At 73.6% G+C, this 57,671-nt stretch carries 26 protein-coding genes (2 of these 26 cut by a window edge); 17 read left to right on the top strand and 9 right to left on the bottom strand.

Annotated elements, in window-relative coordinates; all coding sequences use genetic code 11:
- From E4198_RS18120 to E4198_RS18110, 3 genes are all read right to left on the bottom strand, one after another.
- On the bottom strand, nucleotides 1-11,427 hold the 5' portion of the coding sequence (locus tag E4198_RS18120) for a type I polyketide synthase (RefSeq protein ID WP_168711465.1). The gene continues 3,468 nt to the left of window position 1, outside the view; only the first 11,427 of its 14,895 coding nucleotides appear in the window; it begins with the start codon at nucleotides 11,425-11,427; its stop codon lies beyond the left edge, outside the window.
- Entirely contained in the window at nucleotides 11,427-23,546 is a 12,120-nt protein-coding gene (locus tag E4198_RS18115; RefSeq protein WP_136184089.1) for a type I polyketide synthase, read from the bottom strand. The genes E4198_RS18120 and E4198_RS18115 overlap by 1 nt, the downstream gene beginning before the upstream one ends.
- 114 nt (nucleotides 23,547-23,660) lie before the next feature.
- Nucleotides 23,661-25,037, bottom strand: coding sequence for an NDP-hexose 2,3-dehydratase family protein (locus E4198_RS18110; RefSeq protein WP_136184088.1), 1,377 nt, complete (start codon nucleotides 25,035-25,037; stop codon nucleotides 23,661-23,663).
- Nucleotides 25,038-25,273: 236 nt separating this feature from the next.
- On the opposite strand from E4198_RS18110, the gene E4198_RS18105 reads away from it, so the two are divergent.
- The 11 genes from E4198_RS18105 (at nucleotide 25,274) to E4198_RS18060 (ending at nucleotide 36,364) form a co-directional block, all read left to right on the top strand.
- Entirely contained in the window at nucleotides 25,274-26,029 is a 756-nt protein-coding gene (locus E4198_RS18105) for an alpha/beta fold hydrolase (RefSeq protein WP_136184087.1), read from the top strand.
- A gap of 17 nt (nucleotides 26,030-26,046) precedes the next feature.
- Nucleotides 26,047-27,285, top strand: a complete 1,239-nt coding sequence (locus E4198_RS18100; protein WP_247597728.1) for a macrolide family glycosyltransferase — start codon at nucleotides 26,047-26,049, stop codon at nucleotides 27,283-27,285.
- 46 nt (nucleotides 27,286-27,331) lie between these two features.
- The gene (locus tag E4198_RS18095) at nucleotides 27,332-28,345 is read left to right on the top strand and encodes an ATP-binding cassette domain-containing protein (protein WP_136184085.1); all 1,014 of its coding nucleotides are present in this window, start codon (nucleotides 27,332-27,334) and stop codon (nucleotides 28,343-28,345) included.
- Nucleotides 28,342-29,145 carry an ABC transporter permease gene (locus E4198_RS18090; RefSeq protein WP_136184084.1) on the top strand — a complete coding sequence of 268 codons (804 nt, stop codon included), beginning with the start codon at nucleotides 28,342-28,344 and terminating at the stop codon, nucleotides 29,143-29,145. The genes E4198_RS18095 and E4198_RS18090 overlap by 4 nt, the downstream gene beginning before the upstream one ends.
- 11 nt (nucleotides 29,146-29,156) lie before the next feature.
- Nucleotides 29,157-30,371 (top strand): aminotransferase class I/II-fold pyridoxal phosphate-dependent enzyme, encoded by a 1,215-nt coding sequence (locus E4198_RS18085; RefSeq protein WP_247597727.1) that lies wholly within the window; start codon nucleotides 29,157-29,159, stop codon nucleotides 30,369-30,371.
- 91 nt (nucleotides 30,372-30,462) lie between these two features.
- Nucleotides 30,463-30,906, top strand: coding sequence for an FdtA/QdtA family cupin domain-containing protein (locus tag E4198_RS25205; protein ID WP_210732850.1), 444 nt, complete (start codon nucleotides 30,463-30,465; stop codon nucleotides 30,904-30,906).
- Nucleotides 30,903-32,024 (top strand): DegT/DnrJ/EryC1/StrS family aminotransferase, encoded by a 1,122-nt coding sequence (locus E4198_RS18080; RefSeq protein ID WP_210732849.1) that lies wholly within the window; start codon nucleotides 30,903-30,905, stop codon nucleotides 32,022-32,024. Before E4198_RS25205 ends, E4198_RS18080 begins: the two co-directional genes overlap by 4 nt.
- A gap of 153 nt (nucleotides 32,025-32,177) precedes the next feature.
- Complete coding sequence (locus E4198_RS18075) at nucleotides 32,178-33,359, top strand: macrolide family glycosyltransferase (protein ID WP_136184082.1); 1,182 nt, start codon at nucleotides 32,178-32,180, stop codon at nucleotides 33,357-33,359.
- 200 nt (nucleotides 33,360-33,559) lie between these two features.
- Nucleotides 33,560-34,534, top strand: a complete 975-nt coding sequence (locus tag E4198_RS18070) for a UDP-glucuronic acid decarboxylase family protein (protein WP_136184081.1) — start codon at nucleotides 33,560-33,562, stop codon at nucleotides 34,532-34,534.
- Nucleotides 34,531-35,259 carry an SDR family oxidoreductase gene (locus E4198_RS18065; RefSeq protein ID WP_136184080.1) on the top strand — a complete coding sequence of 243 codons (729 nt, stop codon included), beginning with the start codon at nucleotides 34,531-34,533 and terminating at the stop codon, nucleotides 35,257-35,259. Before E4198_RS18070 ends, E4198_RS18065 begins: the two co-directional genes overlap by 4 nt.
- Complete coding sequence (locus E4198_RS18060) at nucleotides 35,252-36,364, top strand: FAD-dependent oxidoreductase (RefSeq protein ID WP_136184079.1); 1,113 nt, start codon at nucleotides 35,252-35,254, stop codon at nucleotides 36,362-36,364. Before E4198_RS18065 ends, E4198_RS18060 begins: the two co-directional genes overlap by 8 nt.
- Nucleotides 36,365-36,407: 43 nt before the next feature.
- On the opposite strand, the gene E4198_RS18055 is transcribed toward E4198_RS18060, so the two are convergent.
- Nucleotides 36,408-37,580, bottom strand: coding sequence for an alpha/beta hydrolase (locus E4198_RS18055; RefSeq protein ID WP_136184078.1), 1,173 nt, complete (start codon nucleotides 37,578-37,580; stop codon nucleotides 36,408-36,410).
- Between the two features lie 147 nt (nucleotides 37,581-37,727).
- On the opposite strand from E4198_RS18055, the gene E4198_RS18050 reads away from it, so the two are divergent.
- On the top strand, nucleotides 37,728-38,693 hold the full coding sequence (locus tag E4198_RS18050; RefSeq protein WP_136184077.1) for an ACP S-malonyltransferase: 966 nt from the start codon (nucleotides 37,728-37,730) through the stop codon (nucleotides 38,691-38,693).
- A 92-nt stretch (nucleotides 38,694-38,785) separates the two neighbouring features.
- Here E4198_RS18050 and E4198_RS18045 read toward each other — a convergent pair whose 3' ends face one another.
- The 3 genes from E4198_RS18045 to E4198_RS18035 form a co-directional block, all read right to left on the bottom strand.
- Nucleotides 38,786-46,894 carry a type I polyketide synthase gene (locus E4198_RS18045; RefSeq protein WP_136184076.1) on the bottom strand — a complete coding sequence of 2,703 codons (8,109 nt, stop codon included), beginning with the start codon at nucleotides 46,892-46,894 and terminating at the stop codon, nucleotides 38,786-38,788.
- 140 nt (nucleotides 46,895-47,034) lie between these two features.
- Nucleotides 47,035-48,120 (bottom strand): arylcarboxylate reductase, encoded by a 1,086-nt coding sequence (locus tag E4198_RS18040; protein WP_136184075.1) that lies wholly within the window; start codon nucleotides 48,118-48,120, stop codon nucleotides 47,035-47,037.
- Between the two features lie 190 nt (nucleotides 48,121-48,310).
- Nucleotides 48,311-49,870, bottom strand: coding sequence for a beta-N-acetylhexosaminidase (locus E4198_RS18035; RefSeq protein ID WP_136184074.1), 1,560 nt, complete (start codon nucleotides 49,868-49,870; stop codon nucleotides 48,311-48,313).
- A gap of 154 nt (nucleotides 49,871-50,024) precedes the next feature.
- Between E4198_RS18035 and E4198_RS18030 the strand changes: the two genes are divergently transcribed.
- Genes E4198_RS18030 through E4198_RS18010 form a run of 5 tightly spaced genes read left to right on the top strand, consistent with a single transcriptional unit; the run spans nucleotide 50,025 to nucleotide 55,941 of the window.
- Nucleotides 50,025-51,347 (top strand): macrolide family glycosyltransferase, encoded by a 1,323-nt coding sequence (locus tag E4198_RS18030; protein WP_136184073.1) that lies wholly within the window; start codon nucleotides 50,025-50,027, stop codon nucleotides 51,345-51,347.
- Nucleotides 51,348-51,354: 7 nt separating this feature from the next.
- The gene (gene rfbA, locus E4198_RS18025) at nucleotides 51,355-52,236 is read left to right on the top strand and encodes a glucose-1-phosphate thymidylyltransferase RfbA (RefSeq protein ID WP_136184072.1); all 882 of its coding nucleotides are present in this window, start codon (nucleotides 51,355-51,357) and stop codon (nucleotides 52,234-52,236) included.
- Entirely contained in the window at nucleotides 52,233-53,462 is a 1,230-nt protein-coding gene (locus E4198_RS18020; RefSeq protein ID WP_136184071.1) for a macrolide family glycosyltransferase, read from the top strand. The genes rfbA and E4198_RS18020 overlap by 4 nt, the downstream gene beginning before the upstream one ends.
- A complete protein-coding gene (locus E4198_RS18015) occupies nucleotides 53,459-54,700 on the top strand; it encodes a macrolide family glycosyltransferase (protein ID WP_136184070.1) in 1,242 nt (413 codons plus the stop codon). The genes E4198_RS18020 and E4198_RS18015 overlap by 4 nt, the downstream gene beginning before the upstream one ends.
- Nucleotides 54,697-55,941, top strand: coding sequence for a cytochrome P450 (locus tag E4198_RS18010; protein WP_136184069.1), 1,245 nt, complete (start codon nucleotides 54,697-54,699; stop codon nucleotides 55,939-55,941). The genes E4198_RS18015 and E4198_RS18010 overlap by 4 nt, the downstream gene beginning before the upstream one ends.
- 108 nt (nucleotides 55,942-56,049) lie before the next feature.
- On the opposite strand, the gene rfbB is transcribed toward E4198_RS18010, so the two are convergent.
- A complete protein-coding gene (gene rfbB, locus E4198_RS18005) occupies nucleotides 56,050-57,018 on the bottom strand; it encodes a dTDP-glucose 4,6-dehydratase (protein WP_136184068.1) in 969 nt (322 codons plus the stop codon).
- 15 nt (nucleotides 57,019-57,033) lie between these two features.
- Nucleotides 57,034-57,671: the 3' portion of a cyclic dehypoxanthinyl futalosine synthase gene (gene mqnC, locus E4198_RS18000; protein ID WP_136184067.1), read on the bottom strand. It continues 571 nt past the right edge of the window; 638 of the gene's 1,209 nt are visible here — the last part of the coding sequence; its start codon lies beyond the right edge, outside the window; its stop codon occupies nucleotides 57,034-57,036.

Genomic DNA, 57,671 nt, shown 5'->3' with positions numbered 1-57,671 from the left:
GTCCTCGGGCGCGGCCACAGCCGCCATGGCGCCGGTCGCGGGGAGCTGCTGCATCAGCCGGCCGCGCGCGACGACCGTCCGGCAGGCGTCGGCGAGGGTGAACACCCCGGCGACGTGGGCGGCGGCGAGCTCGCCGATCGAGTGCCCGATGAGGTAGTCGGGGGTGACGCCCCAGGAGGCGAAGAGCCGGTACAGCGCCACCTCGACGGCGAACAGCGCCGGCTGCGTGAAGTCGGTGCGGTGCAGCAGTTCCGCCTGCGGGTCGCCCTCCTCGGCGAACACCACGTCGCGCAGGGGGCGGTCCAGCTCCAGGTCCATGTGGGCGCAGACGGCGTCGAAGGCGTCGGCGAAGACCGGGAAGACGGCGTAGAGCTCACGCCCCATGCCGAGTCGCTGGGCGCCCTGGCCGGAGAACAGGAAGGCCGTGCGACCGCCGTTCGCGACGCCCGCGGCGGCGGGTGCGACAGTCCTGCCCTCCGCCCAGGCGGTGAGCTGCTTGCGCAGCTGTTCCCGGTCGGTGCCCCAGCACACCAGGCGGTGTTCGAAGCGGGCGCGGGAGGCGAGGGTGCGGGCGATGCCGGCCGGGTCGACGTCCGGACGGGAGTCCAGGACGTCCAGCAGACCGCGGGCCTGCGCGGTGAGCGCGTCGGCGCTGCGGGCGGAGAGCGCCCACGGCAGCCATCCACCGTTGCGGTCCCCCGCGTCCGGGTCCGCCGGTTCCGCATCCGCCGGTGCGGTGCCGGCGTCTTCCGCCGGCGCCTGCTCGATGATCATGTGGACGTTGGTGCCGCTGACTCCGAACGAGGAAACTCCCGCACGGCGCGGACCGTCGTGCTCCGTCCACGCGCGCGCCTCGTTCAGCAGGCGCACGGTGCCGGCCGACCAGTCGATGTGCGGCGAGGGCTCGTCGGCGTGCAGCGTCCGCGGCATCAGGCCGTGCCGCAGGGACAGCAGCGTCTTGATGACTCCGGCCACGCCGGAAGCGGCCTGGGTGTGCCCGATGTTCGACTTGGCCGAGCCCAGCCACAGCGGGCGGTCCTGCGGGCGGTCCGCGCCGTAGACGGCCAGCAGCGCCTCCGCCTCGATGGGATCGCCGAGCGTGGTGCCGGTGCCGTGCGCCTCGACGGCGTCGACGTCCGCGGCGGAGAGCCGGGCGTTGGCGAGGGCCTGACGGATGACGCGCTGCTGGGCAGGTCCGCTCGGCGCGGTGAGGCCGTTCGAGGCCCCGTCCTGGTTGACGGCGGCGCCGCGGATGAGGCCCAGCACGGGGTGGCCGCGCCGCCGGGCCTCGGACAGCCGCTCGACGAGGAGCATGCCGACGCCTTCCGCCCAGCCCGCTCCGTCGGCGTCCGCCGAGAACGCCTTGCAGCGCCCGTCGGGCGACAGGGCGCCCTGGCGGCTGAACTCCACGAAGGTGTCGGGCGACGAGATGACGGTGACGCCGCCGGCCAGGGCCATGGTGCAGTCGCCGGACCGCAGGGCCTGGCTCGCCTGGTGCAGGGCGACCAGGGAGGAGGAGCAGGCCGTGTCGACGGTGACCGCCGGGCCCTCCAGCCCGAAGGTGTAGGCGATGCGGCCGGAGGCGACGCTGGACGCGCTGCCGGTGGCGAGCTGCCCCTCGAACTCCCCGGGGGACGCGCTGAGGCGGGACCCGTAGTCGTTGTAGTTGGCGCCGACGAACACTCCGACGGGGGTGCCCTTGACCGTCTCCGGGTCGATCCCTGCGCGTTCGAACGCCTCCCACGATGTTTCCAGCAGCAGCCGGTGCTGCGGGTCGATGGCCGGCGCCGTGCGCGGCGAGATGCCGAAGAAGTGCGGGTCGAAGCGGCCCGCGTCGTGCAGGAAGCCGCCGCCGCGCGTGTAGAAGGTGCCGGGGCGGTCCGGGTCCGGGTCGTACAGGCCGTCGAGATCCCAGCCGCGGTCGGCGGGGAGCGGCGTCACGGCGTCGCCGCCGGTGGCGAGCAGCTCCCAGTACTTCTCCGGGGTGTCCACCCCGCCGGGGAAGCGGCAGCTCATCGCGACGACCGCGATGGGGTCGTCGTCCGGGCCGCCGACGGCGGGAAGGGGAGCGGGGAGGGCGGGCTGCGCCGAGTCCTCCCGGGCGCCGAACAGTTCACCGGCGAGGTGCCGGGCGAGCCGGCCGGCCGTGGCGTGGTCGAACACCACAGTCACCGGGAGCCGCAGACCGGTGACCGTGTTCAGCCGGTTCCGCAGGTCGACCGCGGTGAGCGAGTCGAAGCCCATGTCGCGCAGGGCGCGGTCGAGGTCGATCTCCTCCGCGTCCGCGAGGCCGAGCGAGGCCGCGGCCTGGGCGCGTACCAGCGCGGTCAGGGCCTGTTCGCGCTCGGCGGGCGAACTGTCGGCGAGGGTGGCCGCGAAGCCGTCCTGCGGTGTGTCGTCGACCTGCTGCGTCTCGGCGGCGCGGGGACGTGCGTCGGGCAGGGCGGCCAGCACCCGGCCGGTCCGGCCCTCGGTGCAGACGGCCGCGTAGCGCGACCAGTCGATGTCGGCCACAGCCAGGTAGGTCAGGTCCTCGTCGAGGGCCTGCCGCAGCACGGTGAGCGCGGTCTGGGGCGCCATCCGGCCCATGCCGGTGGACCGCAGGCGCTCCTCCCACTCCACACCTGCGGCCAGTCCGACCTCCGCCCAGCTGCCCCACGCGAGCGAGGTCGCGGGCAGGCCCTCGGCGCGGCGGGCGGCCGCCAAGGCGTCCAGGTAGGCGTTGGCCGCCGAGTAGGCGCCTTGGCCGGGGCCGCCCAGGGTGCCGCCGAGCGAGGAGAACAGCACAAAGGCGTCGAGGTCTGTGTCCCGGGTCAGATCGTGCAGGTTGCGGGCCGCGTCCGCCTTCGGGCGCAGGACGGCCGCCGCGCGCTCGGGCGTCAGGGCGTCGAGCAGGCAGTCGTCCAAGACGGCCGCCGCATGCACCACGGCGGTGAGGGGGCGTGCGGCGGGCACGGTGTCGAGCACGCGGGCGAGGGCGTCGCGGTCCGCCACGTCGCAAGCCGCCACCGTCACCTCCGCGCCCAGCGCCTCCAGCCGGGTGACCAGTGCGTCGGCGCCGGGGGCGTCGGGGCCGCGCCGGCTGGTGAGCAGCAGGTGCGGGGCTCCCGACGCGGCCAGCCAGGCCGCGACTTCGGCGCCCACGCCGCCGGTGCCGCCGGTGACGAGCACGGTGCCGCGCGGCTGCCAGCTCCGCACGTCCGGCGTGCCGGCCGACGGGCGGCGCACCAGGCGCCGTGCATAGAGACCGCCGGACCGCACGGCCAGCTGGTCCTCGCCGTCGGGCGCGGTCAGGGCGCCCACCAGCCGCTCGGCGGCGCGCTCGTCCTCCGTCGCGGGGAGATCGACGAGACCGCCGACGCGGTGCGGGTACTCCATGGCGGCGATGCGGCCGAGGCCCCACAGGAGTGCGTGGTCGGGGCGGACGTCCTTGTCCGAGGAGCCGACGGACACCGCGCCGCGCGTCGCGCACCACAGCGGCGCCGCGATACCGGCGTCCCCGAGCGCCTGGATCACCGCCACAGCGGGGTCGAGCACCGGCCGGGCGTCGAAGGCCAGCAGGGACAGCACCCCGGTGACGCCGTCCGCGGCCGTCCGCAACTGGTCTGTCAGGGCGGCGCGTTCGGTGTCCGAAACCTCTAGGAACCGGACCTCGGCGCCGTGCGCCTCAAGCGCCTGGGCGGCGAGCGAGGGCCAGCCCTCCGCGCCGGAGGGCACGAGGAGAAGCCAGACGGCGCCCGCGAGGCGCGGGCGTTCGCCGCCGGTCACCGGGCTCCAGGTGATGTCGTAGCGCCAGGAGTCGGCCTCGGTGGCCGCCTCCCGGTCGCGCCGCCAGTCGGCGAGCACGGGCGCCAGTTCCCGGAGGGGGCCGGACGCGTCGTCGTCGAGGCCGAGAGTACGGGCGAGGGACGACGGGTCGTTCGCCGCGACGGCGGCCCAGAACTCGGCGTCGATGGCGTCGACCTGACGGCCGGGCTCGTCGGGGGCCTGGTCCTCCAGCCAGTAGTGACGACGCTGGAAGGCGTAGGTGGGCAGGTCAACGGTCGGCGGCGGAGTGTCGCCGAAGGCAACCGACCAGTCCACCTCGACGCCCCGGACCCAAACGGAGGCGAGCCCGGCAAGGAACCGGTCCAGACCACCGTCCTCACGACGCAACGACCCCGTCACCACAACGGGTTCACCACCCATGGCGTCCACCGTCGCCTCGACCGCCGAGGTCATCACCGGATGCGACGACATCTCCGCGAACACACCAAAACCCTCCGAGGCCAACTTCGCCACGCCCTCGGAGAACCGAACCCGCTGCCGCAGATTCGTGAACCAGTACCCCGCATCCATGCTGAGCGGATCCACCAACTCCGCCGACACCGTCGACATCAACGGCACACTGCCCGCCTGCGGCGTCACACCGGCCAAGGCAGTCGCCAGGGTCTCGCGCAGCTCCTCCATCGCCACCGAATGCGACGCATAGTCCACCGCCACCCGGCGGAAGCGCACCTCTTCACGCTCACAGACCGCACCCAGCTCATCCAGAGCCGCAGCCTCGCCCGAAACCACCACCTGCGAAGGCCCGTTGACCGCAGCCACCGAGACACGGCCCTCGAACCGAGCAATCAACTCCTCCGCCCGCTCCACCGACACAGCAACGGACGCCATGCCACCCGAGCCCGCGATCTCCGCGATCGCCCTGCTCCGCAGACACACCACCCGCGCCGCATCCTCCAGCGACAAAATCCCCGCCACACACGCAGCAGCGATCTCACCCTGCGAATGCCCGATCACCGCCTGCGGCTCCACACCAAAAGACCGCCACAACGCCGCAACAGACACCATCACCGCAAACGACGCAGGCTGCACCACATCCACCCGCTCCAGCGACGGCGCCCCCTCCTCACCCCGCAACACAGCCGCCAGCGACCAGTCCACATACCCCGACATCGCCGCCTCACACGCAGCAACCGACCCAGCGAACACCGGCGAAGCATCCAGCAGAGCGGCACCCATACCGACCCACTGCGCACCCTGACCCGGAAACACAAACGCCGTCCGCCCCACAGGCCCCGACACACCCGCCACCACATTGTCCGCAGGCTCACCCCCCGCCAGAGCCGCAAGCCCCGCCCCGAAATCACCCGTCACCACCGCACGGTGCTCCAGCACCGCACGCGTCGACAGCAACGACCAACCCACCGCGGCACGGTCGAGGTCACCACCCGCCAACGGCACCAACGCCGCCGCCTGACCCCGCAAACCCGCCGCACTACGCGCCGACACCAGCCACGGCACCGTCTCCGGCCCGGACTCCGCCGCCTCCACGGCGGGTTCCTCGTCGGCTTCCTCCAGGATCACGTGCACGTTCGTGCCGCTGACGCCGAAGGACGAGACCCCGGCGCGGCGCGGACGGTCGTCCTCACGCGTCCAGGCACGCTCCTCCGCCAGCAGTTCCACCGCGCCCGCCGACCAGTCGATGTGCGAGGACGGCTCCTCGACGTGCAGCGACTTGGGCATCACGCCGTGCCGCATCGCGGTCACCATCTTGATCAGTGACGGAACGCCGGCCGCGACCTGGGTGTGGCCGATGTTGGACTTGATCGACCCGAGCCACAGCGGCCGCCCCTCCGGCCGGTCCTGGCCGTAGGTCGCCAGCAGGGCGTGCGCCTCGATCGGGTCGCCCAGGGACGTGCCGGTGCCGTGCGCCTCGACCACGTCCACGTCGGCGCCGGTGAGGCCCGCGTCGGCCAGCGCCTGCCGGATGACGCGCTGTTGCGACGGCCCGTTCGGCGCCGTCAGGCCGTTGGACGCGCCGTCCTGGTTGACCGCCGTGCCACGGACGACCGCGAGCACGCGGTGCCCGTTCTTCCGGGCGTCGGAGAGGCGTTCCAGCAGCAGCATGCCCGCGCCCTCGGCGAAGCCCATGCCGTCGGCGTCGTCGGAGAACGCCTTGCAGCGGCCGTCCTCGGCCAGTCCGCGCTGGCGGCTGAAGCCGACGAAGCCGATGGGCGATGCGATGACTGCGGCGGCCCCGGCCAGGGCCATCGAGCAGTCGCCGGACCGCAGTGCCTGGACGGCGAGGTGCAGCGAGACGAGGGCGGAGGAGCAGCCGGTGTCGAGGCTGACGGCCGGGCCCTCCAGGCCGAGGGTGTAGGAGATGCGGCCGGAGGCGATGCTGGTCACGGTGCCGGTGAGCAGGTGGCCCTCGACACCTTCGGGGACGTGGCGCAGGTTGCTGCCGTAGCCGCTGTGGGCCGAGCCGACGAAGACACCGCAGTCGCTGCCGCGCAGCGACGCGGGTGAGATGCGCCCGTGCTCGATGGCCTCCCACGCGGTCTCCAGCAGGAGGCGCTGCTGCGGGTCCATCGCCAGGGCCTCTCGCGGGGAGATCCCGAAGAAGGCGGCGTCGAAGTGCCCGGCGTCGGAGACGAATCCCCCGGTGCGGACGTAGGTGGTGCCCTCCTCGTCCGGGTCCGGGTGGTAGAGGTCGTCGAGGTGCCAGCCGCGGTCCGCCGGGAACGCGCCGACTGCTTCCCCTCCTTGGCTGACGAGTCGCCACAGCTCGTCCGGGCCGTTGACGCCGCCGGGCAGCCGGCAGCCCATGCCCACGATGGCGATGGGGTCGTCGGCCGCGTCCTCGCGCACCCGCACCGGTGCCGTCGTCGCAGCTCCGGCGGGGGCGAGGTCACCGAACAGGGTGGTGTGCAGGTGCTGGGCCAGCTTGCTGACGCTGGGGTAGTCGAAGACCAGCGTGGCGGTGAGGCGCAGTCCGGTGGCCGCGTTGAGGGAGTTGCGCAGGGTGACGGCGAGCAGCGAGTCGAAGCCGAGGTCGCGGAAGGGGCGTTCGTTGTCGACGGCGTCCGCGCTGTGGTGGCCGAGGACGGCGGCGACCTGGCCGCGGACCAGTTCCCGGAGGGCTTCCCTGCGGTCGTCGGACGGCAGTGGGGTGAGGCGCTCGCGGAGGGCGTCGGCGTCGTTCGCGGGCCCGTCGTCCGCGGGCTTCGCACCGACGTCGAGTGCTGAGCGGGCCTCGGGGATGTCGTCGAGCAGGGGGCGCTGCCGTGCTGCGGCGAAGACGGGGGCGAAGTGCTCCCAGTCGACGTCGATGACGGCGAGGAAGGTCGCGTCCTCATCGAGCGCCTGCTGGAGCCCGGTGACGGCCGTCTCCGGGTCCATGAACGGCATGCTGCGCCACTTGAGGGCGGTGCTGTCGACGCCGCTGGCCATGCCGCGGCCGTCGGCGTCCGCGTGCCAGATGCCCCACGCGATGGTGGTGGCGGCGAGTCCGCGGGCACGGCGGTTGCGGGCGACGGCTTCGAGGTAGGCGTTGCCGGCCGCGTAGGAGGCGTGGTCCCCGGCGCCCCAGACCGCCGCCGCCGACGAGTGGAGCACGAAGGCGTCCAGGTCGTCGCGGTCGAACAGGCGGTCCAGGTTGTCGGTGGCGGCGAGCTTGAGCCGTGCGCCGTCGAGGAACTCCGGGAGGTTCCACTCCGTGAGCGGGTTCAGCAGTCCGACGCCCGCGCTGTGCACGACGGTGCGGATGGGCGGCCCCGCGGCCTGGAGGTTCGCGACGAGTCCGGCCAGCGCCTCATAGTCGTTCACGTCGCAGGCCGCGACGGTGACGCGGGGGCCCAGCGCGGTGAGCTCCTCGACCAGTTCCCGGGCTGCCGGAGAGTCGGCTCCGCGACGGCTCAGCAGGACCAGGTGCTCGGCTCCGGACCGGGCCAGGAACCGGGCGGTCTGTGCGCCGAGCCCGCCGGTGCCACCGGTGATGAGCGCGGTGCCGCTGGTACGCCAGGGTCGGTCGCCTTCCCCGGCCGGAGGGGCGGGGGCGCGCCGCAGGCGGCGCAGCAGTACGGCACCCTGGCGGATCGCCGCCTGGTCCTCGCCGCCTCGCGCGGCGAGCAGTGAGCACAGGGCGGCACGGTCGTCCTCGCCGACCACGAGCGGCAGGTCGATCAGGCCGCCCCAGATCTGTGGTGCCTCCAGACCGGCCACCAGACCCATGCCCCAGGTGGTGGTCTGCTGTGGGTGGGTGACGCGGTCGCCGTCCCACGCCTCGACGGTGTCCTGGGTGCACAGCCAGAGCGGCATGCCGTGCTCCCGGTCCGCGAGGACTTGCGCGAGCTGGACGTTGAGTGCGAGGCCCGTGGTCATCCCGGCCACGTGCGGGTGGGACGCCTCGTCGAGGGCGAGCAGGGAGACGATGCCGGACGCCTGGGGTCGATCCGCGAGGAGGCCGGCGATGCCCTCCCGCTCGGCGTCCGGGCCGAGCACCACGTCCGTGACGTCCGCACCGCCGTCGGTGAGCGCCTGCCGCACCGCGACGGTGGTGTCGTCGTCCTCGCGGCCCGCGACCACCGCGAGCAGCCAGCTTCCGGCCAGCCGCCCGGGGGCGGCTCCTGGCCGGCGCGGCACCCAGTCGACGCGGTAGCGCCAGGAGTCGAGGACGGAGTGGGCGCGGTGGCGGGCGCGCCAGTCGCCGAGGGCGGGGAGGACCGCGCTGAGCGGCGCGTCTTCGGCGAGACGCAGCGACTCGGCGAACGCGGCGGGGTCGCCGTCGGCGACGGCGGACCAGAACGCGGCGTCCACCGGGTCGGCCTCGGCCGGGCCGTCGGGGGAGGCGTCGAGCATCCAGTAGTGGCGGCGCTGGAAGGCGTAGGTGGGCAGGTCGGTGACACGCGCGCCGGTGGGGGCGAAGAAGGCTCCCCAGTCGACGTCCACGCCGGAGGTGAACGCTTCGGCGAGCGAGGTCAGGAAGCGGCGCAGCCCGCCCTCGTCGCGGCGCAGCGAGCCGCCGACGAAGACCGGTCCGGCGTCCGCCCCGGCGTCCTCCAGCGTTTCCTGCACGGGCACGGTGAGGACCGGGTGCGGGCTCATCTCCAGGAACGTGCGGTGGCCGTTCCGGGCGAGTTCCCGGACGGCGGGGTCGAGGAGCACCGGTTGGCGCAGGTTGCGGAACCAGTAGTCCGCGTCCGTCTCCGCGTCGCCGATCCAGGTGCCGGTGACGGTGGAGAACATCGGTGTCTCGGGGCGGCGGGCCTCGGTGGGGGCCAGCGCGGCCCGCAGTTCCTCGCGGATCGGGTCGACGTCAGCGGAGTGCGAGGCGTAGTCGACGGGGATGCGCCGCGCCCGGATCTCGCGCTGCTCGCAGACCTCCAGCAGGGCGTCGAGGGCGCGGGCCTCGCCCGAGACGACGACGGAGGCCGGGCCGTTGACGGCGGCGATGCCGAGGCGTCCGTCGTACGGCGACAGCAGCTCACGGACCGCGTCCTCGGGGATCATCAACGACGCCATGCCGCCGCCACCCGTCAGCGCGGTGAGGGCCCGGCTGCGCAGGCACACGACGCGAGCGGCGTCGCGCAGCGACAGCGCACCGGCGACGCAGGCGGCGGCGATCTCGCCCTGCGAGTGGCCGATCACCGCGTCGGGCTTCGCGCCGAGGGAGGTCCACAGCTCCGCCAGGGAGACCATGACCGCGAACAGGGCGGGCTGGACGACGTCCACCCGCTCCAGCGTCGGGGCGCCCTCGGCGCCCCGAAGGACGTCGGTCAGCGACCAGTCGGTGAACTCCGCCAGCGCTGCCCCGCACTCCGCGAGGCGGGCGGCGAACACCGGGGAGGCTTCGGCGAGTTCGGTGGCCATGCCAACCCACTGGGCGCCCTGGCCGGGAAAGACGAAGACGGTCCGGCCGACATCGGCGGCGAGGCCGCTGACCACGGTGCCCTGTGCGGTGCCCTCCGGGCCGGGGAATGCGCCGGGGGTGGCCCGGCCTTCGACCAACACCCCCAGACCGGCGCGCAGTTCGGCAGCGTCCGCACCGAGAGCCACGGCCCGGTGCTCCAGCACGGTGCGGGTGGTGGCCAGGGAGAGGCCTACGTCGGCGGGCGCTCGGTCGTCGCCCGTCGCCGTCAGCAGCCGTTCCGCCTGGGCGGGCAGGGCGGAGGCGGTGCGGGCGGACACCACCCACGGCACCACGGGGGGCGTGACCGCCGGGGCGGCCGGTTCCGCCGGGGCCGTCTCCTCGTCGGGGGCGGGCGGGGCGGGGGCCTCCTCGACGATGACGTGGGCGTTGGTGCCGCTGGCGCCGAAGGAGGAGACGCCCGCGCGCCGGGCGCGTTCGCCCCGGGGCCAGGGCCGGGCCTCGTCGAGGACCCTGACCTGGCCGGCGGTCCAGTCCACGTGGGTGGAGGGGGTGCCGGCGTGCAGCGACTCGGGCAGCGTGCCGTTCTGGAGGGCGAGCACCATCTTCATGACGCCGGCCACGCCGGAGGCGGCCTGCGTGTGGCCGATGTTGGTCTTCACCGACCCGAGCCAGAGCGGTGCGTCACCCGCGCGGGCCTGGCCGTAGGTGGCCAGCAGGGCCTGCGCCTCGATCGGGTCGCCCAGCTTGGTGCCCGTGCCGTGCGCCTCCACCGCGTCCACATCGGCGGCGGTGAGGCCCGCGTCGGCCAGCGCCTGCCGGATGACGCGCTGCTGGGAGGCCCCGTTGGGCGCCGTCAGGCCGTTGCTGGCGCCGTCCTGGTTGATCGCGGAGCCGCGGATGACGGCGAGCACCGGGTGCCCGTTGCGCTGGGCGTCCGACAGGCGCTCCAGCAGGAGCACGCCGACGCCCTCACCCCAGCCGGTGCCGTCCGCGTCGTCGGAGAACGCCTTGCACCGTCCGTCGACGGCCAGTCCGGACTGGCGGCTGAACTCGGTGAAGTTGAGGAAGGAGCTCATCACCGTCGCACCGCACGCCAGGGCGAGCGTGCAGCCGTCGGAACGCAGTGACTGGACCGCCTGGTGCAGCGCCACCAGCGACGAGGAGCAGTTGGTGTCGATGGTGAGCGCGGGGCCCTCGAGGCCGAGGGTGTAGGCGACGCGGCCCGAGAGCACGGCCGTGGAGCCGCCGGTGAGCAGGTGACCCTCGACGCCCTCCGGCGCGGTGTGCACGGCCGAGCCGTAGCCCTGGTTGCTGGACCCGACGAACACCCCGGCGCGTGCGCCGCGCACGGTCTCCACGTCGATGCCGGCCCGTTCGAAGACCTCCCAGGAGGTCTCCAGGAGGAGCCGCTGCTGCGGGTCCATGGCCAGGGCCTCGCGCGGCGAGATGCCGAAGAAGTCGGCGTCGAACTCGGCGGCGTCGGAGAGGAACGCGCCGCGCCGGGTGTAGCTGGTGCCGGGGTGGTCCGGGTCCGGGTGGTAGAGGCTCTCGACGTCCCAGCCGCGGTCGGTGGGCAGGTCGCCGACGAGGTCGACGCCGTCGGCGAGGTGCCGCCAGTACTCCTCGGGGGTGCCGATGCCGCCGGGGAAGCGGCAGCTCATCGCGACGATCGCGACGGGTTCGGACTGCCGGGCCTCGAAATCGCGGAGCCGCTTGCGGGTCGTCCGGAGATCCGCGGTGACCCTGTTCAGGTAGTCACGAAGCCGCTGCTCGTTCGTGGCGCCGCTCATCAGATACCCAACTCCCGGTCGATCAGGTCGAAGATCTCGTCGTTGCTGGCGATCGCGAGGTCGTCGTCCGGCGCGTCCGCCGCGTCGCCTCCGGTCGTGCCCGCGCCCGCTTCGACGCGGCGCACGAGGGCCCGCAGCCGGTCGAGGACGTCGAGTTGTGCCCATTCCTCGGGGCCCGAGGACGCCAGGGACGCCTCGAGACGGTCGAGGTCGGCGGGCACGGTGGTGGTGCCGTCGGTGAGCTCCCGGCGCAGGTGCGCGGCGAGCTTCGACGGGCTGGGGTGGTCGAAGACGAGCGTCGCGGGCAGCTTCAGCCCGGTCGCCGTGTTCATCCGGTTGCGGAACTCCAGGGCCGTCAGGGAGTCGAAGCCGAGTTCCTTGAAGGCGCGGCGGGGCGGGATCTCCTCGGGCCGGTCGGCCTTGAGCACGGCGGAGATCTCCCGCCGCACCAGGTCCACCAGGATGTCCTCCTGCTGCTGTTCGCCCTGTCCGGCCAGCTTCGCGGCCAGCGCGCCGCCGGGACGGTCGGCGTCCGGGCCGCCTTCCGGCCCGGACAGGTCGGACGGGGACGGCTGCTCGGCGGCGGACAGGGCCGCGACCAGGCGCCGGTCGCGGGACATGGTGTAGAGCGGCAGGAAGCGCGCCAGGTCGAAGGAGGCGATGGCGAGCCGGGTGTCGCCGTTGCCGACGGCGGTGGCGAGGGCCCGTACGGCGGTCCCGGGCTTCATCAGGCGCATGCCGCGCTGGGTGAGGAGGTCGGCGACCTCGCCCTCGACCATGCCGCCGCCGCCCCAGGCGCCCCAGGCCACCGAGGTCGCGGTGACGCCGCGGGCGCGGCGCTGCTGGGCCAGGGCGTCCAGGTGGGCGTTGGCCGCGGCGTAGCCGCCCTTGCCGGCGTCGCCCCAGGTGGCGGCGCCGGAGGAGAACAACACGAACGCGTCCAGGTCGCGGTCGGCGGTCAGCTCGTCCAGGTGACGGGCGCCTTCGACCTTGACCCGGGAGGTGCGGGCGAGGTCGGCGGGGGTGAGGTCGGCGACGGGGATCTCGGGCTGGGTGAGGCCGGCGGCGTGCACCACGGCGCGCAGCGGGCAGTCCTCGGGGATGCCGTCGAGGACGGCGGCGAGCGCGTCGCGGTCGGCGACGTCGCAGGCGGTGATCGTGACCTCGGCGCCGAGCGCGGTGAGTTCGTCGTGCAGGTCTCCGGCGCCGGGGGCGTCCGTGCCGCGGCGGGAGGTGAGCACGAGGTGCGCGGCGCCGTTCGCGGCGGCCCAGCGGGCGACGTGCGCGCCGAGGGCGCCGGTGCCGCCGGTGATCAGGACGGTGTCGCGGGGACGCCACGGCTCTGCGTCCCCGGCGGGTGCGGACACGAGGCGCCGGGCGTAGGTGCCGGTGGCGCGGACGGCGAGTTCGTTCTCGCCGCCGAGGCCGGTGAGCGCCTCCGCGAGCCGTTCGACGGCGCGCGCGTCCAGGACGGGCGGCAGGTCGACGCGGCCGCACCAGCGGTGCGGTTCGTCCAGGCCCAGGACGGTGCCCAGGCCCCAGACCTGCGCCTGGAGCGGGTGGTCGACGCGGTCGCCGTCGACGGCGCCGACGGCGCCGCGGGTAACGGTCCACAGCGGGGCGTCCGGGAGCATCGCGGCGAGGGCCCGTACGGCGGCGACGGTGTCGGCGAGGCCGGTGGGGACGGCCGGTTCTCCGGCGTGCGGGCGTTCGTCGAGCGCGGTGAGGCAGAGGACGCCGTCGACGTGGGCGGGCAGGGCGGAGCCCGCGTCGGCCAGTGCGGCGGCGGTGTGGCGGTGCACGGTGGCGCCGTGCTCGGCGAGTCCGGCGGCCACGGCGTCCACGGTGCCCGCGCCGTCCGGGTCCGGGACCTGCGGGACGACGAGGAGCCAGTCCCCTCCCAGCTCGGTGGCGCCGGTCTCCGGCACCTCGGTCCAGTCGACGCCGTACCGCCAGCCGTCGGCCTCGGCCTGTTCGGCGCGGGCGGCGGCCGCGGCGGGCGGCTCGATCCAGTGCCGGCGGCGCTGGAACGGGTAGGTCGGCAGCACCACGTCCCCGGATGCGGGCCGGGCGGGGAGCGCGGGCGTCCAGTCCACGGCGGCGCCGCGCGTCCACGCCTGGCCCACGGAGAGCAGGAAGCGGTGCAGGCCGCCGTCGTCGCGGCGCAGCGAGCCGACGGCGTACGCGTCGTCGCGGTCCTCGACGGCCTCCTCCAGGGCCGTGAGCAGCACCGGGTGCGGGCTGTTCTCCACGAAGAACCCGTAGCCCTGCTCGGTCAGCGCGCGCACGGCCTCGCCGAAGCGGACCGGCTGCCGCAGGTTGGTGCACCAGTAGGCGGCGTCGAAGGCGGCGTCGGACACCCAGTCGCCGGTGACGGTGGAGAAGAAGGGCACCTCGGGGCGGCGGGGCTCGACGGGGGCGAGGATCTCGGCGAGTTCGCCGAGGATCGGCTCGACGTGCGCGGAGTGCGAGGCGTAGTCGACGGGGATGGCCTTGGCCCGCACGTGCCGGGCCTTGCATGCGGCGACGAGGTCCTCGATCGCGTCCCGGTCGCCCGCGACGACGGCCGAGCGGGGGCCGTTGACGGCGGCGAGCGAGAGCCGTCCCCCGTACTCGGCGAGCAGCTTCTCCGCCTCGTCTGCGGGTACGGCGACGGTGGCCATGCCGCCGCTGCCCGCGACGGCGGTGATGAGGCGGCTGCGCAGGCACACCACGCGCGCCGCGTCGCGCAGCGACAGGGCACCGGCGACGCAGGCGGCGGCGATCTCGCCCTGCGAGTGGCCGACCACCGCCGCGGGCTCGACGCCGTAGGACCGCCACAGCGCCGCCAGGGACACCATCACGGCGAACGACGCGGGCTGGACCACGTCGACGCGGTCCAGTGACGGGGCTCCGTCCGCGCCGCGCAGCACGTCGGTCAGCGACCAGTCGGCGAACCCGCGGATCGCTGCCTCGCACTCGGCCATGCGCGCGGCGAACACCGGCGACTGCTCGGTCAGTTCGACGGCCATACCGGCCCACTGGGCGCCCTGTCCGGGGAAGACGAAGACGGTGCGTCCCAGGGGGCCGGCGCTCTCGGTGACGGTGTCGTGCCCGGGTTCGCCGTCGGCCAGGGCGGTCAGCGCGGCGGCGAGGCCGTCACCGGTGTGCGGGGCGACGACGACGGCGCGCTGCTCGAAGCGGGCCCGGGTGGTGGCGAGCGCGTGGCCGACGGCCGCGACGTCCCCGTCCCGGGCCGGGTCCGCGAGGGCCGTCGCCTGTGCGCGCAGCGCGGCCGGGGTGCGGGCGGAGAGCAGCCACGGCACGACCGCGGGAGCGGGCACGTCCGCCTCGGGTGCCCCTCCGGGCTGTTCGGGAGCTGATTCCAGGATGACGTGGGCGTTGGTGCCGCTGATGCCGAACGCGGAGACGCCGGCGCGGCGCGGCCGTTCGCCCGCGGGCCACGGCTGCTCCTCGGCGAGCAGGCGTACGCCGCCGGACTCCCAGTCGACCCGGGTGGTGGGCCGCTCGGCGTGCAGGGTGCGCGGCAGGGTGCCGTGGCGCAGGGAGAGCACCGTCTTGATGACGCCGACGACGCCCGCCGCCGCCTGCGTGTGGCCGAGGTTGGACTTGGCGGAGCCCAGCCACAACGGCCGGTCGGCGTCCCGGTCCTGGCCGTAGGTGGCGAGCAGTGCCTGAGCCTCGATGGGGTCGCCCAGCTTCGTGCCGGTGCCGTGCGCCTCGACGGCGTCCACCTCGGAGGGCTTCAGCCCGGCGCGGTGCAGCGCCTGCCGGATGACGCGCTGCTGGGACGGTCCGTTCGGGGCGGTGAGACCGTTGGACGCGCCGTCCTGGTTGATCGCCGAGCCGCGGACGACGGCCAGCACCTGGTGGCCGTTCCGCCGTGCCTCGGAGAGCCGTTCGACCAGCAGCACGCCCACGCCCTCGGCCATGCCGAAGCCGTCGGCGTCCTCGGCGAAGGAACGGCAGCGGCCGTCGCCGGACAGGGCTCGCTGGCGGCTGAAGCTGACCATGGGGGTGGGCGTGGACATCACGGAGGCGCCGGCGACGACGGCGAGCGAGCACTCGCCGGAGTGCAGCGACTGCGCGGCCATGTGCAGGGCGACCAGCGAGGACGAGCAGGCGGTGTCGACGGTGACGGCGGGGCCGGTGAGACCGAAGGTGTAGGCGATGCGGCCGGAGGCGACGCTCGGAGCGCTGCCCGTGACGTGGTAGCCCTCGAGCTCGCCGGGCATGCCGTGCGGCTGGCCGTAGTCGGGGGTGAGCGCGCCCGCGAACACGCCGGCCTCGCTGCCCCTGAGGTCGGCGGGCACGATACCGGCGTTCTCGAACGCCTCCCAGGTGGTCTCCATCAGCAGGCGCTGCTGCGGGTCCATCGCCAGCGCCTCGCGGCCGGAGACGCCGAAGAAGTCGTGGTCGAAGTCCCCGGCGCGCATCAGGAATCCGCCGTTGCGGACGTAGCTGGTGCCGTGCCGGTCGGGGTCGGGGTCGTAGAGAGCGTCGACGTCCCAGCCGCGGTCGCCGGGCAGGCCGCCGACACCTTCGCGGCCGTCGCTGAGCAGCCGCCACAGGTCGTCCGGGCCGGTGATGCCGCCGGGCAGGCGGCAGGCCATGCCGACGATCGCGAGGGGTTCGCCACAGACGGACGCCGGGGCGCCGCCGGCCTGCGGGTCCGCTGCCGAGGTGTCGCAGGTCTGCCGCCACAGGTGGTCGGCGAGCAACGCGGGGTTGGGGTGGTCGAAGACCAGGGTGGTGGGCAGGCGCAGTTCGGTGGCCTCGGCGAGCCGGTTGCGCAGTTCGACGGCGGTGAGTGAGTCGAAGCCGGCGTCCTTGAAGGCGCGGTCCACGTCGACAGCGGCGGCGTCGCGGTGACCGAGGACGGCGGCGGTGTGCTCGCCCACCAGGCGCAGCACGGTCGCGCGCTGCTCGTCCTCGTCGAGACCGTCGAGCCGGGTGCGCAGCGCGGTGGCGGCCTCGTCGGCCGTGGTCGGGTCCGGCTCCGCGGCGGTGACCAGCTCGCGAAGCAGCGGGCTGGGGCGGGAGGTGGTGAAGACCGGCCCGAAGCGGTCCCAGTCGACGTCGGCGACGGCCAGGGCCGTCTCGTCGTGGTCGAGGACGAGTTGCAGGGCGTCCAGGGCCGGTCCGGGGTCGAGGACGGGCAGGCCGGTGGCGGCGAGCCCGGAGAACAGGCTCTCGTCGATCATGCCGCCGCCGCCCCACGGGCCCCAGGCGATCGAGGTGGCGGCCTCGCCGCGGGCACGGCGGCGTACGGCGAGGGCGTCCAGGCAGGCGTTGGCAGCGCCGTAGGTGCCGTGGTCGGCGACGCCCCAGGTGCCGGAGATGGAGGAGAACAGCACGAACGCGTCGAGCGGCGTGCCGGTGAGGAGTTCGTCGAGGAGCAGCGCGCCGTCCACCTTGGCGCTCAGGACGGTGGCCAGTTCGTCGGGACCGGCCTCGCGGAGCGGGCCGAGTGCGACGGCGCCGGCGGCGTGGAAGACGGCGGTCAGCGGCCGCTCCTCGCCGATACCGTCCAGCAGGGCGGCCAGAGCGTCGCGGTCGGTGGTGTCGCAGGCGACGGCGGTGATCTCGGTGCCGGTGCCGCACAGTTCGTCGGCCAGCGCGGCGGACTCCTCCGTCGCGCCGCGGCGGCTGGTCAGCAGGACGCGTTCGGCGCCGCGTTCGGCCAGCCACCGGGCGAGGCGGAGGCCGAGCGAGCCGGTGCCGCCGGTGACCAGCACCGTGCCGCGTGCGGTCCAGGTGCCGTCGGCCGGGCGGCGCGTGGCGCGGACGAGGCGGCGGGCGACGACGCCGGCGGGGCGGATCGCGGCCTGGTCCTCGCCTCGGGCGCCGGCCAGTACGGCGGTGAGCCGTTCGGCCGTGCGGCCGTCCCGGACGGCGGGCAGGTCGATCAGGCCGCCCCAGGTGCGGGGGTGTTCCAGGGCGGCGGCGCGTCCCGCGCCCCAGACGGCGGCCTGCGCGGTGTCGGGCGCGGCGTCGGACGGGCCGGTGGCGACGGCACCGCGGGTGGCACACCACAGCGGGGCGGTGACGCCCGCGCCGTCCAGGGCGCGCAGCAGTCCGGCGACGGCGGCGACCTGGGCGGACGGGCCGTCGGCGTCGAGGGCGAGCAGGGAGAGCACGCCGCCGGTGACCTCGCCTCCGGCCAGTGCGGTGCGCAGCGCGTCGCCGTCCGGGCCGGCCCCCGCCTCGGGGGCGTGCTGCACGAGGTCGGCGCCGGCGTCGCGGAGGGCCGCGCACATGTCGTCGCGGGTCGCGGTGTCCGTCGAGCCGCCGACGACCAGCCAGGTGCCGGAAAGCGCTTGCGGGCCGGCGTCGGGCACGGGCCGCCAGGCGACGTCGTACCGCCAGGCGGCCACGCCGGACGGCTGCTCCGGGACGCGTTCGGCAGAGGGCGCGGGCGGCGTCCACCAGTAGCGGCGCCGCTCGAAGGGATAGGTGGGCAGGTCGACGCGGGCGGGCGTGAGTCCGGCGAAGACGACGGACCAGTCGGGTGTGAGCCCGTGGCAGTGGGCCGCGGCCAGGGCGGTGAGGAAACGGTCGAGGCCGCCCTCGTCGCGGCGCAGCGAGCCGAAGGTGGCGCCGTCGGTGACGTCGGCGGCCTCCAGCGTCTGCTGCACGGCGATGCCCAGCGTCGGGTGCGGGCCGGTCTCGACGAAGACGCGGTGCCCGTGCTTCGCGAGCAGCCTGGTGGTCTCCTCGAAGCGGACGGTGCCGCGCAGGTTGCGGTACCAGTAGGCGCCGTTCAGCTCGGCGCCGTCCAGGACGCTCGCGGTGACGGTGGAGTAGAACGGCACGCGGGTCGTGCGGGGTTCGACGGGGGCGAGCAGGCCGGCCAGTTCGTCGCGGATCGACGCGATGTGGGCGGAGTGCGAGGCGTAGTCGACGGGGATGGCGCGGGCGTGGATCTCCTGGCGTTCGCACGCGGCGAGCAGTTCGGCGACGGCGTCGGACTCGCCGGAGACCACGACGGTGGACGGGCCGTTGTGGGCGGCGACGGAGATGCGGTCGCCCCAGGGCGCGATCATCTCCTCGACCCGTGCGGCGGGCAGGGAGACCGACGCCATGGTGCCCTGTCCGGCCAGGCGGAGGATCGCGCGGCTGCGCAGGCACACCACGCGCGCGGCGTCACGCAGCGACAGGGCGCCCGCGACGCAGGCGGCGGCGATCTCGCCCTGCGAGTGGCCGACCACGGCCGCGGGCTCGATGCCGTAGGACCGCCACAGCTCGGAGACGGACACCATGACCGCGAAGAGCGCGGGCTGCACGACGTCGACGCGGTCGAGCGACGGGGCTCCGTCCGCGCCGCGCAGCACGTCGGTCAGCGACCAGTCGGCGAACTCGCGGATCGCCGCCTCGCATTCGGCCATGCGGGCGGCGAACACCGGCGAGGTGTCGAGGAGTTCGGTGGCCATGCCTTCCCACTGACCGCCCTGGCCGGGGAAGACGAACACCGGGCGGTCGTCGCCCGCGGGGACGCCGCGCACCGGGCCGGCGGCCTCGCCGGGGTCGGCGAGGGCGGCCAGGGCGGCGTCCAGAGCGGGACGGCCGTCGGCGACGACCGCCGCGCGGTGCGGGAGGTGGGCCCGGGTGGTGGCCAGCGCGTGGGCGACGTCGGCCGGGCGGAGGTCCGCGTCGCGGTGGAGCGCGGCGCGCAGGCGGCGGGCCTGCTCGCGCAGGGCGGCGGGGGTGCGGGCGGAGAGCACGTACGGCAGCGGCGCGCCGTGCTCCTCAGCGGCGGCGACGGGTGCGTCCTCGCGTGCCGGTGCGGGTGCGTCCTCGCGGGGCGCCTCGGTGACGACGACGTGCGCGTTGGTGCCGCTGACGCCGAACGCGGACACCCCGGCGCGGCGCGGCGTGCCCTTCCGGGCCCACGGCACGGCGTCCCCGAGCAGCCGCACGCCGCCGCCCGACCAGTCGACGTGGCCGGTCGGCGTGGCGGCGTGCAGGGTGCGCGGCAGCAGGCCGTGCTGGAGGGCCAGCACGGTCTTCATCACGCCGGCCAGTCCGGCAGCGGCCTGGGTGTGGCCGATGTTGGACTTCAACGAGCCCAGCCACAGCGGGCGTTCGGCATCCCGGCCCTCGCCGTACACCTCGATCAGCGAGGTCGCCTCGATCGGGTCGCCGAGGGTGGTGCCGGTGCCGTGGGCCTCGACGGCGTCCACCTCGGAGGGCCGCACGCCGGCGTCAGCGAGCGCCTGCCGGATCACGAGCTGCTGGGACGGTCCGTTGGGTGCGGTCAGGCCGTTGGACGCGCCGTCGGAGTTGACGGCGGTGCCGGAGAGGAGGGCCAGCACACGGTGGCCGTTGCGCCGGGCGTCGGAGAGACGTTCCAGCACCAGGCTCCCGGCCCCCTCGGCCCAGCCGGTGCCGTCCGCGTCGTCGGAGAAGGCCTTGCAGCGGCCGTCCGGGGCGAGGCCGCGCTGCCTGCTGAACTCGACGAAGATGCCGGGCCGGGCCATCACGGTGGCGGCGCCGGCCAGCGCCAGCGAACACTCGCCGCTGCGCAGCGACCGCACGGCGAGGTGCAGCGCGACCAGCGAGGCGGAACAGGCGGTGTCCACAGTCAGGGCGGGCCCCTGGAGGCCGAGCACATAGGCGATGCGGCCGGACAGCGCGCTGTTGGTGGTGCCGGTCAGGGCGTAGCCCTCGACGCCGTCGGACGCCTCGTGCAGCCGCGGGCCGTACTCCTGCGCCATGGCGCCGACGAACACGCCGGTGCGGGTGCCCGCCAGGGCGGTCGGGTCGATGCCGGCGCGTTCCAGCGCCTCCCAGGAGGTCTCCAGCAGCAGGCGCTGCTGCGGGTCCATGGCCAGCGCCTCGCGGGGGCTGATGCCGAAGAACTCGGCATCGAAGTCGCCCGCGTCGTAGAGGAACCCACCCTGGGCGACGGTGGAGCCGCCGGGCCGGTCCGGGTCGCCGAGCAGCCGTTCCAGGTCCCAGCCCCGGTCGGTGGGGAAGGCCGAGACCGCGTCGGTGCCGGCCAGCAGCAGCTCCCACAGGTCCTCGGGGCTGCGCACGCCTCCGGGGAGGCGGCAGCCCATGCCGACGACGGCGATCGGGTCGTCCGCCGGGGAGCCCCCGGCCACGGGAGCCGGGGCGGCCGGGGCGAGGCTGCGCGGCGCGGCGATGCGGTCCGGCAGCAGCGCGGTCAGCCGGTCGGCGAGCCGGACGGGCGTGGGGTGGTCGAACAGCACGGTGCTCGGGAGCGTGAGGCCGAGGGCGTCGCAGAGCCGGTTGCGCAGCCGCACCGAGGACTGCGAGTCGAACCCGGCGTCGCGGAAGGTCGTGCGCGGGGCGACGGCGGACGGATCGCCGTGGCCGAGGACGGCGGCGGCGTGCGCGCGCACCAGGTCCAGCAGCAGGCGCGGACGTTCGCCGGGCTCGGCCTCGGCGAGGGACGCCAGGGCGGCGCTCAGAGTCTGGTCGTCGCCCTCGGGGGCGACGGTGTCGAACCAATGGCGGCGGCGCTGAAAAGCGTAGCCGGGCAGGTCCACGACCCGGGTGCCGGCGCCGGTGAACGCGGCGGTCCAGTCGGCCTCGACGCCCCGCACCCACAGCTCGGCAAGCCCTTCGGTGAAGCGGTCGGCGCCGCCGTCGTCGCGGCGCAGCGACCCGGTCACGACGTCCGGGGCGTCGCCGGACGCCTCCAGGGTGGCCTCCACGGCGGCGGCCAGCACCGGGTGCGGGGACGACTCGACGAACACGCCGTAGCCGTCCGCGGCGAGGCGCCGTACGGCGTCGGCGAACCGCACCCGCTCGCGCAGGTTGGTGAACCAGTAGCCGGCGTCCATGGCCGCCGGGTCGGCCCAGTCGCCGGTGACGGACGACATCAGCGGGATGTCGCCGGCCTGCGGGGTGATGCCGTGCAGGGCCTCGGCCAGCCGTTCGCGCAGTACGTCCATCGCCGGGGAGTGCGAGGCGTAGTCCACGGCGATGCGGCGGGCCCGCACCTCGCGCTCCTCGCATCGGGCGACGATCTGCTCCACGGCCTGCGGCTCGCCGGAGACGACCACCTGGGAGGGGCCGTTGACCACGGCGACCGACGCGCGGCCGGACCAGGGCCCGATGAGCGCTTCGGCCTCGTCGGCGGGCAACGCGAGGGAGGCCATCGCGCCGTGTCCGGCGGCGAGTTCGGCGATGGCCCTGCTGCGCAGGCACACCACGCGGGCCGCGTCCCGAAGGGACAGCACCCCGGCGACGCAGGCGGCAGCGATCTCGCCCTGCGAGTGGCCGACCACGGCCGCCGGCTCGACGCCGTGGGACCGCCACAGGGCGGCGAGGGACACCATCATCACGAACGAGGCGGGCTGGACGACGTCCACGCGGTCCAGTGAGGGGGCGCCGGGGTCGCCGCGCAGGACCTCGGTGACGGACCAGTCGACCAGGCCGGCCATCGCGCGCTCGCAGTCCGCGACGCGGCGGGCGAACGTCGGGGAGGAGGCCAGCAGATCGCGGCCCATGCCGGTCCACTGGGCGCCCTGCCCGGGGAAGACGAACGCGGTCCTGCGGACGGGGCCCGCGACGCCGGAGACGACGTTCGCGGCCGGGTCGCCGCCGGTCAGGGCGGCCAGTCCGGCCGCGTGGTCGCCCGTCACCACGGCGCGGTGGCCGAACGCGGTGCGGGTGGTGGCCAGCGACCAGCCCGCCTCCACCGGGTCCGTGCCGCCCGCGGCGAGCGGGCGCAGCGCGGCGGCCTGGCCGCGCAACGCGGCGGCGCCGCGCCCTGACAGCACCCACGGCACCACCGCGGGCACGACGACCGGGGCACCGCTCGGCGGGGCGTCGGGAACGGTCTCGGGTGCCTCGGAGAGCACCAAGTGGCAGTTGGTGCCGCCCATGCCGAAGGCGCTGACGCCTGCGATCCGGGGCCGGTCCGTCTCCGGCCAGGCGGTCGCGCGGTCCACGACCCGCAGGTGCAGTGCGTCCAGCGGCACGTCCGGGTGGGGGGCCTCGAAGTGAAGGCTGGCGGGAAGACGTCCGTGGCGCATGGCCAGCAGCACCTTGAGCAGACCGGTGACGCCGGCGGCGCTCTCCAGGTGGCCGAGGTTGGTCTTCACGGAGCCGACCAGCAGCGGGTGCGCGGCGTCGCGGGCGCCGCCCAGCACCTCGCCGAGCGCGGCGGCCTCGATCGGGTCGCCGACGGGCGTGCCGGTGCCGTGCAGTTCGACGTACTGGGCGGCTGCGGGCGGCAGCCCGGCCGAGGCGTAGGCCTCCCGCAGCACGTCCGCCTGCGCCTGCCGGCTGGGGACGGTGAGGCCGTCGGTGGCGCCGTCGTTGTTGACCGCGCCACCGCGGATCACGCCGTGGACGCGGTCGCCCGCGGCGACCGCGTCGGACAGCGGCTTCAGCACCAGCGCGACGCCGCCCTCGCCGCGGACGAAGCCGTTGGCGCGGGCGTCGAAGGTGTGGCAGCGGCCGTCCGGGGACAGTCCGCCGAACTCCTCGGCGACGGAGGCGGTCTCGGCGGCCAGGTTGAGGTTGACGCCGCCCGCGACGGCCAGCCGGCTCTCACCACGCTGGATGCTGCGCACCGCGCTGTGCACGGCGACCAGCGAGGACGCCTGCCCGGTGTCGACGACCATGCTGGGCCCGCGCAGGCCGAGGAAATGGGAGACGCGATTGGCGATCAGGCCGCGGCTGACGCCCGTCATCGCGTGGTGGTTGGCCGCGCCCGCTCCGGCACGGCCGAGCAGCGTCGCGTAGTCGTCGCGCATGGCACCGACGAACACGCCGGTGGCGCTGTCGCGCAGGGTGGCGGGAAGGGTGCGGGCGTCCTCCAGCGCGGTCCAGGCGAGTTCCAGCATCAGCCGCTGCTGCGGGTCGAGCACGGCCGCTTCGCGCGGAGTGATGCCGAAGAACGCGGCGTCGAAGGTGTCGACGTCGTCGAGGAACGCACCCCAGCGCCCACCGGCCCCTTCGCGTCCTGCGGGCACCTCGGTGACGGCGCACTCTCCGTCGTTCAGCAGCCGCCAGAAGGCGTCCGCGTCAGGCGCTCCGGGGAGCCGGCAGGACAGTCCGACGATCGCGACGGGCTCGTCCCGGCGGCCGTTCGCCGACGAGGACGGGGTGTGGGAGTGCGCGACTCTCGTTTCGTCCATGGATCGTACTGCTCCCGCCTACTGAAGCGATCTTGTGTGTCCGAACCGCTCGGAAAGGGGCGCCGGCCGCGAGGGCCGCTCGGAACGCCCCTCGCCGTCCGTCCGGGGGCCGGGTCAGCCGGCGACGGCCCGCAGGCACGCGACGAGGCTCCGGGCCTGCACGTTGAGGTAGTGCCGGTGCTGGAGCAGCCAGCTGAGCTGAGGAACGGTCACCCACCGGAATCCGGGCGGCTCCTGGTCGGGGTAGTCCGCACCGACCTCGACGATCGTGTAGCGGCTGCGCGAGTGGTAGAACCGCCCGCCCTCCTCGGACATCTCGGCGTCGAACAGCACCGTGTCGTGCGCCAGGTGCCGCTCCACGTCCGCGAACGGCTGCCGCTCCTCGTCCGGGAGGCCGGCGTAGTTCTCCGGAGTGCCCTGCACGGTGGGGGCGAGTTCGATGGCGTCGATGTACCCGGGCTCGATGCGGGCCCGCAGCAGCGCGTGCAGGACCCCGTCGAAACGCTTGACGATCAGCGAGACGACACCGAGGCCGTGCGGCTCGATCAAGGGCTGGCTCCAGCCGCTCACCTCGCGGCTGTTGGCCACCACGTCCACCGCGCGGACGCTGAAGAACGCCCCGCTCTCGTGCGACACGGCGTCCTCGGTGCGCCGCCAGCCGGGCAGCCCGGCCAGGCCCACGACCTCGGTCTCCACGTCCGGCATGGCCTGGTGCGTGGTGATCCAGTTCAGCAGCTCGGTGCCGGTGTGCACACCACCGGCCGGCTCGGCGCCGGGCAGGCAGGACAGCACGGTGCGAGCGTCCATGTTGACCCGGTGGTCGATCCGCAGCTGCTCCTGCACCTGCCCGAGGGTCAGCCAGCAGAAGTCCTCGCCGGCTTCCACCTCGGGGCCGACCTCGATCACCATGTTCCGGTTCCGCTTGCGGTAGAACCAGGCTCCGTGCTCGGACTGGAGGACGTCGGCGACGACCCGGTGCGGCTCGGCGTCCCGGAAGTGCTCGATGTACGGCACACCCCGGCCGCGGTGCACGCCGGTGTAGTTGCTCTTGGTCGCCTGCACGGTCGGCGACAGCTGCACGCCGTTGGGGTTGCCGGGCTCGGTCTTCGCCTGCATCAGCAGGTGCAGCACGCCGTCGATCTCTCGGACGGCGATGCCGAGCAGACCGATCTCCTGCTGGAGAATGATCGGCTGCGACCACTCGCGGACCGGCCCGCGGTCGACCCGCACGTCCAGGCCGGCGACGGTGAAGAACCGGCCGCTGTCGTGCACCAGGTTCCCGGTGCCGGAGGCGAAGGTCCAGTTGCGCATGGACCGGAACGGAATCGGCGTGACGTCCTGCGACTGGCTCGCACACCGGTCGGCGAACCACTTCGCGAACTCCTCCGCGCCGGTGGCGACGCCGTCGACCGCGCGTGCCGACTGCGCGAGTCGCTCGGTCAGCCGGGGGTCTTCCTGACGGAGAACGCCGGGTCCGGTGGTTGGCGGCATGGGAGTCTCTCTCCGGTTCGTGAGGTCGACGGATCGCTCCGTTCCGGCCGGGGGACGTGGCCCGTGCGACCGGCTTGTCAGTCCGTGGCGTCCGTCCCAGACGACCACGCCCCGCAGAAGGGTCCTAGGAGGGCAAGTGGCTCTCTAGGGGTTCACTCAGATCCCCGCCGGCGGCCCGCCTCGTGGCACGTCAGAGCCGACATGCTGGTCCGTGCCCGCGAACCAGAGAGGCAAGGATGAACGACACCGCCACGTGGATTCGGCGCTTCTTCCCGAGCGACGAGGCTGCCGTCCAGCTGATCTGTCTGCCGCACGCGGGCGGGTCGGCGCCCTTCTACCGACCGGTGGCGCAGGCGCTGAGCCCGCAGATCGAGGTGCTCGCGGTCCAGTATCCCGGCCGCCAGGACCGTCGGCGCGAACCGATGCTGGAGACCATCGAGGACCTCGCGGACGGCGTCGCCGCGGCCGTGCGTGAGGCCGTGGACCGGCCGTTCGCCCTCTTCGGGCACAGCATGGGCGCCACCCTCGCCTTCGAGGTCGCGCGGCGGCTGGAAAGCAACGGCAGCGACCCGCTGCGGATCTTCGCCTCCGGCCGCCGGGCCCCCTCCACGCACCGCGACGAGCAGGTGCACCAGCGGGACGACGACGGCGTCATCGCCGAGCTGCGCACGCTCAGCGGCACCGACCAGCGGGTTTTCGGCGACGAGGAACTGCTGCGCATGGTGCTGCCGGCCATCCGCAACGACTACCGCGCCGCCGAGACCTACACCTGCGCCCCGGACGTGCGGGTCAAAGCGCCGATCACGGCGCTGACGGGCGAGTCGGACCCGAAGGCCAGCCACGAGGAGGTGGAGGCCTGGCGCGGCCACACCGAGGGCGCCTTCGACCTGAGGACCTATCCCGGCGGCCACTTCTACCTGATGGAGCACTCCGCCGACGTGCTGCGCGTCATCGGCGAACGGCTCGGCGCCCCCTCAGCGGCCCTGCGATGACCGGCGGGGGCGGCACGATGAAGCACGTGGCGGTCTTCGTCTTCCCGGGCTACGGACACGTCAACCCGACGCTGGAGCTGACGCGCACCCTGCTCGCCCTGGGCCACCGGGTGACGTACGTGCTGGACGAGCACCTGGCCGACCAGGCCGCGGCCACCGGCGCCCGGGTGGTGTCCTATCCCACGCAGCGCGCCCGGCTCGGCAGCGGCGCGGTGACCGGCGAGGACATCGGCAGCCTGGGGCTGAGTTTCCTGCGCGAGTGCATGGACGTCGTCCTGCCCCGGACGCTGGAGGCCTTCGCCGACGACGTGCCGGACCTGATCCTGTACGACCTGGAGAGCTTCTTCACCGCGCGCAACGCCGCGTTGGCCTGGAACCGGCCCACCGTGCAGATGTACGCCTACGCCGCCACCAACGAGACCTACTCGCTGGCCCTGGAGGTCTTCGACGGCGCCGGCGCCAACATCGGGCGCTGCATCGAGCTGGTGAGCGAGTACCTCGAGGCGAAGGGCGAGAGCCCGGACGCACTGATGCCGTTCCTCACCAACTACGACGACCGCAACCTCGTGCTGATGCCCCGGTGGTTCCAGCCGCACGGCGAGACCTTCGACGACCGGTACGCCTTCGTCGGCCACAGTCTCGCGCAGGAGGTGCCCGGCAGTGGCACCTGGACCCCGCCGGCGGAGGCGGAACGGTCCGTGCTGATCACCCTCGGTACCGAGGTGAACGACCACCCCGAGTTCTTCCGGATGTGCGACACGGCCTTCGCCGACGGCGGATGGCACACGGTGCTGGCCCTGGGCAGGGAGAGCCTGCCCGGGGACCCGCCCGCGGGAGGCCACGTCGAACTGCACGAGTGGATTCCGTTCCACACCGTCGTCCCGAACGTCGACGCCGTGGTGTGCCACGCCGGGATGAGCACCATGCTGCTCGCGCTGTACTTCGACAAGCCGCTGGTGATCGTCCCGTACTCGCCCGAGGAGAAGGTCAGCGGCCGGATGGTCGAGCAGCTCGGCATCGGCCGCACGCTGCTCCCCGAGGACGTCACGGCGGACTCGCTGAGGGCCGCGGTGGAGCAGGTGACGACGGACCCGGAGATCCGGCGCCGCGTCTCCCGCATGCGCATGCACCTTCTGGCCGAGGGCGGCCCGTCCCGGGCGGCCCTGCTGGTCGACGACTGGCTGAACGCCCCCCCGGCCGAGGACGCCCCCGTGTGGGCGCCCCACGCCGGCCGAGTAGCTACGGAGATCTCATGAGGTTCTGCACCCGGCGCGCGGCGCCTGCGTCGGACGGGGAGACGCCATGACCTACGCGATCGAGACGCACGGCCTGGTCAAGCGGTTCGGCAAGGTCACCGCCCTGAACGGCCTCGACCTGCAGGCCCGGGAAGGCACCGTACTCGGTGTCCTCGGCCCGAACGGCGCGGGCAAGACCACCGCGGTGCGCATCCTGGCCTCCCTGTCGCGCCCGGACGGCGGCAGCGCCCGGGTCTGCGGCTACGACGTGGCCTCCAAGCCGCACGAGGTGCGCCGCGTCATCGGCCTCACCGGCCAGTACGCGTCGGTCGACAAGGGACTCACCGGCATCCAGAACCTCACCCTGGTCGCCCGGCTGCTCGGCCACTCGCGGAGCTCGGCGAAGAAGCGCGCGGCCGAACTGCTGGAGCGTTTCCGGCTGTCGGACGCCGGCGGCCGGAAGGCGTCCACGTACTCGGGCGGCATGCGCCGCCGGCTCGACCTGGCCGTCAGCCTGGTCGGCGAACCGTCGGTGCTGTACCTCGACGAGCCGACCACCGGGCTCGACCCCGAGAGCCGCCTCGAGATGTGGGACATCGTGCGCGACCTCGTCTCCCGCGGCTCCACCGTGCTGCTGACCACGCAGTACATGGAGGAGGTCGACCGGCTCGCCCACGACATCGTGGTGATCGACGAGGGCGTCACGATCGCCCGCGGCACCCCCGAGCAGCTCAAGGCAAAGATCGACCGGCAGGCGCTGGAGATCGTGCCGGCGGACGACACACGGCTCACCGAGACGGCGAAGATCGTCGAGGACCTCAGCGGAACGGAACCCGCCGTCGAGGGCCGCGGGCTGCTGGTGCGGGTCAACGACTCGGCGCTGCCCGGCATGGTGATGCGCCGGATGGACGAGGCCGGCATCGAGGTCAGCGAGCTGGCTCTGCGGCAGCCCAGCCTGGACGAGGTGTTCCTGTCGCTGACCGGGACACGCGGCAAGGCCGCCCGCAAGGCGGAGGCCGAAGCCCGGACCGCGGCCGCGGAGGCCGGGGACGAACAGCCCACGGATCGAGGGAACGCATGAGCGCGGTCGGCGACGTCACGAAGACCCACCGGATCGGACTCCTGGCGACGGTCCGGCACTGCCTCACCCTGTGCGGCCGCAACCTGCTGCACCTGAAGTCGAGCCCGGGTGAGATCGTCGGCTTCGCGCTGGTGCAGCCGCTGATGATCATCGGTCTGCTGGTGTACGTGTTCGGCGGCGCCATCGCCGGCAGCTCCGAGCAGTACCTGCAGTACGCCCTCCCGGGCCTGCTCGTGCAGGCCTCGGTGTTCGCGGTGCTGGCCACCGGATCGGGTCTCCACCAGGACATCACCAACGGCGTGTTCGACCGGCTTCGCAGTCTGCCGATCGCCCGCATCGCCCCGCTGGTCGGCCACCTGCTCGGCACCCTGGTGCGGGTCACGGCCGGCGTGCTGGCGATGCTCATCGTCGGCGCGATGCAGGGCTTCGAGGTGAAGACCGACATCGTGCGGACGGTGCTCGGGCTGCTGCTCGCCCTCGTCTTCGCCAGCAGCATGGCGTGGATGTCGATGCTGGTCGGCCTGCTGGCCAAGTCCGCTTCCACGGTCTACCTGTTCAGCGGCGTACTGCTCTTCCCGCTCACCTTCGGCAGCAACATCTTCGTGGAGACGATGACGATGCCGGGCTGGCTCCAGGCCTGGGCCGAGGTGAACCCGATCACGCACGCCGCGACCGCCATCCGCGGGCTCATGACCGGAACCCCGCTCGGGAACTCGGTGTGGTGGACGCTCGGCTGGACCGTCGCACTGACCCTGCTGTTCGCTCCGCTGGCGCTCCGCGCGTACCGGCGACAGGTCTGAGAGTCGGGGACGTGGTGCAGGTGAAGGGTGGCATCGACGATCTGGCGCTGTTCGGCGGCGCCAGGGCGTTCGAGCGGAACCACCGGGTCGGCCGGCCGAACCCGATCGTCCGGGAGCGGTTCCTGGAGCGGCTCAACCGTGCGCTGGACACCGAGTGGCTGTCCAACATGGGTCCGCTGAGCGAGGAGTTCGAGCAACGGGTCGCCGAACTCGCCGGCACCCGGCACTGCGTGTCGATGTGCAACGCCACCGTGGCGCTGCAGATGCTCGTCGGCGATCCGGGGACCGGCGCGGAATCCGGCGACGAGGTGATCGTCCCGGCGCTGACCTTCCCCGCCACCGCCCACGCCGTGGCGTGGCGCGGGCTGCGGCCGGTCTTCTGCGACGTCGACCCGGTGACGGGTCTGATCGACCCCGACCGCATCCCGGAGCTGCTCTCCCCCCGCACCCGCGCGATCCTGGGCGTGCACCTGTGGGGTCAGGCCTGCGACGTGCCGCGGCTGGAGAAGATCGCGGCAGGGGCGGGGGTACGGCTGTTCTTCGACGCCGCGCCGGCGGTGGGCTGTACCCACGACGACACCCGGATCGGCGCCTTCGGGGACGCGGAGGTCTTCAGCTTCCACGCCACGAAGGTCGTCAACAGCTTCGAGGGCGGCGCCGTCGTCACCAACGACGACGACCTCGCCGAACGGCTGCGCCAGGCACGGAACTTCGGCTTCACCTCGGACGGCACGGTGGGGCTGGTCGGCACCAACGGCAAGATGAGCGAGGCGGCCGCCGCCATGGGCCTGACCTCGCTGGAGTCGCTGGAGGAGACGATCGCCCACAACCGGGCGAACCACCGCACCTACCTGCGCGCGCTGGCTGACGTGCCCGGCGTGACCCCGTACGACTACGGGCTCCGGCACCGCAACAGCCATCACTACATGATGGTCACCGTCGAACCGGAACAGACCGGCCTGGACCGCGACCTGCTGCTCCAGGTGCTGCACGCGGAGCATGTGCTGGCCCGGCCGTACTTCTCCGAGCCGCTGCACCGGATGAAGCCCTACGCCGGAGCCGCCCCGACCACCCTGCCGGGTGCCGAGTACCTGTGCCGGCGTCTCCTCGCGCTCCCCACCGGCCCCGCTGTCCGCGACGAAGACATCGAGATCATCTGCGACGTCGTCCGCGTCGCCGTCGCGCACGGCCCGGAGGTCAGACGAAGACGCGCGGCACGGACGTGAAACAGCACACGACGTAGCGGACGGCGTCCGGCCGGCGTCGGACCGTCCGGTGCACCGCGCCGGGGAGCATCAGGGGCAAGGAGAGAGAGTGATGGTGGCCAAAACCACCGACACGCCCGTCGGCAGGGTCAAGCCATGCCGACTCATCGGGCTCGAACAGCACCACGACGAACGCGGCAGCCTGTCGATCGTCGAATCGGAGTGGACCACCGGGTTCCCCATCCGGCGCATCTACTACCTGCACCACACGCGTACCGGCACCGCGCGCGGCGCCCACGCGCACCGCGCGCTGGAACAGCTCTTCGTCGCGGCTCACGGCAGCTTCACGGTCAAGGTCGACGACGGCCACCGGCAGAGCGCGTACCGGCTGGACGATCCGGGCACCGGCCTGTACGTGGGTCCGATGGTGTGGCGCGACATCACCGACTTCTCGGACGACAGCGTCTGCCTGGTCCTCGCATCCGAGCACTACGACGAGACGGACTACTACCGCGACTACGCGGCGTTCCTGGAAGACGTCAGGAGGCAGCCGTGAGCTGCGTTCCGTTCTTCGAGGTCCGGCGACTGCACGCACTGGACGACGTCCAGGGGGAGATCGACGCCGCGGTCCTCCGAGCCACACGCTCGGGGTGGTACACGCTCGGGCCCGAACTCGACGCCTTCGAGGCGGAGTTCGCGGCCTACTGCGAGAACGCCCACTGCGTCGGCACCGGCAACGGCCTCTCCGCCCTGGAACTCGCCCTGCGGGCCCACGGGGTCGGCCCGGGCGACGACGTGCTCGTCCCCTCGCACACGTTCATCGCCACCTGGCTGGCGGTGTCCGCGACAGGTGCCCGTCCGGTCCCCGTCGAACCCGCCGAGGACGGCTTCCTACTCGACACCGAGCAGCTCGGTTCCGCGGTGACCGCCCGCACCCGTGCGGTGATACCGGTCCACCTGTACGGGCACCCGGTCGACCTCGACGCCGTCGGCCGCTTCGCCGCCCGGCACGGCCTCGCCGTCGTCGAGGACGCCGCTCAGGCCCACGGCGCACGCCACCGCGGCCGTCGGGTCGGCAGCGGCAACGCCGTCGCGTTCAGCTTCTACCCGGGCAAGAACCTCGGAGCGCTGGGCGACGGCGGCGCCGTCGTCACGGACGACCCCGCACTGGCCGACCGGCTGCGGCTGCACCGGAACTACGGCGCCCAACAGGGCTACGACCACCGGATGCAGGGCACCAACTCCCGGCTCGACGAGGTGCAGGCCGCGGCGCTGCGGGTCAAGCTGCGCCACCTGGACGACTGGAACGCGCGGCGCGACCGGGTCGCGAGCCGCTACACGGCAGCGCTGGCCGGCGTCCCGGGGATCGTCACGCCGGACGTGGCACCGTGGGCCGAGCACGCGTGGCACCAGTACGTGGTACGCATAACGGACCGGGACGCCGTGCAGGCACGCCTGTCGGCCGCCGGGGTGGAGACGCGGGTCCACTATCCCGTGGCCGTGCACCGCACGCCGGCCTACGCGGAGGAAGGCTTCGGAGCGGACGGCGGGCTGCCCCGCGCCGAGCGGCTCGCCGCGGAGGTGCTGAGCCTGCCCGTGGGGCCGTACCTGTCGGACGAGGCCGTCGACACCGTCACCGAGGCGCTCGGCGCCGTCCTCGCCCCGTCCTCCTGAGGGGCCCTCTAGATGTTCACTCAGACCCCGGCCGCACCACGCCGTCCGGCCCCGCGCGGCCGACATGCTGACCCGTGCCCGCACCCGCGGCGGACCGCACGGCCGCGTTCGCGCCCCGCCCACACCGACCCACGTTGAACGGGTGATCTCCCCTTGACTCGCCGAAACGCCCACGTCGCCGTGATCGGCAACCCGGACCCCGGCCACATCATGCCCATGCTGGAGGTCATCCACGAGCTGGTGTCCCGCGGCCACCGGGTGACCGTCGCCAACGAGCCCGCCGTCGCCCACCTGGCGACGGTCACCGGCGGCGAGTTCGTGCCGGTGCTCCGCGAACTGCCGGAGGCGGGCGGCGAGTGGGCCGAGGACGCGCTCTCCGCGATCAACGTGTTCCTCGACGGCAACATGCGGGCCCTGCCGCAGCTGAAGGCCGCGTACGACGACGACCCCGCCGACGTCTACCTCTACGACACCGGCTCCTACGTGGGCCGCCTGCTGGCCGAGTCGCAGGGCCGTCCGTGCGCCCACCTCTCGCCGACCATCGTCACCCCCCGGGGCGGCGAGGACGCGGCGCCGGAGCCCGCGCCGAGCACGGACGCGGTGCGGGAGGCCGAGTACCAGGAGCGGTTCGCCAAGTGGCTGGCCGAGAACGGCGCCGTCACCACGGACGTGGGCGAGTTCACCGGCAGGGCGCCGCGGCTGGTGAGCCTGTGCGCGAAGGTGCTCCAGCCGAGGGCCGACGACTTCGACCCGGACCGGGCGGCGTTCGTCGGTCCGTGTCTCGGCGGACGCGAGGCCCAGGGCAGCTGGACGCGGCCGGACGGCGCGGAGAAGGTGCTGCTGATCTCCTTCGGGTCCTCCTTCACCGACCAGCCGGAGTTCTACCGCCAGTGCCTCGCGGCGTTCGGCGACCTGCCGGGCTGGCACGTGGTGCTCGTGATCGGGCTGAAGGTCGACCAGGCGGACCTCGGGCCCATCCCCGCGAACGTCGAGGTGCACCCCTGGGTGCCGCAGCTGGCGGTGCTGGAGCAGGCCGACGCGTTCGTCACCCACGCGGGGACCGGCGGCTGCGCGGAGGCCCTGTACCACGGGGTGCCCATGGTCGCCGTGCCGCAGGGGGCCGACCACTTCAGCAACACCGAGCAGCTGGTCGGACTGGGCGTGGCCCGCCACGTCCCGGCCGCGGACGCCACCGCCGAAGCGCTGCGGGACGCGGTGACCGCGATCGTCGCCGACCCGGAGGTGCCGGCCCGGCTGGCGCGGCTGCGCGAGGAGGTCCGGTCCGCGGGCGGTGCCGCGCAGGCCGCCGACCTCATCGAGGACATGCTCGGCTGAGCCGCCGCTCCACCTGGGGCACGGGCGGGGGAACGCCCGTGCGCGGGCCGGGTTTCCCCATGCCCGCCGCCCGCTTCGCCTCTATGACATTCACTAGCCGATCCACTTCTATGATCCTGGCTCCAGTCTCCTCTGGGATGCCCCCGTTCCCCCTGGGTGCATGCTCCGGAATTCGCAAGTGAGCCCGCAGGGAGTCGACGATGAGTCATGCCATTCCACCCGAGAAGGAGACGGGGCGGACGGCGCAGCACACCGTCGTCACGGGCGGCGCGGGATTCGTCGGCTCCCATCTGTGCCGGACCCTGATCGAATCGGGGGAATCCGTCACCTGCGTCGACAATCTGAGCACCGGGCGGCTGAAGAACATCGCCGACCTGAGGGAGAATTCCCGCTTCACCTTTCTCGAGGCGGACATCGTCGAGCCGTTCCAGGTCGCGGGCGACGTCGACTGCGTCCTGCACCTCGCGTGCCCGGCCTCGCCGGTCGACTACTTCGGCATGCCGGTGGCGACGCTCCGCGCCGGCGGACACGGCACCTTCCACACGCTGGAGCTGGCGCGTGAGAAGCAGGCCCGGTTCGTGATCACCTCAACCTCCGAGGTCTACGGCAATCCCCTGGAGCACCCGCAGCGCGAGGAGTACTGGGGGAACGTCAACCCGGTCGGGCCGCGCGCCTGCTACGACGAGTCGAAGCGCTTCTCCGAGGCGATGACCATGGCGTTCCGGCAGGAGTACCAGGTGGACGCCGCGATCGCGCGGCTGTTCAACTCCTACGGGCCGGACATGCGCGGCGACGACGGGCGCGTGGTGCCCACCTTCATCAAGCAGGCACTCGCCGGCGAGCCGCTGCCGGTCATGGGGGACGGCTCCCAGACCCGGTCGCTGTGCTACGTCGAGGACACCGTGCAGGGCATCCTCGCCCTCGCCCGCAGCGGCGAGACCGGCCCGGTCAACATCGGCAACCCGCAGGAGATCACCGTGCGGGAACTGGCCGAGCACGTACTCGAACTGACCGGCAGCACATCCTCCGTCTCCTTCGTCGAGGCCCACCCGGACGACCCGCAGCGCCGCCGGCCGGACATCGCCAAGGCGCGCCGGGTGCTGGGCTGGGAGCCCCGCGTCCCGCTCGCCGACGGGCTGAAGAGGACCATCGCGTCGTTCGCCGAGGAAGCATGACCTCCCTCCCCCACGACCTGCCACACGACCCGCCCCGCAACACGCTCGTCGTCGGGGCGGGTTCCTCGATCGGCGCCGCCGTGGTCGACGCCTTCGCGCAGCGGGGCGACCACGTCCACGGAACCGGGCGCACGGGGGTGGTGCCGGGGCTGGCCCCGGACCGCACTCTTGCGCTGGACCTGCGCGATCCGGCGTCGCTGGACGCCGCCGCCGCTGCCTGCGCCGAACGCGTCGCGCGGCTGGACGTCGTGGTGTTCCTCGCCGGCATCCTTCCCGGCGACTCGCTGGACGCCTACTCCGACGAGCAGATCGCCGACGTGCTGACGGTGAACGTCGGCGCGCAGGCCGCGCTGCTGCGCCGCCTGCTGCCGCTGATGGGCGACGGCGGCCAGGTCGTCATGACGGCCTCCGTCTCGGGCGAGCGGGGAAGCTTCGACCCGGTCTACGCCGCCTCCAAGGCGGCCGTGATCGGCCTGGTCAAGTCGCTGGCCACCTGGCTGGCGCCGCGGATCCGGGTGAACGCCGTCTCTCCCGCGCTGATCGAGGACAGCACCATGTACCGGGACATGGCGCCGGAGCGCCGCTCGGTGCACCGCGAGCGCACGCCGACCGGCCGGCTGGTGACCGCTCAGGAGGTCGCCGGAGTGATCGCGGGCCTCTGCGACCCGGCCTGGGCCGGCCTGAACGGACAGATCATCGGGGTCAACGGAGGCGCTCATGTCTGAAGCGGGTGGTGTGGCCGTCGTCGGCTGCGGCGTGTTCGGCGCCGTCGCGGCGCTCCGGCTGGCCGAGGAGGGCTACCGGGTCACGGTCTTCGAGCGGAACCGTCGGCCGCTCGCCCAGGCGTCGTTCAACAACCAGAACCGCCTGCACCTGGGCTTCCACTACCCGCGCGACCGGACCACGGCGGAGCAGTGCATCCGCGGCTACGAGAGGTTCCGCAAGGAGTTCTCCGAGTGCGTCGTGACGGACTTCCCCAACGGCTACTTCGTCGCCGAGGAGGACTCGGCGGTGACGCCGCAGGAGTACCTGGACTTCTGTGACGGGGTGGGCCTGACCTACGAACTGGTCGAACCGGCGCGCTACAGCCCGCCGGTGACCGGCGTCTCGCTGGGGATGCTCACCGAGGAGGCCGTCATCGACTGCGCGCACCTCCGCGACATGCTCGTCCGGCGGCTCGACGCGTCGCCGGCGACCGTGCGCCTCGGCACGGACGTGGAGGCCGTCGAGGCCCGCGGGGAGCAGTTCGCCGTGCGTACCGCCGACGGCGTCGCCGGCGTGTTCGACGCGGTGGTCAACTGCACCTTCTCCGACACCAACCGGCTCACCCGGCAGCTCGGCCTGCCGGCGCCGGACCGGCAGTACGAGTACACGGCGGTGTTCGTCGTCGACTGGGACCACCCGCCGGTGGGCGTCACCGTCATGGACGGGAAGTTCACCACGCTGCTGCCGTTCGGCCGCTCCGGGAAGTTCCTGCTCTACCACGTCGAGCACAGCGTGCTGGAACGCGTCACCGCCGAGGTCGCCCCAGCCGCGTGGCGCGACCCGGACTTCGGCACGCTCGACCGCGCCGGTCTGGAGGCCAGGTTCGGCCGGGTGCTGGAGGGAGCGACACGCTTCGTCCCGTCCCTGCGCACGGCCCGGCTGCACGACGTGCTGCACGGCCCCCGAGTGGTGCTGGCGCGTCGTGACGACACCGACGCCCGGCCGTCGATGGTCGAGTCCCCCGGCCCCGGCTACGTCACGGTCTTCTCGGGAAAGCTCGACCACTCGGTCTGGGCGGGCGACGAAGTCGTCCGGATGGTACGCGCCCACACGGCGGCCCGGTAGTCGGGGGCATCCCGCGTCTCCGGGCCCGCGGCGCGCCCGGCGTTCAGTCGGTGCGGGTGGCGGACGTCGCCCGCACCCACGCCGCGAACGCCTCGACACCGTCGACGACGGCCTCGGAGCGGATCGAGTGGAACAGGTCGTACGCGTGGTGCGCCCCCGGCAGCTCCGCGTACACCACCGGGCTGCGGGAGACCTCCCGCAGCCGCCGCACGAACTGCCGCGCCCCGTCCACGTGCACCAGCGGGTCCTTGTCGCCGTGCGTGACGAAGAACGGCGGCGCGTCCTCCCGCAGCACGCCGTGCGGCGACGACGGCACCCGCTCCCCGGCGTTCACGTTCCCGTACCACCCGTACAGCGAGACCACCGCGGTGACGGAGGTGTCCGCCGACTCGAAGCCGGGCTGGTACGCCGGGTCGTTCGGGGTGAGGCCGGCGCACGCCGCCAGGTGGCCGCCCGCCGAGCTTCCCCCGACGAACACGGTCGACGGGTCGGCGCCGAACTCCGCCCCGTGCCGCCGCACCCATGCGAGGACCTTCTTGACGTCGACCAGGTGGTCGGGCCAGACCGCCGGGGGGCTCAGCCGGTAGTTGGCGCTGACGCACACCCAGCCCTGCCGGGCGAGCCGGTGCAGCAGCGGCAGCGCCTCGCGGTTCTTCCTTCCGCTGACAAAACGGCCGCCGTGCAGGTAGACGAAGACGGGGGCGTCCGACGTTACGCCCCGCCTGCGGTAGAGGTCGAGCGTGTTCTGGCGGCCCGCCGGCCCGTACGCGACGTCCGCGATCCGCTGCACGCGCCACCCGCGTCCCAGGAACGGGAAGGGCCACAGCGCGATCCGCGCCCACGGCGTCCGGCGCCGCAGCGCTGCCGCCCCGGGCGGCAGCGACCGGCGCCACTCCTCCCCCAGGCCGTCGGCCAGCGCCTCCCGCACGGCCCCCGGGGCGGGCAGCGCCCGCACCGCGACCACCACGAATCCCAGAGCGGCCAGCATGGCGACCCCGAAGGCGACCCACTCGGCGGGGGTGTCCAGGTCGCCGCGCACCGCCCTGGGCAGCGCGGACGCGGCGATCAGCCAGCAGGCGACGAAGGGGAGTTCGTTGAAGACGAGGCCGAAGTAGTAGCCGACCCCGCTGAGCGGCAGGGGCCTGCGGATCGGGACGAGGGCGAACAAGGCGAAGCATCCGTCGATCACAGCCGACACCAGGTAACCGTGGCCCATGCCCGGCACTGTAGCCAGCGGCTCCGGAGCCGGGCACGACGCCCCGGGGGCGCCGTCCAGGCCCTAGGAGACTCACTCGAATCACGCGCCTAGCATCAGGAACTCCGCGCCCCCGCTTTCCTGCTCCGACCTTCTTCGAGGTGACCCGTGGCTCTCGCGTCCATCTTCGGTACGAACCTGTTCCAGTACCAGCCGGACGGGGTCATCGAGTTCTACGACGCCCACGAGGAGGTGCGCGAGTCCTTCCGGCAGGCGTCGGAGTGGACCGGCATCGACGTGGAGCCGCTGCTGAAGCAGAACGGCGAGTACGCCGACGACGGGGAGCGCATCCAGGTCGTCTCCGTCGGCCTGGCCGCAGCGCAGCTCGGCATCCAGGACGTGCTGATGAAGAAGGGCCTGCGCCCGGAGATGACCGGCGGTCTCAGCCTGGGCGGCCTGGTCGGCAGCTGCGTCGCCGGCGCGATCGAGCGGCGCGACCTGATGGAGCTGCTGACCCGGGGCGAGCACAGGCCGCAGGACGAGGAGACGGGCGGCGGCCGTCCCGAGGGCATCGCCGCCGCGTACCTGGCCCTGGACCACGACCCGGACCACTACTACGGCGAGCAGCGCGAGGGTGTCTGGAAGGCCGCGGACTTCGGGTGCGACGCCGGCGGGAAGATCCGCATCGTGCTGCTCGCCGGCTACCGCGACGCGCTGGAGAAGCTGGCCGCGGGCGAGCCGGAGGGGGTCGTCAACGTCACCGAGGGCGCCGACCTCGCGGTGCACAGCCCGCTGCGGGCGGCCGCTCGCGAGGCGAGCCGGGCACGCATCGAGCGGGTCCCGTTCAAGGACCCCTCGCTGACGCTCTGCTCCTGCCTGGAGCAGAAGACCCTGACGCGGGCGGACGAGGTCTGTTCGATGTTCGTGGACAACGTCTCGGCGCCGATCAGTGTGGTGGACCTGACGCAGGGGATGAAGGACCACCGGGCGCAGCTCGGCCTGGTCATCGGCCCCTCGCCGGTGATGAACGCGCTGCAGTACCCGTTCCCGGTGGTGTTCGTGGACCGTCCGCAGGCGGTGTCGCAGGCCGTCGCCGCGGTCTTCGAGCACGGCGTCCGCCTCCGCCGCGGCTGAGGCCCGCAGGGCGAAGGGCGCCCGGCGACCGGTGCGGTCGCCGGGCGCCCTTCGCGTGTGCGGTCCGGCGGAGAGACGGGTCGGCGGACGGTTCAGGCGCAGAGCCGGGACAGCCAGCCGCGTACAGCGTCGGCGGTGGTGTCGGCGTGCGCCTCCATCAGCGTGAAGTGGTCGCCGGGCACGTCGAGCACGGTGCCGGCGGCCGACCAGCTCGTGCGCCACCCGTCGTCCCCGGCGTCGGGGAGCAGCGACTCGGAGGCCCGCAGCAGGAGCTGCGGTACGTCGAGCGGCGGCTGCGTCCAGTCCGAGAACAGGTCGAAGTAGCGGCCCATGGCGGTGAGCCGGGCGAAGTCCATGCGGGCGACGCCGTCCTCCTGGCGCTGGTACATGCCGTCGACCAGGGCGTCCAGGAAGTGGTTCAGCGGCGAGTCGACCGGGGTCGGCGGATAGGTGTCGAGCAGGACGACCGCCTCGGGGGCCTTGCCCTCTCCGGCGAGGCGGGCGGCGACGGTGTGGGCGAGGACGCCGCCGGAGGAGGAGCCCACGAGGACGAACGGGCCGTCCTCGGCGGCCCGCAGCGCCGTTTCGGCGAGCAGGCCGACGACGGCGTCGGCGGACTTCGGCAGCGGGTCGTCGGCGTCGAAGCCGGGGTTGGCCAGGGCGCGCACGGCGCGTTCGCCGCGGAACCGCGCGGCGAGACGGGCGTACTCGTGCACGCCGCCCAGCGCCACGTACGAGCTGAGACAGATCAGGGTCGGCCGTGCGGTGTCGCCGCCGGGGGCGAGACGGGTCGCCTGGAACGCGCGCCCGAAGTCCCCGGGCGTGCTGTACGCGGGGCGCAGTCCGGCGGCGCTGTGCAGGAAGGCGAATCCGGCCTGGGAGCGGCCGTCGAGGCAGGCCCGGCGGAACAGTGCGCTCAGGGTGTGTTCGGCGCCGTCGCCCAGCAGGGCGAAGAGCGAGTCGGCGGGGACGGGCGCGTCCGGCGACTGGGGTTCTCTTGTGGGCGCGGCGCCGGCGGACGGCGGGCCCGCGGGTGCGGGCGGTTCGGTGGGCGCGGAGGTGCCGGCGGGCGCGGCCTGCCCCGCGGCGAGGCGTTCGCCCAGGTGGGAGGCGAGCGCGGCCGGGGTGGAGTGGTCGAAGACCAGGGTGGTCGACAGCCGCAGGCCGGTGGCGGCGCCCAGCCGGTTGCGCAGCTCGACGGCGGTCAGCGAGTCGAACCCCGACTCGCCGAGACTCTGCTCGGCGGTGACGTCCTCCGGGCCGGCGAAGCCGAGCACGGCGGCGACCTCGGCGCGCACCAGCTCGCGCAGCGCGGCCTCCCGTTCGGCCGGGGGAAGCGCGGCGAGGCGCTGCCGCACGTCGGGTGCCGGGGCGGCGGCCGCGGCGGTGCGGCGGGCCGGACGGACCAGGCCGCGCAGCAGGGACGGCAGGGGCGTCGTGCCGGCGCGCAGCGCGGCCAGGTCCAGCCGTGCCGGGACGAGCAGCGCCTCCCCGCGTGCCCGGGCGGCGTCGTACAGCGCCAGGCCCTCGTGTGCGGAGAGCGGGCGCATGCCGTCGCGGGACATCCGTTTGCGGTCGGCGGCGGTGAGGTCCGCGGCCATGCCGGTGGCGCCGGAGTCGTCGCCCTGCGGTTCCCACAGGCCCCAGGCGAGCGAGGTGCCGGGCAGTCCCTGGGCGCGGCGGTGGTGCATCAGGGCGTCGAGGAACGCGTTGGCCGCGGCGTAGTTGGCCTGTCCGGGGCCGCCGAGGACGCCCGCGACGGAGGAGAAGACGGTGAATTCGGCCAGGTCGTGTTCCCGGGTGAGCCGGTGCAGGTGGAGCGCGGCCTCGGCCTTGGGCCGCAGCACCCGGTCCAGGCGCCGGGCGTCGAGGGCCTCCACGACGCCGTCGTCCAGGACGCCCGCGGTGTGCATGACGGCGGTGAGCGGGCGGTTCAGTCCGGCCAGCAGCGCGGCCAGCGCGTCCGGGTCGCCGGCGTCGCAGGAGGCCGTCCGCACCTCGGCGCCCAGCTCGGTCAGTTCGGCGGCCAGGGCCTCGGCGCCGGGGGCCTGTGCCCCTCTGCGGCTGGCCAGCAGCAGGTGCCGGGCGCCGCGTTCGGTCACCAGGTGGCGGGCGAAGGTGCGGCCGAGCGCGCCGGTGCCGCCGGTGAGGAGCACGACGCCCTCGGGGTCGAGCGGCCGCACCGCGCCGTCGGGCGCGGGAGCCGGGGTGCGGGCCAGGCGCGGCACCAGCACCGCGTCGCCGCGCAGCGCGAACTGATCCTCGCCGGACTCCACGGCTGCGGCCAGCGCGCGCCAGTCCGCAGCGCCCGTGCGGTCCGGTGAGGACGGGTCGAGGTCGGCGAGCACGATCCGGCCCGGGTGCTCGGTCTGGGCGGAGCGGGCCAGGCCCCAGACTGCCGCGTGCACCAGGTCGGTGACCGTGCCGGGCGTGCCGGGGGCGGCCGGAGCGGCGACGGCGCCGCGGGTGGCGATCACCAGCCGGGTGGACGCCAGCCGGTCGTCGGCGAGCCATTCCTGCAGCCGTCGCAGCACCAGCGCCATCGTGTGCCGTACGGCCTCGGCGGGCGGCAGGTCGGGGGCGTCCTCCGGCTTGGCGCAGGGCACCAGCACCAGGTCGGGGCTCGGCGCGCCGCCGCTCACGGCGGCGCTCAGCGCGGCGGCGTCCCGGTAGGACGGAACCAGGGCGCCGGCCGCGCCGGGGGCGGGACCGGTGCCGTTCAGCACGGCCCAGCGGCGGCCGGGGACCGTCGTGGGGGCCGGCACGGGTGCCCAGTCGACGCGGAAGAGCGCGTCCCGCACGGCCGCGCCGGGAGTGGCCCCGGCGCGGGCCACGGGCCTGGTGCGCAGCGCGGCGATCTCCACCACGGGCGCGCCGGTGTCGTCCGCGGCGTGCACGGCGAGTTCGCCGTCCGGTCCGGGACGCAGCAGCACCCGCAGCCGGGTGGCGCCGGAGGCGAAGAGGCGGACCTCGTGCCAGGAGAACGGCAGCCGCATCTCGCCCGCCTCGCGGGTGGCGGCGCCGCTGACGACGTCGGCGTGCAGCGCCGCGTCCAGCAGTGCGGGGTGGATGCCGAACCCGTCGGTGTCGCCGGGGATCTCGACCTCGGCGAGCAGGGCGTCGTCGCTGCGCCACAGGGCCCGCAGCCCCTGGAAGGCGGTCCCGTAGCCGTGGCCGCCCTCGGCCAGCCGGTCGTAGACGCCGTCCAGCGGCACGGCTTCGGCACCGGCAGGCGGCCAGGCGCTCAGCTCGGGCCTCGGCGCGGCGCCGCCGGCCGCCGGGGCGGCGGCGAGGTGGCCGCCCGCGTGGCGGGTCCAGACGGTGTCGACCTCGGGGGCGCCGTCGTCGGTGGCGGCGTGCACGTCCACCGGCCGGCGGCCGGAGGCGTCCGGTTCGCCGACGCGCACCTGGAGGCGGACGTCGCCGTGTTCGGGGAGCGGCAGCGGTGCTTCGACGACGAGTTCGTCCAGCACGGTGCAGCCGACCTCGTCTCCGGCCCGGATCGCGAGCTCGACGAAGCCGGTGCCGGGGAAGAGGGCGGTGCCGCCGATGACGTGGTCGGTGAGCCAGGGCTGCTCGCGGACGGAGAGCCTGCCGGTGAGCAGCACCTCGTCGGTCTCCGCGAGCCGTACGGTGGCGCCGAGCAGCGCGTGGGAGGCCGGCCGTTGGCCGAGCGCCACCGGGTCCTGGGCGGTGGACGCGGGCTGGAGCCAGTAGGTCTGCCGCTGGAACGGGTAGGTGGGCAGGTCGGTGGGACGGGCCCCGGTGCCGGCGAAGAGGGCGGACCAGTCGACGTCCGCACCGACGGTGTGCAGCCGGGCGAGCGCTTCGGCGGTGGCGTCGGCCTCGGGCAGCGTGCGGCGCTGCGCCGCGACGCAGGCGGTCTCCCCCGGGGCGGCGTACCCGGCGAGGCAGTCCTCGGCCATGGCGGTGAGCACGCCGTCGGGGCCGAGTTCGAGGAAGGTGCGCACGCCGGAGTCGTACAGGGCGTGGATGCCGTCGGCGAACCGGACCTCCTCGCGGACGTGCCGCACCCAGTAGTCGACGGTGCGGATCTCGTCGGGTTCGGCGAGCCGGCCGGTGAGGTTGGAGACCACGGGGATGCGCGGACGGTGGTAGGTGAGGCTATCGGCGACTTTGCTGAAGTCGGCCAGCATCGGTTCCATCAGCACCGAGTGGAAGGCGTGCGAGACCTGGAGGCGCTTGACCGGCCGGCCGGTCACCGCGATGTGTCCGGTGACGCGCAGCACGTCGTCCTCCAGCCCGGAGACGACCACGGACTCGGGGCCGTTGACGGCCGCGATGTCGACGCCGTCGGTGAGCAGCGGCCGCACCTCCTCCTCCGAGGCGCGCAGCGAGACCATGGTGCCGCCCTCGGGCAGCTCCTGCATCAGCCGTCCGCGTTCGGTGACCAGGACGGCGGCGTCCTCGAGGGAGAGCACCCCGGCGACGTGGGCGGCGGTCAGTTCCCCGACGGAGTGGCCGCACACGGCGTCCGGGCGGAGCCCCCAGGAGGCGTACAGCCGGAACAGGGCGGTCTCCACGGCGAACAGCGCGGGCTGGGTCCAGGCGGTGCGGTGCAGCAGTGCCGGCTGGTCCAGGATGACCTGACGCAGCGGACGGTCCAGCTCGCGGTCGAGCGCGGCGCACACCTCGTCGAACGCGTCGGCGAACACCGGGTAGTGCGCGTGGAGTTCGCTGCCCATCCCGGCGCGCTGCGCGCCCTGCCCGGTGAACAGCACGGCCAGACCGCCGTCCAGCGCGCGCCCGGTGCGGGCCCGGGCGAAGTCGCCCCCGACGACGGCCGCGCGGTGCTCCAGGTGGGCGCGGCCGGTGGCCAGGGTGCGGGCGATGTCGCCGCCCTCCCGCTCGTCGTGACCGGTGGTCGCGATGAGCAGCCGGTCCAGCTGGTCCTCCAGCGCGGCCTCGGTGCGGGCGGAGACCACCCACGGCAGCGGAGGCGTGCTCGCCGCCCGGTCGGGTGCGTCCGGCTGCCGGGCGGGGGCCTGTTCCAGCACCAGGTGGGCGTTGGTGCCGCTGACACCGAAGGAGGAGACACCGGCGCGGCGTGGGCGGCCCTCGTCGGGCCAGGGCAGCGCCTGGGCGAGCACCCGCACCGCTCCGGCCGACCAGTCGACGTGCGGGGTGGGCTCGTCGATGTGCAGGGTGCGGGGCAGCAGGCCGTGGCGCATCGCCATGACCATCTTGATGACGCCGCCGACGCCTGCGGCGGCCTGCGTGTGGCCGATGTTGGACTTCAGCGAGCCCAGCCACAGCGGTCGTTCGCCGTCGCGTCCCCGGCCGTACGTCGCGAGTACCGCCTGGGCCTCGATGGGGTCGCCGAGGGTGGTGCCGGTGCCGTGCGCCTCGACGGCGTCCACGTCGCCGGCGGCGAGCCCGGCGTCGGCCAGCGCCTGCCGGATGACGCGCTGCTGGGACGGGCCGTTGGGCGCGGTGAGTCCGTTGGAGGCGCCGTCCTGGTTGACCGCGCTGCCACGGATCACGGCCAGCACCGGGTGACCGAGGCGGCGGGCGTCGGAAAGGCGTTCCAGCAGCAGGAGCCCGGCGCCCTCGCCGAAGGCGGTGCCGTCCGCGGTGGAGGAGAAGGCCTTGCAGCGGCCGGCCGTGGACAGCGCCCGCTGCCGGCTGAACTCGACGAACGGCGAGGGCGTGGCCATCACGGTCACGCCGCCGGCCAGGGCCATGTCGCACTCGCCGGAGCGCAGGGACCGGGCGGCAAGGTGCAGCGCCACCAGCGAGGAGGAGCACGCGGTGTCGACGGTGATGGCCGGGCCCTCCAGCCCGAAGGTGTAGGCGACACGGCCGGAGGCGACGCTGCCGGCGCTGCCGTTGCCGAGGTAGCCCTCGACGCCGTCCGGCAGTCGCTGGTGCAGCCGCGTGCCGTAGTCGCCGAACATCACGCCGGCGAACACGCCGGTGCGGGTGCCCTTCAGCGACGTCGGGTCGATGCCGGCGCGTTCGAAAGCCTCCCAGGAGCACTCCAGCAGCAGCCGCTGCTGCGGGTCCATGGCCAGGGCCTCGCGGGGGCTGATGCCGAAGTGCGGGGCGTCGAAGTCGGCGGCGTCGTGGAGGAATCCGCCGGCGGGCGCGTACGACTTGCCGGCGCGGTCCGGGTCGGCGTCGAAGAGGTCGTCCAGGTCCCAGCCGCGGTCCGTGGGGAAGTCGCCCATGACGTCGGCCTCGTCGGCGACCACGCGCCACAGGTCCTCGGCGGAGGCGACGCCGCCGGGGTAGCGGCAGCCGACGGCGACGATCGCCACGGGATCGTCTCCGTCGGCGGGACGCGGGGCGGCGGGGGCCGGTTCGTCGCCGGGGACGTCGTCCCCGTACAGCAGGGTGGTCAGGTGGGCGGCGACCGCGGCGGGCGTGGGGTGGTCGAAGGCGAGTGTCGCGGGCAGCCGGGTGCCGACCGCCCCGGAGAGCCGGTCGCGCAGCCGTACGGCGGTCAGCGAGTCGAAGCCGAGGTCCTTGAAGGCGCTGCCGGTGCGGACGTCGTCCACGCCCAGCACCTCGGACGCCACCGCCCGCACCAGGTCGAGCAGGACACGCCCGCGTTCTTCGGGGGCCGCGTCGGCGAGGCGGCGGGCGTGCGCGTCGGCCGCCTCGCTGCTCACGGCACCGCCCTCGGGCCTGCCGTGCACCTTCCGGGCGGGCAGGCCGAGCAGGGCCTGCCGCTGGATCTTGCCGATGGCGGTGCGCGGGATCGCGTCGACCTCGTACACCTCGGCCGGGACCTTGAAGTACGACAGCCGGTCGCGGCAGTGGGCGACCAGCGCCTCGGGGTCGACGCCTCCGGGCCCGGTCACCACGAAGGCGACCGGCACCTCCCCGAGGAGTTCGTCGGGCGCGCCGACGACGGCGGCCTCGGCAACCCCGGGCACCTGGGCGACGACGTCCTCGACCTCGCGGGGGTGGATGTTCTCGCCGCCGCGGATGATGAGTTCCTTGATGCGGCCGGTGATGGAGAGGTAGCCGTTCTCGTCTGCGCGCGCCAGGTCGCCGGTGCGGTACCAGCCGTCGGTCAGCACCTCGGCGGTGGCCTCGGGTCTTCCGTGGTAGCCCAGCATGGTGGCGGGGCTGTCCACCCAGATCTCGCCCTCCTCGCCGTCCGGCACTCCGGTGCCGGTGCGCGGGTCGGTCAGGCGCACGGTCAGGCCGGGGACCGGCAGGCCGCAGGAGCCGGGCGTCCAGGGGCCGCCAGGGAGGTTGGTGGTGATGGGCCCGCCGGTCTCGGTACTGCCGTAGCTGTCCAGCAGCCGCATGCCGGTGGCGGCCTCGAATTCCTGGTGCAGCACGGTGGGGCAGGCGGAGCCGGCCACCATGCACAGCCGCAGGTCCGGGGCGTCCAGGGCGCCGTCGCGGGCGACGTCCAGCATCTGCTGGTACAGCGTCGGCACGCCGCAGAGGAAGGTGAGGCGTTCCTCGCGCAGCGCGGTGACGACGTCGTCGACGGCCAGGCCCTCCATGATGCGCGCGGTGGCACCGACGGCGACGACGCCGAGCACGCCCAGGTTGTGGGCGACCATGTGGGTCAGCGGCAGCGGCCACAGCACCCGGTCGTCCTCGCTCAGCCCGAGGACGGGGGCGTAGCAGGCGGCCGTACCCCACAGCGACTTGCGGTGGGTGGAGAGCACGCCCTTGGGTCTGCCGGTGGTGCCGGAGGTGTAGAGCATCCACGCCGGGTCGTCCAGGCCGGCGTCGTCGCGGGCGGGCTGCGGGGGCTCGGAGGCGGCCAGCGCGTCGAAGCCCACGAGTCCGTCGGGCAGCGGGCCGTCGCCGGTGACCAGGACCCGCAGTCCGGGGTGGTCGGGCAGCAGCCGCATCACCTGCTCCAGATGCGGCCGGTCGGTGACGAGCAGGGCGGCGCCGCTGTCGGTGAGCAGGTGGGTGAGTTCCTCGTCGGTGGCGTGCGGGTTGAGGGGCACGCCGACGGCGCTCGCCCGTGCGACGGCCAGGTAGCTCTCCACGGTCTCGACGCGGTTGCCGAGGCAGACGCCGGCCCGTGCGCCGCGGACCAGGCCGAGCGCGGCGAGGTGCCCGGCGAGCCGACGGGTGCGTTCTTCGAGTGCGGCGTAGTCGACCGCCCGGTGCTCGTCCCGGAAGGCGGTCTTCGTCCCGAGGCGGTCGGCGTGTTCGCGGAGCAACTCGTGCAGCGGCCTGATCAACTCGGTGCGCAACATTCCGCCATGCCTCTCGAAGGAGTGTCGAGGTGATACGGGAACGGCCGCCGGGCGGCACCGGCGGCCGGAACGTGCGGGGCCCGCGACGCGGAGCCGTCCCCGGGCGCGAGCCCGGGGGGCGGACGCGCGGCGGGCCGCCGTCAGTACAGGCCCTCGGGCTTGTCGGCGGACACCACGAGCGGCTGCACGTTGGCCACGCCGTCGCACGGCCAGTCGTCCCCGGTGTCGAAGCGGATCGCCTGGTCCCGCTCCAGGACGTTGGGCATGAACAGGTCCTCGTGCAGGACCATCAGCCGCACCCGGCCGATCTCGCCGTATTCGACGACGCGGGACTCGTCCGTGCGGTCGACGATCGTCATGGTGGTGTGCGGGAAGTTCGGCACGTACGGCAGCGTGGCCCCGCCGTCGGGCGAGGGCATGCCGTTGGCGTTGCCGAAGGTGTTGCCATAGGTCATGCCGATGACGCCGTGCGGCATGGCCTCGGCGAACTTCCGGTACGCGTCGGGGGTGAACTGGGTGCCGCCGAGGTAGACGCCGGACAGCTTCGCCATCAACTCCGGGCGCTGGTTGATCAGTGCCTGCACGGTCGCCGGCGTGGTGCGCAGGTAGTCGACCGGGCGGGTGTCCAGGATGTCGACGATCTGCTCGACGACGTGGTCGACGTACTCCTGCATCTCCGCGAGACGGCCACCGCGGATGAGCGTCTTGATCCAGCGCGGGTCGAGGTCGATGGAGTAGACCATCGAGCCGTACATGTCGGCCAGGTGGTCGGCCTCCTCACCGACCAGGTGCGGGCCGCTGGGGCAGGCGTCGATCCACACGCCGCCCGGCCGGAACCCGGCCATCAGACGGCCCTTGTGCCGCCACGCGGCCCAGTGCTGCGCCATCGCCTCGGTGTAGAAGGCGCGGCACGGCTTGCCCGTGGTGCCGCCCGACTCCCAGACCCGTCCGGCCAGCGGACGCGGCACGCTCTGCGGCACGAAGTCGGCGGGGTCGGAGTCGCGGAGGATCGCCAGGTCGAAGTGGTCGAAGGCGGACAGCTCGTCGTACCGCTCGATCTCCAGCGGGTCGAAGTCGAGTTCGGCCCGCTTCTTGAGCCAGTAGGCGGAACCGCCCTCGGGATCGAAGTGGCGCCTCAGAACGTGGCGCGTCCACGCGTCGAGGTCCTCGGCGAGCCAACCGTCGGTCAGCCCCTGCAGCGTTTCCGTACTCACCCTTACCGACATGCGCCGAGTATCGGAGCGAACGGAGTGGGGAGGTCCCTAAGACTTCATCCGGCTCACGTCTTTGAGCCGGTCCGGAGCCCCTGGTCGGCAGGCCGGCCGTCCGCCCCGCAGGGCCGCCGTCCGCCCCGCTTCCGATGGCATGGGGACACGCGACCGGAAGCGGGCGGACGGCGGGCGGCCGAGGGGCCCGTCAGCTGCCGAAGGGCCAGCGGACCTCGGGGGTCCGGTAGTAGTTGACGCCGGCCTGCCGCAACCGGGGGCCCTGCGCGGCGACCCGCTCGGCGAAGCCGTCCCAGTCCTTGGCGGCGGCGGGCGACCAGCCGGTCTCGGCCACGGCCAGCAGCCGCGGGAAGGCCAGCAGTTCGGCCTGGTTGATACCGAAGACGACCTCCGTCCACAGCGCCGCCTCCACGCCCATCACGGCCTTGGCGGGGAGCCCGTCGAGCAGGTCCTCCGGCTGCCACGCGTAGGATTTGCGCAGGTCCACGGTGCCCGCCCAGTCGGTGCCGACGGGGTACTCGGGCTTGCCGGGCGCGTAGCGCATGTCGAGGTAGGCGTGCTCGCAGGGCGCGACGATGACCTTCGCCCCGCCTTCGGCCGCGGCGATCACCTGCTCGTCGTTGCGGCCCTGCACCCAGAACTCGGTGACGGTGTCCGCGGGCTCCAGGTGGGCTGCGGACTCCTGCCAGCCGATCAGCTGCTTGCCGTACTTGCGGACGAGCTGAGCGATGCGCCCGAAGTAGTGGGCCAGGTCCTCGGGCGTGCGGTTGTCGGTCTCGTCGCCGCCGACGTGCAGGTAGGGGCCCGGCGTCATCGCCGCGACCTCGCGGATCACGTCGTCGAGGAGCGCGTAGGTCTCCTCCCCCTGGATCGCGAGGCCCTGCTGGCTCGGGCCGTAGCCCACGTGCAGCGGCGGCGCCGTGCCGTCCTCGCTCAGCTCGCCGTAGGAGGCCAGCGCCGCGTGGGCGTGGTTGGGGCCCTCGATCTCCGGGACGACCGTGATGCCGCGCGACCAGGCATGGGCAACCAGGTCCCGGTACTCGTCCTGGGTGTAGTGACCCTTGCTGATGCCGCCCGCGCCGCTGCCGCCGCCGGTCGCCGTCAGCTCCGGCCGCGAGGTGATCTCGATGCGCCAGCCCTGATCGTCGGTGAGGTGCAGGTGCAGGTGGTTGATCTTGTAGCGGGCGAGCGAGTCGATGTACCGCTTGACGTCGACCGGGGGCATGAAGTTGCGCGCCACGTCGAGCATCGCGCCGCGGTACACGTACCGGGGCCGGTCGATGACGCGTCCGCCGGGTATCCGCCACGGGCACCCCTCGACCCGCTCGGGGCTGTCGATCCGCACGGGCAGCAGCTGCCGCAGCGTGGCGACGCCGTTGAAGAGGCCCTCGCGTTCCCCGGCGCGGATCGTCACCCCGCGCGGGGTGACGTCCACCGTGTAGCTGCCCGGATCGGTCGCGGTGTCCGCCTCGTCGAGCAGCAGCGCGACGCCGCCCGGCGACTCCTCGCCGGCGGGCACCTCTCGCACCGGCAGCGGGAATCCGGTCGGGGTGCGGAGCAGCTCCGCCAGGAAGCCGGCGGCGTCCTGCGCGGCCCGGGAGCCGGCACTCGCGTGCACGGCGTCGCCGGCGGTGAGTTCGTACGCGGCCCCGGCGTCGGGCTGTACGCTCACGGGCTGCGGCACCACCGCGATCCGGGACGCGGCTCCACCGTCCGAAGGACCGCCCGCACCCTGCGTCGTCACACTCATCTGGGACCGGCTCTCCTTTGCGAAGGCGTCTGGGGGCTGTCGAAAACTCACCGGCCGTGGCCGTGCGATCAGCTTCGTCGGTGCTCTCTAGCGAGAGCCCTAGTGTTGACCGTGCTGTCCGAAACGTGCCTCTCCTCCGTCCCATACTCGCCGCGTGCACGGAATCCCCGCAGCCCGCACCGAGCGGGCACGCCGCAGCCACGTGGCCGTGTTCACGTTCCCGGCCTACGCCCACATCGCCCCGGCGCTGCCCACGCTGACCGAACTGGTCCGGCGCGGGCACCGGGTGACGTGCTTCGTCGCGAAGCGGTTCGCGGACAAGGTGCGTGCCGCGGGTGCGGAGCCGGTGGAGTACGCGTCGTCCTTCCCCTGGCAGGACGGTCCACCCGGATTCGGGGCGGAGAACCTGCTGGCCTTCTTCGAGGAGGGCCTGGCGCCGCTGCCGACGGCGGTCGCGTATCTGGACGACGACCGGCCGGACCTCATCGCGCACGACCTCGCGGCGTCCGAGTCTGCCCGGCTGCTGGGCCGCAACTGGAACGTGCCGACGGTGCAGCTGTGCCCCACCTTCGCCGACAGCCCGGACTTCTCCATGACCGACCGGCAGGCGCAGGAGGCCACGGACGAGAACCCCGTCGAGCCGATCGACCCGCAGGACCCGGCGATCACCGCGTTCGTCGCCCGGCAGCAGCGGCGCCTGGCGGAGACGGGTCTGGAGGTCCTGTCCTGTCACGACGTGCCCGGAGCGGAGCACGGCGACAACCTCGTGTTCCTCCCCGAGGTTTTCCAGATCGCCTCCGAAACCTTCGACCCGGCACGCTGCGCGTTCGTCGGGCCGTGCACCGGGCCTGCCGAGGACGGCACGAGCGACCCGGACGACGAGCCGTCCTGGACGCCTCCCGGCAACGGCCGCGAGGTCGTTCTGCTGTCCCTGGGCAGCTCGCACACCCCCGGCCAGACGGAATTCCTGCGCTCCTGCGTCCAGGAACTCGCCGACTCCTCGTGGCACCTGGTGGTGACGCTCGGCCACCGCGTCTCCCCCGACGAGCTGGGCCCGCAGCCCGACCACGTCGAGATCCACCAGTGGCTGCACTACCCGGACGTGCTGCGGCACGCCTCCGCGTTCGTCACGCACGGCGGGATGGGCAGCCTTCTGACGTCCATGGCCTGGGGCGTGCCGACAGTGCTGGTTCCCTACCACTGGGACCAGCGGGTCGCGGCTCGCCGGGCCGCCGAACTGGGACTCGGCCGGGCGTTGTTCCGGGAAAGCAGCAGCCCCGGGGACCTGCGCGACGCGGTCGACGAGGTCGTCGGCAGCGGCAGCGTGCGCGCCGCGGTGACCGGCATGCGCCGCCACATCGAGGAGGCCGGCGGCGCCGTGCGGGGGGCGGACTTCCTCGAATCACGCCTGCCCGCCGCAGGCCGGCCGCCTCTGCGCCGCAACCCCGGCCCGATCACCCGCAACCTACGGAAGTGACGCAACGATGAAGGGCATCATCCTCGCGGGAGGCGCCGGAACGCGTCTGCACCCCGTGACGTTGGCTGTGTCCAAACAGCTGCTCCCCGTCTACGACAAGCCGATGATCTACTACCCGCTGTCCGTGCTGATGCTCGCCGACATCCGGGACGTCCTCATCATCTCCACCGCCGAGGACCAGCCGCTGTTCCAGCGCCTTCTCGGCGACGGCTCCGAGCTGGGCATGCGGCTGGAGTACGCCGTGCAGGACGAGCCCAACGGGCTCCCGGAGGCGTTCCTGATCGGCGCGGACTACGTCGGGGACGACTCCATGGCGCTGATCCTGGGCGACAACATCTTCCACGGCCCCGGCATGTCCGACTTCCTCCGCGACAGCCGCCGCGACCTGGACGGCTGCGTGCTGTTCGGCTACCACGTCTCCGACCCGGAGCGGTACGGCGTGGGTGAGGTGGACGAGAACGGCCTGCTGGTCGCCATCGAGGAGAAGCCGAAGCAGCCCAAGACCAACCGCGCGATCACCGGCCTGTACTTCTTCGACAACCGGGCGCTGGACATCGCGAAGAACCTCACCCCGTCGGCGCGCGGCGAGCTGGAGATCACCGACGTCATCCGCCCCTACCAGCAGGAGGGCAGGGCCAAGGTGATCGACCTCGGCCGCGGCTTCGCCTGGCTGGACACCGGCACCCACGACTCGCTGCTCGACGCGGGCCAGTACGTGCAGGTGCTGGAGCGCCGGCAGGGGGTGCGCATCGCCTGCATCGAGGAGATCGCGCTGCGGCGGGGCTTCATCGACGCCGACGCCTGCTACCGGCGCGGTGCCGCCCTGACCAAGTCGGGTTACGGCGAGTACGTCATGGAAACGGCACGGAGGGAAAGGGAAGCCCGATGACCGAGGGCCGGCACATCGCCTTCTTCAACTACGCGGCCCACGGGCACATCAATCCGACGCTGCCGGTGGCCGCGGAACTGGTCCGGCGCGGGCACCGGGTGACGTACACCGTGGCCTCGCACTTTGCCGACGTCGTCGCCGCGACCGGCGCCGAGGTGATTGCGTACGACTCCGTGGTCCCCAAGTCCTGGAACACCGTCGCCATCCCCGAGAAGATCACCGGCGACGACATCGCCGAGGCCTCGATCGCCCACCTGAGGGAGGCCTTCACTCCGCTGGCGGACGCGGAGCGGCAGCTCGACGGCGACCGGCCCGACCTGATGGTCTACGACTCCTTCGGCTTCGCCAGCGGACGGCTGCTGGCCCGCAAGTGGAACGTGCCCGCCATGCTGACGGCGACCACCTTCGTGGTCGGCGAGCACGCCAACCCGTACGCCGACATGGCCATGGCCCCGGACTTCACGCCGCCCTCCCCCGACCACCCGTCGCTGGTGGAGGCGCAGGAGCTGATGCGCGAGACGCTGGACGCGCACGGACTGCAGGACGTCTCCAACGAGGAGTTCTCCGCGGGCGGCGAGGAGAAGCAGACGCTGGTGTTCGTCCCGCCCGAGTTCCAGCCGGGTTCGGACACCTTCGGCGCCACGCACGCCTTCGCCGGGCCCTGCATCGGCGACCGGGCCCACCAGGGCGAGTGGCAGCCCCCGGGCGACGGCAGGCCGGTCGTCCTCGTCGCCCTGGGCAGCTTCGGCTACGAGAACCAGGCCGACTTCTACCGGCACGCCCTCGCCGCGCTCGCCGACCTGCCCTGGCACGTAGTGCTGTCGCTGGGCGGCCTGGTCACCGCCGACGACCTGGGCCCGCTGCCGCCCAACGTCGAGACCCACGCCTGGGTCCCGCAGCTCGCCGTACTGGAGCACGCCTCGGCGTTCGTCTCGCACGCCGGGATGGGCAGCACCATGGAGGCGCTGTACCACGGCATCCCGCCGGTGGTGGTGCCGCGCACCGCCGAACAGCACGTGGTGGCCGGCCGGCTCGTCGAACTCGGGCTGGGCCGCACCATCGCGCCCTCCGAGCTGACCGCCGAGGCGCTCCGCGAGGCCGTCGTCGGCCTGTACGAGGACGGCGCGACCCGGCAGCGGGTGAAGGACATGGCCGCGAGCATCGCCGCCCGCAAGGGCCCGCAGTTCGCCGCCGACGCCATCGAGGCGCAGCTGGCGGCGTCATGACGGGGACGTCGCCCGCGGAACGGCCCCGCCGGCACCTCGCGTTCCTGCCGTATCCGTCCTACGGGCACACGATGCCGGTGATCGCCGTGCTGTCGGAGCTGGTGGCACGCGGGCACCGGGTGACCTGTTTCGCCAGCGAGGAGTTCGCGGAGCGGGTACGGGCGACGGGCGCCGAGGTGCGGCTCTACGAACCGCCGCTGTCCACCGCCTCCCCACCGGAGGTCATCGACGCCGACGAATCGGCCCGCTCGGCGCTGCGGCTGCTGGAGTCGAGCACCGCCGTCATGCCGGCGATCGAGGCGGCGTTCGCCGACGGGCCGCCGGACGCCGTGGTCTACGACACGACGCTGTGGCTCACCGGGCGGCTGCTCGCGGCCGGCTGGGACCGCCCCCGGGTCCAGGTGTCCCCCACGTTCATCTCCAACGAGCACTTCAACCTGTCGGACGAGTGCAACGAGTTCGCCGGGGAGATCGACCCGAAGCACCCGGCCCTCGCCGAGTTCGCGACCCGGCTCACCGAGCTGGTGACCGGCAGCGGGCTGCCCGAGGAGGCTCAGGCGGAACTCTTCTACGGCCACGAGGAGTTCACGGTCGCGTTCCTGCCGAAAGAGTTCCAGTTCTCCGCCGGGACGTTCGACGCGCGCCACGCCTTCGTCGGTCCGACCGTCGGGCAACGCCGGGAGGACCACGCCTGGACGCCTCCGGCGGACGGCAGGCCGGTGCTGCTGGTGTCGCTGGGCACCACCATCCACGGCCGGCCGGACTTCTTCCGCGACTGCGCCCGCGCGTTCGCAGGCTCGCCCTGGCACGTCGTGATGGCCCTCGGCAGCCGCGTCGACCCGGCGGACCTCGGCCCGCTGCCGCCCAACGTCGAGGCCCATTCCTGGGTCCCGCTGAGTGCCGTGCTCGCCCACACCTCGGTCTTCCTGTGCCAGTCCGGCATGGGCAGCATCATGGAGTCGCTGCACAAGGGCGTGCCCATGGTGGTCGTCCCGCACCACCCCGAGCAGAAGGTGAACGCCAAGCGTCTCGCCCAGCTGGGGCTCGCGGAGACGGTCCGGCCGGAGGACGCCTCGGTGGAGGCGCTGCAGGCGGCCGTCACCCGGGTCTGCGAGGACTCCGGGATGCGGGAGCGGGCGCAGGAGATGCGGCGCCACATCCACGCGGCCGGCGGTGCGGCGCGCGCCGCCGACGTCATCGAGGACCGGCTGTCCACCCGTTCGCTGGAGCACTCGTGACCGAGACGACCGACGACCACCCCACCCCGGCGACGCTCCCGGTCGAACGGACCTGCCCGTTCGACCCGCCCCCGGCCTACGCGGAGCTGCGCGAGACGTGCCCGGTGTCGCCGCTGCAGCTCACCGTCGGGCCGGGCGACGGTGGCGGCTGGCTGGTCACGCGCCTCGCCGCGGCCCGCGCGGTGCTGAGCGACCGGCGTTTCAGCCACCGCAACGAACTGATCGGCCTGCCGATCCCGCCGCCGTTCCCCCTCACCGAATACCAGCCACCGGCCGCGGGGCCCGGCGCGTTCATCAAGATGGACCAGCCCGACCACTCGCACTACCGGCGGCTGATCACCCGTCGCTTCACGATGCGCGGGGTCGCCGAACTGACCCCGATGATCACGCGGCTCACCACCGAGCACCTGGACGCGATGGCCCGCACCGCGCGCGACGAGCGGCCGGTCGACCTGGTCGCCACCTTCGCGGAGCCGCTGCCGGTCCGGGTCATGTGCGAGATGCTCGGCGTCCCGGACCACGTGCGTGAGCCGCTGAGCGAACACCTCGCCCTGCTCTCCCGGATGACGTACACCGTGGAGGAGCTGATCGAGTCGTGCACCGTCATCGGGGAGGCGTTGCAGAAGCTGGTTGCCGAGAAGCACGCCGCCCCGGGCGACGACCTGCTCGGCGACCTGGCCGCCGGGGGGAAGGTCACCGACGAGGAACTGGTCAACATCGCGTGGGCGCTGCTCGGCGGCGGCTTCGACACCACCGCCAACATGCTGGCGCTGGGCACCTTCGCGCTGCTGGAACACCCGGACCAGCTCGCGCTGCTGCGCGAGCGGCCGGAGCTGGCGGACAACGCGGTGGAGGAGCTGCTGCGGTACCTGACCATCTCCCACCTGGGAGCCAGCAGGGCCGCCCTCGAGGACGTCGACCTGGACGGCAGCGCTGTCCGTGCCGGCGACACCGTGGTGGTCTCCCTGCCGGCGGCCAACCGGGACCCGGAGCACTTCCCCGACGCGGACCGCCTCGACCTCACGCGTTCCACTCAGGGGCACCTGGCCTTCGGCCACGGCGAGCACCAGTGCATCGGCCAGCATCTGGCCCGCAGCATCCTGCGCGTCGCCTACCCTGCGCTGTTCGCCCGTTTTCCCTCACTCCGTCTCGCCGTCCCCGCGGAGGAGGTCCCGCTGCGGACAGACATGCTCCACTACGGGGTGCACGCGCTCCCGGTCACCTGGGACGACGAGGCGTAGGCCGGGCCTGGCAGGGCCCTGCCCCACCCCTCACCGTCCGGTCGGCACGTGCCGACCGGACGGTGAGGGGTGGGGATGAACCCGGGTGGTGAGGGGCGGGGTGCAGGGTCAGGACGCCGGTGACCCCGGCGCCCACCAGTCGGAGCGGTCGCGGTACCACTCGACCGTCGACTTGAGCCCGTCGGCGAAGTCGACCGCCGGGCTGAACCCGAGCTTGGTGATCTTGCCGAAGTCGAGGGAGTAGCGCAGGTCGTGGCCCTTGCGGTCCTCCACGAACCGCACGAGACTCCGGTCGGCGCCGCACAGGTCGAGCAGGTGGTCGGTGATCTCGGCGTTGGTGACCTCGACGCCGCTGCCGATGTTGTAGACCTCGCCCGGCGCGCCGTCGGTGAGCACCAGCTGCAGCGCCGCGCAGTGGTCGGCGACATGCAGCCATTCGCGGACGTTGCTTCCGTCCCCGTACAGCCCGACGGGCTCGCCGGCCAGCAGGTTGGTGATGAACAGCGGGATGAGCTTCTCGACGTTCTGGTACGGCCCGTAGTTGTTGGAGCAGCGGGTGATCCGCACGTCCAGGCCATGAGTGCGCCAGAAGGCACGGGCGATGAGGTCGCTGCCCGCCTTGGACGCCGAGTAGGGCGAGTTGGGCAGCAGCGGTTCGTGCTCGTCCCAGGACCCGGACGCGATCGAGCCGTAGACCTCGTCGGTGGAGACGCACAGCACGGTGCGGACCTCGGCCCGCAGGCTCGCGTCCAGCAGCTGCTGGGTGCCCAGCACGTTGGTGGAGACGAACGGCTCCGCACCGGCCACCGACCGGTCCACGTGGGACTCGGCGGCGAAGTGGACCACGACGTCGTGCCCGGGGAGCACCCGGTCCAGCGCGGCGCCGTCGCGGATGTCGCCCTGGATGAACGTCAGCCGCTCGTGGTCCATCGGCAGGTTCGCCGTGTTGCCCGCGTAGGTGAGCAGGTCGAAGACGGTGACCTCGGCGTCCTCGTAACCGGCGTAGTCCCCCGCCAGCATGGCGCGGACGTACTGCGAGCCGATGAAGCCCGCGCCGCCCGTGACGAATACCTTCATCGCTCGCGCCACCCCTCAGCCGGCCGTCGGCAGGACCTTGAGGGCCCGGCGCTTGCGGATGCCCTCGCCGGAGTCGACCGTGGACGACAGGTGCGAGACGACCTTCTCGTCGACCGGGTCGTTCGCCGGGTCGTCGTGCACGCGCAGGATCTCGTAGGTGGTGTTGCGCTGCGCGGGCACCCGGTCCGAGCCGCGGATGAGCTCGATCAGCTCGGGCAGGTTGGAGCGGTGCTTGGCGCCTGCGGAGGAGACGACGTTCTCCTCCAGCATCACCGAGCCGAGGTCGTCGGCGCCGTAGTGCAAGGTGAGCTGGCCCAGCTCCTTGCCCGTCGTGAGCCAGGAGCCCTGAATGTGGGCGACGTTGTCGAGGAAGATCCGCGCGAGGGCGATCAGGCGCAGGTACTCCAGGGAGGTGGCCTGCGTACGGCCCTTCAGCGCGTTGTTCTCCGGCTGGTAGGTGTACGGGATGAACGCGCGGAAGCCGCCGGTGCGGTCCTGCACGTCCCGGATCATCCGCAGGTGCTCGATCCGCTCCGCGTTCGTCTCCCCCGTGCCCATCAGCATGGTCGTGGTCGACTCGACGCCCAGGTTGTGGGCGATCTCCATGATCTCCAGCCAGCGTTCGCCGGACTCCTTCAGCGGCGCGATCGCCT

The sequence above is a fragment of the Streptomyces sp. RKND-216 genome (assembly GCF_004795255.1).
In the GTDB taxonomy this organism is placed as follows: Bacteria; Actinomycetota; Actinomycetes; order Streptomycetales; family Streptomycetaceae; genus Streptomyces; species Streptomyces hazeniae.
Note: the sequence above shows the minus strand (reverse complement) of the source record. Positions and strands in the feature narration are given on the sequence as shown.

Coding starts and splice junctions, on each gene's coding strand:
- E4198_RS18090 (WP_136184084.1), top strand. CDS start 28,342: ATGAGCGCGGTCGGCGACGTCACGAAGACCCACCGGATCGGACTCCTG.
- E4198_RS18100 (WP_247597728.1), top strand. CDS start 26,047: ATGAAGCACGTGGCGGTCTTCGTCTTCCCGGGCTACGGACACGTCAAC.
- E4198_RS18065 (WP_136184080.1), top strand. CDS start 34,531: ATGACCTCCCTCCCCCACGACCTGCCACACGACCCGCCCCGCAACACG.
- E4198_RS18035 (WP_136184074.1), bottom strand. CDS start 49,870: ATGAGTGTGACGACGCAGGGTGCGGGCGGTCCTTCGGACGGTGGAGCC.
- rfbB (WP_136184068.1), bottom strand. CDS start 57,018: ATGAAGGTATTCGTCACGGGCGGCGCGGGCTTCATCGGCTCGCAGTAC.
- E4198_RS18105 (WP_136184087.1), top strand. CDS start 25,274: ATGAACGACACCGCCACGTGGATTCGGCGCTTCTTCCCGAGCGACGAG.
- rfbA (WP_136184072.1), top strand. CDS start 51,355: ATGAAGGGCATCATCCTCGCGGGAGGCGCCGGAACGCGTCTGCACCCC.
- E4198_RS18055 (WP_136184078.1), bottom strand. CDS start 37,580: ATGGGCCACGGTTACCTGGTGTCGGCTGTGATCGACGGATGCTTCGCC.
- E4198_RS18060 (WP_136184079.1), top strand. CDS start 35,252: ATGTCTGAAGCGGGTGGTGTGGCCGTCGTCGGCTGCGGCGTGTTCGGC.
- E4198_RS18115 (WP_136184089.1), bottom strand. CDS start 23,546: ATGGACGAAACGAGAGTCGCGCACTCCCACACCCCGTCCTCGTCGGCG.
- E4198_RS18110 (WP_136184088.1), bottom strand. CDS start 25,037: ATGCCGCCAACCACCGGACCCGGCGTTCTCCGTCAGGAAGACCCCCGG.
- E4198_RS18015 (WP_136184070.1), top strand. CDS start 53,459: ATGACGGGGACGTCGCCCGCGGAACGGCCCCGCCGGCACCTCGCGTTC.
- E4198_RS18020 (WP_136184071.1), top strand. CDS start 52,233: ATGACCGAGGGCCGGCACATCGCCTTCTTCAACTACGCGGCCCACGGG.
- E4198_RS25205 (WP_210732850.1), top strand. CDS start 30,463: ATGGTGGCCAAAACCACCGACACGCCCGTCGGCAGGGTCAAGCCATGC.
- E4198_RS18070 (WP_136184081.1), top strand. CDS start 33,560: ATGAGTCATGCCATTCCACCCGAGAAGGAGACGGGGCGGACGGCGCAG.
- E4198_RS18045 (WP_136184076.1), bottom strand. CDS start 46,894: ATGTTGCGCACCGAGTTGATCAGGCCGCTGCACGAGTTGCTCCGCGAA.
- E4198_RS18095 (WP_136184085.1), top strand. CDS start 27,332: ATGACCTACGCGATCGAGACGCACGGCCTGGTCAAGCGGTTCGGCAAG.
- E4198_RS18040 (WP_136184075.1), bottom strand. CDS start 48,120: ATGTCGGTAAGGGTGAGTACGGAAACGCTGCAGGGGCTGACCGACGGT.